The organism is Roseomonas aeriglobus (assembly GCA_016937575.1).
Taxonomy (GTDB): domain Bacteria; phylum Pseudomonadota; class Alphaproteobacteria; order Sphingomonadales; family Sphingomonadaceae; genus Sphingomonas; species Sphingomonas aerigloba.
Map to the genome: position 1 here is coordinate 1,814,938 of JAFHKN010000002.1, position 57,671 is coordinate 1,872,608.

A 57,671-nucleotide genomic window follows, 5' to 3' on the forward strand; every position below is an offset into this window, starting at 1 on the left:
CGGCATCGGCAACCCGATCGGCATGAAGTGCGGGCCAAGCCTGGAGCCCGACGCACTGCTCCGCCTGCTCGACACGCTCAACCCGGGTCGCGTGCCCGGCCGGATGACACTCATCACCCGTTACGGCCATGACAAGATCGAGGCCGGCCTGCCCAAGCTGGTCCGCGCGGTGCAGCGCGAGGGCCATCCGGTGGTGTGGAGTTGCGACCCGATGCACGGCAACGTCGTGAAGGCGGCCAACGGCTACAAGACGCGGCCGTTCGAGCGCATCCTGGCCGAAGTCCGCGGCTTCTTCGCCGTCCACCGCGCGGAGGGGTCGTTTGCCGGCGGCATCCACTGCGAAATGACCGGGCAGAACGTGACCGAATGCACCGGCGGCGCGGTCGACGTGACCGAACAGTCGCTCGCGGATCGCTACCACACCCATTGCGACCCGCGGTTGAACGCGGGGCAGAGCCTGGAGCTGGCGTTCCTGCTCGCGGAAATGCTCAACAACGAAATGAAGCACCGCCGCCCGGCGGAGGCTGTACAGGCGGCGTAACCGGCTTGCTGCTCCCGCCGGCGCGGGAGCAGCGCCGGACCTTACGGCTTGACCGGCGCCGCCGCCGGCGGTGTGACCGAAATCACCGGCACCGCGCCCGGCGCGGCGGGCCGCACCTCGATGACCAGCGGCTTGCCGTTCGCCAGATATTTTCGGATCACGTCGCGTACGTCTGTGGCGGTGATCGCCTTGCGCCCGCTGATGTAGGTCCGCATCGATTCGATCCGCCGCGGATCGTCGAGGTCGCCGGCAAGGATCGCGCCCCAATAGGCATTGCTCGCCAGGTTGCGCTGCGCCGCGCCGACCGCGGTTTCCTTGGCGCGCAACAGGTCATCGGCACTCGGGCCGTTCGCGGCAAGATCGGTGACGATCCTGTCCAGCGTCTCGCGGAACGCGGCGATCCGGTCCGGCGTCAGCTGGGCGCCTGCCATCAGCATCCCGAAATCGTCGAATCCGCGCACTTCGTCCTGGCTGACGAAGGGCGAATAGGTGCCGCCCTGTTTCTCGCGGAAGTCGTCGGTCAGCCGGTCGCGGATGATCGCGGTTGCGATGTTGAGCGCGCGACTGCCCTGCAGGTCGCTCATTCCGCCGAACGTCCGCCAGTTGACCGCGACGATCGCCTGGTTCGGGTCGCCTCGGTGGGTCAGCACCAGCGGCTTGGCATTGGGCAGCGGCGGGATCGGCTGCACGGCAAGCGGGGGTGCGGTGCGCGCGGGCAACGCACCGAAGGTCGCCGCGACCGCACGAATGACCGTATCGCGGTCGAAATCGCCGACCACCGACACCCGTACCGGCCCTTCGCCCAGCGCGCGGGTCCAATAGGATTTGATCGCGGCGGCATCGATGCCGTTGACCTCGTTCGCCGGCGGCAGGACCTGGAAACGCTTGTCGTTGCCATAGGCAACGGGCAGGCCGAATACCGCCAGCACCGATTGCGGCTGGCCGAAGATCGAGCGTACCGACGCGGCATAGGATGCGCGGAACCGCTCGACTGCGATCGGATCGACGGTGGGCTTCGTCGCACCGGCCAGCATCATCCGCAGCATGTCGCCGACGTCGCGCGGGTTGGTCCCGCCCGACAGCACCGTCGCATCGCTGCGCGTGGCGAGCGAAAATCCGATCTGCCGTCCCGCCGCCAGCCGCGCAAGCTCGGGCGGGGTCGCGTCGCCGATTCCGCTCGCCAGCAAGACGCCACTGCTCCAGTCGGGCGCGCGCGTGTTGACCGGCCGCCCTGCCTGACCGTTGCCGATGCGGACCTCGACGCCGATCGATTCCCGCGCGAAGTCGGTTTTCTTCATGACCAGTTCGACGCCATTGGCGAAGGTGACGCGGTCGATGCCGAATTCCGCGATCGGCCGTTTGCGGGACACTGTGCCGGGCGTCAGCGGCGGGCTGACCATGTCGATCGTCACCGTCCGCACCGCTGCGATCGCCCCACCTTCTGCCTTGCGCGCCGTCTCCAGCGCCGCCGCGACGGCCGCCTCGCCGCCCTCGATCGGCTGCGGCGAAATGATCAGGAAGCGCGGACGCGGCGCGAACATCGCCTTCAGCGCGGCATTGACCGCGGCCGGGGTCAGCGCCGGCTTTTGCGCGGCGAACAGATCGGCATAATATTGACGCGTTGCCGACACGTCGTTGGTATCCACGTCATTGACGATGGCGTTGGCGAGCGTCGCCGACGGCCAGGTCTTGCTTGCCTCGATACTGCGGCGCAGGCCGTCGGTGATGCTGGCGACCTGCTGGTCGATCTCCGCCCGCTCGATCGGACCGGCAAGTGCTCGATTGAGCACACCATAGGCTTCCGCCAGCGCCTCCTGCCATTGTTTGCCGCGGACATTGACGCCCAGCGAGACGGTATCGGACAGGCTGCGCTGTCGCGAGACGCTGGCCCCCGCCGACAGCATCGCCCCGCCCTTGCGCGCCTGGTCGGCGAACCGCTGGTTCAGGATCGCGAGGGCCAGGCCATCGAGATATTCGGCGCGCTGTCGCTCGGCGGTCGTCTTGCCGGCGACATGCGGCGTGATCCACGCCAGCTGCATTCCTGCCGAAGCATTGGGATCGCTGACCATCGCGATCCGCGATGTCGGCTCGATCGGACTGCCATAGGCCGGCTCGCTGGGCGGCGTGCCGACGCCCTTCCATCCGCCGAACTGCGCCTGGATACGATCGACCATCGCCGCCGGATCCATGTCCCCGGCGACAACGACGACCGCGCGTTCGGGGCGATACCAGCGACGGTGGAAGGCGCGCAGCCGGTCCGCGCTTGCCCCGGCCAGGGTCGCCTCGGTACCGGCTAGCTCGCGCTTCGACGCCAAGAGCCCGGCTTGCATGACGTCACGGGTCGCGTCGCGGACCTTGACGACGATCGGCGTCAGTCGTGCCGCACGCTCGGCCATCACGACCTTGCGCTCGATATCGAGCAGCTTCGGGTTGATCGCGGCATTCTGCATCATGTCGGCGAGCGTACCCACGGCTTCGTCGAGCGACTTGGCGTCGTTACGCGGCAGGTCGAGCATGTATGTCGTCGCACGATAGGTGGTAGACGCGTTGCTGTCCGACCCGAACGACGCGCCCAGCCGCTGCCACAGCTTGACCGCTTCCCCATCCGGCCGCGTCGGCGTGCCGCGGAACGCCATGTGCTCGAGCAGGTGCGCCCATCCCTGTTCATCCTCGGCCTCCATCAGGGCGCCCGCGTCGATGCGGATGCGGATCGAAACCGTGCCCGGCGGTGTCCCGTTCTTGCGCACCGCATAGCGCAGGCCGTTAGGCAGCGTGCCCATCGTCCATGCCGGATCGGCCGGAATGTCGCTGCCCTGATGCAACCAGCTTTCGAGCGGAACGGGTGCGGAGCGTGCCGGTGGCGGCGGGACCGTCTGTGCCGTCAGCGACGGGGCGGTTAGGGCGAGGAGCGGCAGCCAGGCCACCGAACGAAAGCGCTTGGTCGCGGTCACGATCGATCCGAATGAGGGGCGCCGCCGGGACGGAGCCACAAGACAGGAAACGCCCACCCGACTCGTCGCCGGACCGGCCCCCCTACCTTAGGAGGCGAAACTCGCGCCGCCCAGCCCTTGGCACAATCGTCCGCGCAGAGAGACCGTAGCCGCCGGTACACGCCAGCTTGACGGAGCCGCCGCCACCCCGTAGACGCCCGCCTCTCGCTACACGGCCCCTTCGTCTAGCGGTTAGGACGCGGCCCTCTCACGGCTGAAACGCGGGTTCGATTCCCGCAGGGGTCACCAGGCGCTCTCCAACATAGTAGCTGATCCGGCTCCTTGCGACCCGGCTACCGGCTTTGCCGTGTCCGGCCGTCACGCGCCATCCGCACGACGTCTGTGATCGCGTCAGCGACGGCGGACGGTTGATCGAGCTGTACCAGATGCCGCGCGTTCGCGACGACCCGCCGCTCACCGCGCCGCGACAAGGCTGCGAGCGCATGATGGCTGTCGGCCCAGTCGGCGATCAGGGCGGGCCATTCCGCCTTCGCCTCCTCGGCCCACAATCCGGGGTCCGCCGCGCTCAGCACGATCAGCGGCAGGTCACCGTAGATACGGTCGGCTTTCGCGATCCGCTCGCCATTGGCCTCATATTCCTCATAGGCCGATGCCTGGGTCCGCAGGCGCGCCGGATCCGCATCGAGGCGGGCGAGCACCTCTATCGCCCGACGTGGTATCTCGGGGTAGTAACGAAAGCAGGGCTCCGCCGGGGCACCCGTCGTGATTTTCCCGGCGGCGACGCCCGCAGCGCAGTCGCGCAGTCGCCGCGATTCGGCCGCGAAGAAGGCGCGGTCTGCCGCAGCCGCCTTGGGCCCCGCCGCCGCTTCGCGCGCCAGGTCGTGAGGGCGAGCGGGATCGACCAGCACTATCCCGACGACATCGCCGCGGCGGCGATCGGTGAATGACAAGACCTCCTGCACGCCGGCGGAATGACCGACCAGTATGTAGGGCCCCGGAATCCCGCCCGCCTTCAGCGTTCGCTCCAGGTCGGTCGTCGTGCGATCGACCGTCTGTGGCACCTCCGCGTCGGGATCACTCAGGCCGAACCCCGCCCGATCCCACGCACAGGTGCGCGTAACGGGCGCGACGAGAGGTTGAACCCTGGCCCAGGTGCCGGACCATGACCCCAGCCCGGCGGTCAGGACGACGGTCGGTGTTCCTCGGCCGGCACAATGCAGATGGATCCGACGCTGCCTGTCGATCGCAACGGTATCGCCGGGTGCGACGTAGGACGTCATCGCCTCCACCACCGGCACGTCCGCGACCACTTGTGCCCCGGCCCCCCTACCCGCGCCCGCGCCCCCGATAACCAAACAACCCAAAAGGATCGCCGCGCGTCGTCTATGCATTCGAAGCCCTTTCCGGTCCGCTTGTTTCGTAGTCGTAATGACAGGGTCCTGTCATGCTTGTCACGGCCGGATCGCGCATGCGCCGATGTGCGGGCCGAAGAGCAGCAAGCGCCAGGTGCTCGCCTTGAGCGCGCGTGCCGCGCGGCGGACGGACGTAGGCTGCTGGGCACCTCGTCCCCGGGATGGGGCGCGATTCGCGCTACCTTTAGCAACGACGCAACATTTTTTCGTCGTCTGCGCCTTGTGAGTATCCGCCATTATCGCACGAGAAGGTCTAAACTTTTCTCCCGCCTTCATCGCCTCACCCTGGCACATTCAGATCAAGATGGCGGTAAGCTTAACGCATGTTTTACTGATCGTAATCAAGAACCCAAAGCGAGGAACGGCGACGTGAGGCCGTCGGTACGGCCGACGAACATACGCCGGGCCGGCCTAGCCGGTCACCCTTGCAGACCTGTGCAGCCGACCGGCTGACCGGGCGGACGTAGGCGTGTTCGACGTCGCGGCGATCCGTCGCGACGCAGAGATTATCGGAGGAAAATCAGGGATGTCGATCACTACGGTGACCGCAGCAGGAGACACGTGCCTGCCGAACATCGGCCTGCTGGCTTCGGATGTGTCGGAGGCGCTGGGCCACGGCGGCCCGGTGCAGCTCGACTTGTCGTTGGTCGCGGCGCCGGACCTGAGCGTGCTGCAAGTCGTCCAGTCGGCGCGCGCGACGGCGGCGCTGGCGGGACAGGATATCTCGCTTGCGGCGCCTGCCGACGGGGCCCTTGCCGCGCTGCTGGAGCGTGCCGGCTTCACCACCCGCCTTTCGAGCGAAGACCGCAATTTCTGGTTCCACGGAGACACCGCGCAATGACCGCTTCCATTCTGACCGTTGATGACAGCGCAAGCCTGCGCATGGCGATCCGCATCGCCCTGACCGGTGCGGGCTATGCCGTCACCGAAGCCGCCGACGGGGCGGAGGGCTTGGCCAAGGCGACCGAGAGCCGGTACGACCTGATCGTCACCGACCTGAACATGCCCAACATGGACGGGCTGGAGATGATCAAGGCGTTGCGTCAGCAGCCTGCGCAAGCCGGCGTGCCGATCATCTTCCTGACCACCGAATCGGACGATTCGATGAAGGCGCAGGCCAAGGCCGCGGGCGCCACCGGCTGGCTGGTCAAGCCGTTCCAGGCCGACCAGCTGATCCGCGTCGCGCAGAAGGTGCTGGCGCGGTGAGCGAGGATCCGACAGCAGCCTTCCGCATCGAGGCCGGCGAGCTGCTCGAACAGGTCGAACAGGGCCTGCTCGACCTGCGCGCGAACCTCGGTGACATGGGCCTCGTCAACGCGGTCTTCCGCGGTCTGCACACGCTGAAGGGCTCGGGCGCGATGTTCGGCTTCGACGCGCTGGCAGGCTTCACCCACCACTGCGAAAGCGCGTTCGACCGCGTCCGCAAGGGCGACGTGACGGCGACTCCGGAGCTTGTCGACGTCATCCTGTCGGCCGGCGACCATATGCGCGCGCTGGTCGAGGGCGATGCGCCGGAAGCCACCGGCAACGCGATCCTTGCGCGCCTGGCCGCCGCGGTCGACGCCGCTGCCGGTGGCGATGCCCCCGCGGCGTCCATGCCGGCAAAGCAGGGCTGGACGCTGTCGTTCCGCCTGCCGGCCGACGCCATGGCCAATGGCACCAACCCGCTCGCCCTGCTCGACGAGCTGCGCGCCCTGGGTGAGGCCACCATCGTCGCCCGTACCGACACCGTGCCGCCGCTCGACGCGCTCATCCCCAACCATTGCTACATCGGCTGGGACTGCACGCTGATCGGCGACATCGCGCGCGATGCGATCGAAGACGTGTTCCTGTTCGTCATGGACGACATGGAGATCACGATCGAGCCGTTGACGACCGACGCCGACGCGCCGGCCGCCGAGGCCGCCGCCGATCCGGTCATCACGACCGCAAGCCCGCCGGTCGCGGCCAACGACCAGCCCGAGCGGCGCACCGCGGCGCGCACCGCTCAGGGCGAGCACGTTCGCGTGCCGGCCGAGCGGCTGGACGAACTGATGGACCGCGTCGGCGAGCTCGTGATCGCACAGAGCCGGCTGTCGCAGCTCGCCCACCACGGCAACGACCTGTCGCTGCGCTCGGTGTCGGAGGAGATCGAGCGCCTGGCCGGTGAAATGCGCGACACCATGATGGTCCTGCGCATGGTGCCCGTCTCGACGCTGTTCGGCCGCTTCCGCCGCCTGATCCTCGACCTGGCGAACGAGACCGGCAAGGCGATCGAGCTGGTGACCGAGGGCGAGCATACCGAAGTCGACAAGACGGTGATCGAACGCCTGTTCGACCCATTGGTCCACATCATCCGCAATTCGTGCGACCATGGCCTGGAAAAGGCCGAGGACCGCATTGCGGCCGGTAAACCCGCCAGCGGCCTCATCCGCCTGAGCGCGCACCAGGCCGGTGGCGAAGTGCTGATCACCATCACCGACGACGGTCGCGGCATCGACCGCGAGCGGGTCCGGGCCAAGGCGGAAGCCAACGGCCTGATCCAGCCGGGCCAGGTGGTAAGCGAGGACGAGCTGCTCGGCCTCATCTTCCACCCCGGCTTCTCGACCGCCGCTCAGGTCACCAACCTGTCCGGCCGCGGTGTCGGCATGGACGTGGTCAAGCGGACGATCGAAAGCCTGCGCGGATCGATCGACGTGAAGAGCGTTGCCGGTGAAGGCTCGACCATCACCCTGCGCATCCCGCTGACGCTGGCGATCATCGAGGGCCTGCTCGTGCGGGTCGGCGAAGGCCGTTACGTCATCCCGCTCGCCGCGGTCGAGGAATGCCTGGAGCTGTCGCTCGAGGAGGATCTGCGGTCGCGCGGTCGCAGCATCATCACCCTTCGAGAACGCCTGATCCCGTTCCTGCGTCTGCGCGACCTGTTCGCCACCGGGACGAAGCCCGACACCTATCAGAAGATCGTGGTGGTCGGCACCGGTAGCGAGCGGGTCGGCCTGGTCGTCGATCAGATCATCGGCAATCACCAGACCGTCATCAAGGCGATGTCGCCCCTGCACCGCGGCGTCGCATCCTTCGCCGGCGCAACCATCCTGGGTGACGGGTCGGTCGCGCTGATCCTCGACATCGCCCAGCTCGTCGCGCTCGGCCAGCCCAGGGAGGAGCGGCGTATCGCCGCTGCGTGAGCCCATGCTAAATCACACTATCCCGCACTGGACGCCCGACCACGGCCTGGAGGTTCTGACCTTCGGCCTGGGTGGTGAGACCTTCGCACTGGAAGCGGGCATCGTCCGCGAAATCCTGGACGTGATGCCGCTCACCAGAGTGCCCGGCGCCGACCCGATGGCCGCTGCCGTCATCAACTTCCGCGGCCGGATCGTACCGCTCGCCGACCTGCGGATTTCGTTCGGTATGGAAGCCGCCGCCAATACGGCCGACAGCCGGATTATCGTCATCGAGCTCGAACTCGACGGCAACGCGACGCTGATCGGCCTGGCCGCCGACCGCGTCAACGAAGTGACCGTGCTGGATGTGCTCGACGCGGAGGAACCGCCGATCATCGGCATCCGCTGGCCGCGCGAGCAAATCCACTGCCTGGTCCGGCGCGAGGGTGACGTGGTCGTCCTGCCCGATCTGCCCAACCTCTTCGCACGCCTCATCGCGCAGGGTGCCGAGACTGCCACGCTTCACTGATCCATTCCGTCGTCGCGTCGGTCCGCCGTCCGCGTCGACCATCCTCTTCCACTCATCATTCCAACGTCGTTTTGGGGAACCTAGCCATGCGAGCTACCATCAAGATGAAACTGGGGGCGACCTTCACCGTCCTCGTCGTCCTTCTCGCCGTCGTCATCGGCATCGGGATCAGCAAGATGAGCGTGCTGAACAGCGCGATCACCGACGTCATCGCCAGTCCGGCGCGCACGCTGTCGATCGCCCAGTCGATCGATACCGTGCAGAGCCAGGCGCTTGCCGACCAGCAGTCGCTGGCTCTCAATACCGACCAGACAACAATGAAGCTGTACTATGACAAGGTCGTGGAGGGCGAGAACACCCTCGGCAAGCGCGTGGCCGAAGGGCTGGCCGCGTCGTCGGCCGAGAGCAAGCCTCTGTGGGAAGCGGTACGCTCCGACTGGAACGAGCTGAAGCCGACGTTCGATCGCGTTCGGGATCTCGCCTATGCCAACCGCAACGACGAAGCGGCGAAGATGACCAACGAAGTCCAGACGCCGCTGATGAACAAATTGTCGGCCAGCATCAGCAAGCTCGGCGAAAGTCAGCGCGCGGCAATGAAGCAGGCCGACTCCGACACCAACGCCCTCTACGCCGAAAGCCGCAACATTCTGCTGACCTGTGGCGTGATCGCGCTGATCGTCGCGATCGGCGGAGCGATCTGGATCTCCTTCATCGTGTCGCGTGGCCTGAAGACTGCGGGGGTCGCGATCGCGGCCGTCGCCATCGGCGATCTCGATCAGGACGTGAAGGTCACGACCAATGACGAGATCAAGGATCTGGTCGACACCGTCAATCGCATGACCGCGAACCTGCGCCAGACCGCGCAGCTCGCCGACACGATCGCCTCGGGCGACCTGACCGTCGACCATCAGCCGCTGTCCGACAAGGACACGCTGGGCCTGGCCCTGGTCGCGATGGTCGAGCGTCTGCGGGGCGTCGTCGGCGACACCACGATCGCGGCGCAGAATGTCGCGGCGGGCAGCCAGCAGCTGTCGTCGTCGTCGGAGCAGGTCTCGCAGGGCGCGACCGAGCAGGCCGCGGCGGCCGAAGAGGCGTCGGCGTCGATGGAGCAGATGGCGGCCAACATCAAACAGAATGCCGACAATGCGACGCAGACCGAAAAGATTGCGCGCCAGTCGTCGCAGGACGCCGAAGTCAGCGGCCAGGCCGTGCAGAAGGCGGTCGTCGCGATGCGCACCATCGCCGAAAAGATCGGCATCGTGCAGGAAATCGCCCGTCAGACCGACCTGCTGGCGCTGAACGCCGCGGTCGAGGCTGCGCGCGCCGGCGAACATGGCAAGGGCTTCGCGGTCGTCGCCGCCGAAGTGCGCAAGCTCGCCGAGCGCAGCCAGACTGCCGCGGCCGAGATCAGCGGCATGTCGTCGGACACCGTGTCGGCCGCGACCGAAGCGGGCGAGATGCTGACCAAGCTGGTCCCCGACATCCGCCGTACCGCCGAACTGGTCGCCGAGATCAGCGCAGCGTGCCGCGAACAGGACATCGGCGCGGTGCAGATCAACGAAGCGATCCAGCAGCTCGACAAGGTGACACAGCAGAACGCCAGCGCGTCCGAGCAGATCTCGGCGACGTCGGAAGAGCTGTCGAGCCAGGCCGAGGAACTGCAGGCAAGCATCGCCTACTTCCGCGTCGACGACGCTGGTCACAAGGCACCGGCCAAGTCGGCCACGCGCAAGCCGGCGGCACGCCCGGCAGCGGCCAAGCCGCAGGCCAGGAAGGCGGCTGTGAAGCCCAATTCGGTGGCCGACCAGCAGGCGCGCGCGCGCGGCTTCGCGCTCGACCTGGCCACCGGCGGTCCGGACGGCGAGGATGCCGAGTTCGGACGCGCGGCATGATCGCGACCGGCCAGGACGTCCAGGTCGTGGTCTTCGGTCTCGGGGAGGAGGAGTTCGGCCTCCCCGTCACCTCGGTCCGCGAAATCCTGGACCACCGCACCGCCTATCGGGTGCCGAACGCACCCGCCTGGTTCCTGGGGCTGACCGACGTCCGCGGCCAGTCGGTGCCGATGGTGGACCTGCGCGTCCGCCTGGGGCTTGCCGCGGTCGAACCGACGCTGGCGACCCGCATCCTGGTCGTCGAGGTCGCTGTCGCAGGGCGTGAGCCGCTGCTGCTCGGGCTGGTCGTCGACCGGGTGCTGGACGTCAGCACCTTCGCTGCCGATGCGGTGGAAGCGTCGCCCGATATCGGCGGTCGCTGGCGGTCGGAACAGATCGAGGCGATCCTGCGCCGCGGCGGGGGCTTCGTCGCCCTGCTGGACGCCGCCCGACTGTTCGGAGCCGACGGGTCCGAGGCGCTGGCCTCGCTCGTCCTCGCCGCCTGAACCCACACGAGATTCCGGCCGTCACGATCCCTGGCGGCGGCCGGAAACCCGCCCCTGCCCACAAGCCGACGTCAACACGACGGCACGATTAGGAGAGCTTCGTTGAGCAACGCGGCCCCCCTGGCCCTTACCGGCGATACGCTGCAGAAGCGCGATTTCGATCGGCTCGCGGCCTATATCTACGAAAAGGCCGGCATCCGCCTCGTCCCGGCCAAGATCACGATGATCGAGGGCCGCTTGCGCCGCCGCGTTCGCGCCAAGGGCCTGTCGAGCCTGAGCGACTATTGCAGCTGGCTGTTCCAGGACGACAATCTCGATCTCGAGAACGAGCATCTGTTGAACGCGGTCACGACGAACAAGACCGATTTCTTCCGCGAGCCCAAGCACTTCGAATATCTGATGCAGCATGCCTTGCCCGCGATGCGCGACGCCGGCATTCGGCGATTGCGGGTCTGGAGTGCGGCCGCCTCGACCGGGGCCGAGGCCTATACGCTGGCGATGCTGCTCGATTCCTACGCCGCCGATCACGGCGGGCCGGACTATGGGATCTTGGCGACCGATCTCGACACCGAAGTGCTGCGTATCGCGCGGCGCGGCGTCTTTCCGGCCGACATGCTCTCCCCCGTGCCGCCGGCGCTGCGGGCCCGCTATGCGCTGCGGGCAAGCGACCCGAAACGCAACGAGATGCGCATCGTGCCCGAACTGCGTGCGGCCGTCGGCTTCGCTCAGCTGAACCTCATGGATGCACGCTATCCGGTCGGCGACCCGATGGACATCATCTTCTGCCGCAACGTGCTGATCTATTTCGACAAGCCCACGCAGGAACGCGTCGTTCGCCGGCTGACGGACTGCCTGCGTCCGGGCGGGCTGCTGTTCCTCGGCCATTCGGAATCGATCACCGGCTTCGACCTTCCCCTCACCGCGGTGTCGAACACCGTCTTCAAACGGGTCTGATCCCATGCCGAACCCGATCCGCGTCCTGGTCATCGACGACAGCGCCAGCGTCCGCCAGGCGATGACCGCCATCCTGTCCGCCGACCCGGAAATCGAAGTGATCGCCGCCGCCGCCGATCCCTTCGCCGCCGCGCGCTACATCGGCAACGAAATCCCCGACGTCATCACATTGGACGTCGAAATGCCGCGGATGGACGGCATCACGTTCCTGCGCAAGCTGATGGCGCAGCGCCCGATCCCGGTCGTGATGTGCTCGTCGCTGGTCGAGGAAGGCTCCGAAACGCTGCTCCAGGCGCTGGAGGCCGGCGCGGTCGACGTCATCCTGAAGCCACGGGTCGGCGTCGCCGACCATCTGGCCGAAGCGCATCTGATGATCCGCGAAACGGTGAAGGGCGCAGCGAAGGCACGGCTCGGCGCGCGGCGCACCGCCCGCCCCACCGAGCCGGCGAAGAAGCTCACGGCCGATGCCGTCCTGCCGCCACCCACCGGCAAGGCGATGAGCCGCACCACCGAGATGGTCGTCTGCATCGGTGCTTCGACCGGCGGGACCGAAGCGCTGCGCGAGGTACTCGAAGCCCTGCCGGCCAATTCGCCGGGCATCGTCATCGTTCAGCACATGCCCGAAAGCTTCACACGCGCCTTTGCCAAGCGCCTAGACGGCCTGTGTCAGATCGACGTGAAGGAAGCGGAAGACGGTGATACCGTCATGCGCGGCCGCGCGTTGATCGCGCCGGGCGGCCTGCGCCACACGATGCTCGAACGCCAGGGCGCGCGCTATGTCGTCGCTGTCCGCGAAGGTCCGCTCGTCTCGCGGCACCGCCCGTCGGTCGATGTGCTGTTCCGCTCGGCCGCCCGCAACGCCGGCGCCAATGCGGTCGGCATCATCCTGACCGGCATGGGCGACGACGGTGCGCGCGGGCTGCTCGAGATGAAGCAGGCCGGCGCACGCACCTTTGCCCAGGACGAAGCGACCTCCGTCGTCTTCGGCATGCCCAAGGAGGCAATCGCGCGCGGCGCCGCCGACAAGGTCATCCCGCTCGGCCACGTCGCCCGCGAACTCCTCCACGCTACCGCCCGCTGAAAGGACCATCATCATGGACATGACCAAACTCACCGGGCTGGACAGCGCCACGCCGCTGGCGCCGCACAGCGATGCCGCGGCCGTGCTGCAAGCCAGCATGGGCGGGCTGGAGGCGTGTTTTCGCGACGTCGGCGAGGCACTGGCCGCAGCGATCGGCACGATCGACCGGATGGCAACGGGGCTGGAGGATATCCGCCGCTCGCTGTCGCCTGAAACCGCGGGTGCGGCGGTCGACCGCTTGCGCGCCGTCGCGCGGCGCCTGAGTACGCTGCCCACGCAACAGCGCCGCCGTGCGGTGGAAGTCGAGACGCTGACCGGCCGCACGCGCGAGCTGCGCAACATGCTGGCGGAGATCGGCACGATCCTCGACCTGCTCGGCATCTACGGCATCAACATCAAGATCGCGTCGTCGGGCGAGACCGCCTTCTTTGACTTCGTGACCGGCATGGACCGCAAGCTCGACAGCGGCCGGCGCGAGGTCGCGCACATCACCCGCGAGCTCGACCAGTTCGGCCGGGTCGTCGGTGTCGTCCGCCAGGCCGACCGCTCGCTGTCGGAAGCGCTTGCCCAGACCGGCAGCAGCGTGCCCGCCGAGCTGATCGACAATGCGAGCGCTCTCCAGAATCACGTCGAAGCGGTCATGCGCATGACCGATCAGGTCGCCGGCATCGTCCGCACGGTGCAGGGCGAGGTCGCCCGCATCCTGGGCGCGATCCAGATCGGCGACAGCGTGCGCCAGCGCGCCGAGCACTGTATCACGATCCTCGCCCGCATCCACGCGGGCGACGCCGCCGTCCCGCCCGGCGCACTCGCCCATCTCGAACGGCTGGTCGATGCCCAGCTGCGCGCAATGGCGGACGACTTCCAGCGCGAAGTCAATGCCATCGTCCTGTCGCTCGACCGGCTGAGCCCGCTGGCCGAGGAACTGTGCCTGCTGATCGCGAACCAGGGCGGCGGCGACGACGGCCAGATCCTGATAAGACTGGAACAGGGTATTGCGAAGCTGGACACGGTGACCCGCCAGCTGCGCGAGGCGGATACCCACCTCGCTTCGCTGACGAGCTTCGTCGGCGAGACGCTGGGCGAACTCGCGAGTGGCCTGTCGCGGATCAAGAACATTGCGGTCGACGTGCAGGACATCTCGACCAACACGCGCCTGCTGTCGCGCCGCCACGGCGAGAACGGGCGCGCGGTAGCGGTCATCGCAAAAGAGGTCGCGCCCTGCGCTACTCGACTGGACCAGCTGGGTTCGGCGATCAGCCGGCATATCGATGCGCTGATGGGCATCGACCTGGTCCAGGAAGGCAGCACCGGCGACACCGGCCCGGCGCTGAGCGACGCGCTGACCATCATCCGCTACGCCTGTGCAACCTCGAGCGAAGCGATGTCCCGCGGCGGCGGCGAAGCGGAGGATATCATCGCCTCGCTGCGGTCGAGCGCCAGCAACCTGAACGACCAGACGGCGTTCACCCAGACGCTGCTCGCGGTCGGCGATACGCTCTCGCTGCACGCCCAGACCGCGCGCCCGATCGACGACGAGATCGCGGATGCCGACCGCGACGCCCTGCTCGACTTGCTGCCGTGGATCGCCGGCCTCTACACCATGGCCTGCGAACGCGAGATCCACGCTGCCTTCCTGCTTCCCGGCATGACCCCGCCACCCGTCGCCGCGCCCGTCACGTTCGACGACGATGACGATGGTCTGTTCTGAACCCTGACGAGCCCGAGGGACCGACACCCATGTCTCGCCGCTGCTCGCCGATCCTGCTGCTCCTGCTGGTACCGGCCGGCCTGCCGGATACGGGGGCGCCGGCGGCGGCGAGGTTCGCCGGTGTTGAGTCCGGTCACGGCGTCGCGTCGGCCCGTCAACTCACCGCACATAGATCGGGTTGCCGATCAGCCATAGCCGACCGTCGGGATGGAGCACATCGACGCGGAACCAGCGTTTGACCTTGCTGCCCACCCGCATCGTCACATCGGCGCTTGCGGCGCGGATGTCCGGGCTGGCGACCGATCGCGCGACACCGTCGACCGTCAGGGCCAGCCGCCCACCGGCCACGCCTTCGACATGAGCGGTGGCGGTGATCGCCCCGCCCGCCCGGGGGAGCATCCCGCCCATTGCGGCCCCGGCCTGGCCACGCCGCGCGGTCAGGTCGAGAACGCGGCCCCGCCCCTCGCCCAGATCGACGAACACCCGTCCCGATCGCAGCCCGCGCAGGATCGCGCCCTGCGACAGGTCGTCGGCACGCACGACGGTCGCAAGACTGCCGACCGCGGCCTGCGCCCCGATCGGTGAATTGCCGCGATACTGAAGCGCGTCATGATTGTCGGAGCCTGCGACGCCGACCAGCCGATAACCTTGGTCGAGCAGCGCCTCCCAGTAGCGAACTTGCTTGCGCACCGCCGCCTCCCGATCACCCGGCGTTTCCAAGGTGCTGCCGCCGTTGACGACCTCGATCGCGTCGACCTGCGCGAAATCGGTGTCGCGCGCCGCCCAGCCGCACCCCAGGCAATCCTCGCCGGTCGGACGCGACGGATGGTTGATCGTCAGGAAGCCGCCGGTGTCGCGCGCCGAGGCGAGCAACGCGGCGACCGTCTCGGCACCGGGCCGGCCGATCTCGGTCTCCAGCGCCCCCATATAGCCGAGCAGATTGGCGTGACCGTCCCGCGTCGTCAGCTCTCGCCCCGGCATCAGCAGCAAGGTGTCGAAATGCGGTTGGAGATAGCCCATTTCGATGAAGTGCGACGTCACGTTGTGATCGGTCAGCGCGACGAAATCGAGGCCGTGCGCAACGGCCTCCTGGAATGTGTAAAACGGCGGGCACCCCGCCTCACGTCCGGCGAGGCTGCGGCAGCGGGCGTCGCTTTGCCCGCTGTGGGTATGCAGGTCGCCGCGATACCAGCCGGGACCGGGGCGGAGCGGCGCCGATGCGAACGCGACCGCATCGAGATCACGCGTGCGCGAGAACCAGATGCGCGCTGTCCATGTCGCGGTGTCGCCATCGCGGATCGACGGCACGGTCATCACCAGCCGCCACCGCCCGGCCGGGATCGGTCCCGGCAGGAACGACGGCGTCGCAAACGCCTCGCCGATGGTGAAGGCATATTTGGTGCCCCCGCCCCAGCCCCGCACCCGCTCGGGATCGGCGACGCCCAGCGTGATCGTCACGCCCCGCTCGCGTCCGTCATAGGTGAAGGCGACCCGCACTTGCGCCGTACCCGGCGGCACGTCGAAGACGAGGTCGCGGGTCGTGGCGCGGTCGGTGCCGCGGACGGCCCCTTCAAGGACCACGTCCGCGGCGCGCGTCTGGGCATGTGCCGGCGCCATCGTCAGCGCGAGCATCAGGCCCAGCAGCCACCGCACCACGACCCGGCCCATCACATCTTCATCGTCAGGCTGAACTGGAACACGCGGCCGGTCTTCATGTAGCCGCCGTTCCGGTCGTTGGAGATATATGTCTGTTCCTTGCCGACCGTCGCCCAATAGGTGTGCTGGTTCAGCAGATTACGCACCGATGTGCCGATTTCGAGATTGTCGGTGACTTCCCACGCCGCACCAAAGTTCAGCTCGCCGACCGGCTGGACGTAGATGTCGGGTTGGCTGTCCTGTACCGATGCCAGGAAGCGGCCGGTATGGTTGTACCACAGGTTCGCCCGCAGCCCGCCGCCGGCATAGAACAGCTCGGCATTGTAGATCACGTCCGGCGCCTGCGGCAGCGTCGATTGACGGACGGTCAGCACGCCGTTCACCGGGATGCGATATTCCGCCGTCGTGCGCTGATAGGTCACGTTTCCGCCGACACCGAAATTGCCGAGGAAGCGGCTGCCGACCATGTCGCCGACGGTAAAGCGGCCCGACAGCTCGATGCCCTTCGCGGTGCCATCGCCGCCGTTGACCGGGCGGACCAGGTTGGTCGTCCCCGTCCGCTCGCCGAAGCTGCGCGATGCGGTCGACACGATGAAGTCGCTCAAGTCCTTGTAATAGACCGCAACCTGCAGATAGCGGCCGACGCCTGCGTAGAAATCGACCCCCGCGTCATAGCTCCAGGCCGACACCGGCTTCAGGTCGGGATTTGGCTGGCTGATGGTGACGGTGCCGTCGCTGGCCGGCTCGCCGATACGGGTCGGACCGGCGATCAGATCGAAGGACGGACGCGCATAGCTCGACCGGGCGGCAGCGCGGACGACGATCCGGTCGGTCGGCTTCCAGGCAGCGAGCAGGCTCGGATCGAGGTGATCATAGTCTCGCCCCGCCTCGACGAAGCGCGCGCCGCCGACGTCGTTCAGGAAATAGCGACCTCTAAAGCCGTTGTCCTCGTATCGGATGCCCGGCACTACTTCCAGCGTGCCCGCCTTCAGCGTTGCCGTCGCATAGACCGCCTTGCGCGTCTCCCGCCCATCGAGCAGCCCCTGGTTGATCGTGTTGGCCGGCACCGCCGCGATGTTGACATACTGACTGACCTGCGCGTCGAGCTGGCTGCGCGACAGCACCTTGATCGGCCGCGCCGGATAATAGCTCAGGAAATCGGTCAGGACATCGCCCAGATATTCGGCGATCGTTGGCCCCTGCACCGTCCCGGCCTGCAGCGGCGTCAGGAAACGGTAACGGGTATTGTCCGGTGCCAGGCTGCGACCCGTGCGGTGTGACGTCTCGTACAGACCGCCGACCGAGATGCTGTCGAGCAGCCCGCCGCCGTTCCAGCCGAGAGCACCGCGCACGGTCTTCTTGTCCTCCGATAGATAGTCAAAGCCCTGCTGCACATAGAGCTGGGTCGGCCTGTCGAGCGACGAGACATAGGCGACCGCGCGCGGCGTCAGCACCGGCCGCGGCGATCGCGGGTCGGACAGGTCGACGACGACGCCTTCGCTCGCCGCGCCCAGATTATCGGCCGCACCGTTATAGGCGATGCCACGGAATGCCGCTTCGATGCGGGTCGGCTGGTCGAACCGCCCATCGGCATAGGCGCCCTGCAGTTCGGCGAAAAAGCCGTTGCCGAACTTGAGCGTGCCGCCGACCTGCGCCGAAAACAGCTCCTGCTCGACATCTTCGGTCCGGAAATAGCTCGCCGGATTGATGCCGAGCGGCGTGTAGACGCCAGCCGCGTTATACGCCTGCGTCGTGCCGCCGGCCGACAGCGTGCGCACCGGGTTGCTATTGGTCTGGCCGCGGGTCAGCTCGTTGCGCAGACCCGTCTGGTTCATCGTGTTGGTGTTCAGATAGGTCGCGTAATTGACGTGCGCGAACAGCGTGACGGCATCACTGCGGAAATCGAGCGACGCGGTCGCGCCGTAGCGCTTGATCTTGTTGTTGTAGAAATTCCACTGCACGCCGTCCGCCGACAGCGCATTGCCATTGTCGCGAGCGGTGCCGACGTCGAAACGCGTCGTCTTGTAGTCGTTCTGGACGGCAGTCGATTCCGCGGTATTGCCGCGCTCCTCGTAATAGCCCGCCAGATAGATACCGAACTGGCGATCGGCACCGAAGCGCATGCCGGTGTCGAGGCCCATCGCGCCCCCGAAGCCTTCCTGACGGCGATCGACCGCCAGTTGGGCCATCTGGCCCAGCGTGCGCGCGCGGATGAAGTCGGTCGAGAAGTCGAACGCGGTCGGCGTGCGCAGGTCGATGATGCCGGCGATCGCATCGGCATCCTTGGCGGCGCCCGGCGTCTTGTCGGCCGCAATCCCGCCGATTGCGAACGGCGAGAACAGGTTCAGCGAGATCGCGCGCGACGATCCCGACGTCTGCGGCAGGCGCAGGCCGTCGAGCGTGTAGGCGTTGTATCCCGTATCGAAACCGCGGATCGTTGCGAACTGCGCTTCGCCGGTGGCGCTCTGGTTGCGCCCCTGGTCGCGGCTTGCCGATACGCCGGGCAGCGCCTTTGCCAGGTCGGCGATACTGGTCTGCGAATTGATCGCGACGTCGCCGGTCGTGACGATGTCGATCGTCGCCACCGCGTTCCGCTCCTCGTCCAGCGCGGTGCGCTGGCGCTTGCCGTTGACGACGATATCGCTGGTCAGCGCTTCGCTGACGGTCTGTGCGTCCCCGGTCGCCCGTGCCTCCGCCTCCTGCGCCGCGGCCGGCGTCGAAAATCCCGCAAAGGCAAACAGCACGGCGCCCGAAAGAAGGCGCGCCGCTACGGCACGGTTTCGCATGTAAATCCCCATTTGGCTTGTCGAGACGCCTTTTGCCGGTCGTCTTCGGGCCGGGCGGCTACTGTCCTAATGCGGCAGTTTTATTTCAAGGTTTGGAAATTATATTGGATCGACGCAACTCGCGATCCCGATGTTCTGGTCAAACGCTCGCCCAGACTGAATCATGACCGATCACGCCGGACATAATAACGAGGAATTTCATTGGCTTTCCCGGGATGCTTGCCAGGGCCGATCGGCTTCGGGCATGCGTCGGCGATGAGGACCGACGCTGCCACCCCTCGACCGCCCCGCGCGCCGCGCCAAGATGCTCGGCGCCGCCGCGACGCATTGCTGGCGGCCGCGGCCGATGCGTTTCGCGCCGAAGGCTATGGCGTACCGCTCGAGTCGATCGCCGAGCGGGCGGGAGTCGGTCGCGCGACGCTCTATCGGAACTTCAAGGATCGCAGCGCTCTCGCCATCGCGATCTTCGCAGCAGAGGTGGAGGCGCTGACCGGCACGATCGATGCCGCCGCCCCCATTCGCGAGACCATCGCGGCGATGATCCGCAGGGGTGCGTCCGCCCTCACGCTCTTTGCCCGCATCGCCGCGGAGCTTGGCGAAGACGAAGCGAACATCATCGCGTTCCGCGCGCTCGGCGATCGGCTCGAGGCGTTGCTGGCGCCCGCGGTCGAGGCGGCGCGAGCCCGCGGCGAACTGGCCGCGGACACGACCGCGCATCACATCGTGCTGATCGTCCGCATGGTCGGCGGGCTGATCCTGCCGCACATGACGCCCGACGAGCTGAGCGACTGCCTCAGCGAGGCGCTGGACCTGCTGTTTTCCGGTCTGCGCCCCCGCTGATCGCCGCCGCATCCGACGCGCGCCAGCCAAGCCCCAACGCCTTGTTCACGCCGATATAGCTGGTGCTCAGCCCCGCCTTGGCCTGGGCGACCGCAATCCGCGCCGCGATCTGCTGGCGTTCGATATCGAGCTGGTCGATCAGCCGGCTGGTACCCGCCGCGACGCGCTGACGGTTGAGCGCGGCGGCACGAGTTGCGGTCGCCTCCGCCTGGGCCAGTTGCCCGAGTTGCAGGCGCGTATTGGCAAAGCGGGACAGCTGCGTTTCGGCATCCTGCAACGCTTCCAATACCGTGCGGCGATAGGTCGCGTCGGCCTGGTCGCGCTGCGCCTCGGATGCCCGCGTCGCCGCCTTCGCTCGGCCGAAGTCGAGGAACGACCAACTTAGGGACGGCGCGGCCAGCGTCGTGAGGTTGCCGAGATCGAACACCGCCCCGGGGTTTGTCCCGCCCAGGCCCAGCAGCCCGAGGAAGCGGACCGTGGGCAGTTCCTTCGCCTTGTTGACGCCGACACCCGCCGTCGCTGCCGCCAGCTGCCGCTCTGCCGCGCGCACGTCGGGCCGTCGCGCGATCAGCTGCGCCGGATCGCCGACCGCGACCTGCGCCGGTGGCAACGGCACCGGCGTCACCGTACTGAGCGTCGCATCGAGCGCACCGGGCGCGCGGCCGGTCAGGACCGCGAGCTGGTTGAGATACTCGTCGCGCTGGGCGGCCAGCGGGATCGCCTGCGCCTGCGTCTGCTCCAGCTGCCCCTGCAAGCGTTCGAGATCGAGCTTCGACGCGGTGCCCTGCGCATAGCGCTGGCGCGTCAACGCGATCTGACGTTGCTGGAGGTCGGTCGATTGCGCGTTCAGTCGAATGCGTTCCTGCACGTCGCGCAGCGCCACATAGGCCTGTGCGACCCCGGCGGTAAGCGACACCTGCGCATCCGCCAGATCGGCGATCCGCGCGCCGACGGACGCGTTAGCCTGCTCGTTCGCGCGTCGCCCGCCGCCGAACAGGTCGAGTTCCCACGCGGCATTCAGCCCCAGGTTGTAGAAGGTCAGGTCGGTGCCCGCCCCCTGCCCGCCGGTCGGCGGCAGGTCGGCGCGGATGACCGTGCCGTTGGCGCTGACGCTGGGCAGCTGGCTCGTCTTCTGCTGCCGCGCCTGCGCCTGCGCCTCGCGCACCCGCGCGGTGACCTGATCGATCGTCGGGCTGTGCGCCAGCGCGTCGGCGACGAGTCTGTTGAGCAGCGGGTCGTCGAACCCTTCCCACCAGTTCGACAACGCGGGCGCGTCGGCGGTCGTCTGCGGCGTCGCCCGAGCGAAGCTGCCACGCGCGACGGCGTCGGACGCGGTCGCCGGCGGACCGGCATAGTTCGGACCGACCGTGCAGCCCGGCAGCAGCACCGGGAAGACGAGAAACAGGGACTTTCGCATCAATGCACCATCGCCGGGCCGGCGCCCTTGGGCAGCGGCCGAAGGAAGAGGACGAGCGGCAGCACGGCCAGGGTGCCCACGCCCATGATCCAGAAGATGTCGTTGTAGGTCATCGTCAGTGCCTGCAGCTGGATCTGCTGGCTGAGCAGCCGCAGGCCGGCGGCCTGGTCGCCGACCGCCGCACCGAGCCCGCCGACATAGGCCTGAACATCGGCGCTGTTGGCGTTCAGCGTCTCCTCCAGCCGGCGCGAGTGAAACCACATCCGTTGGTCCTGCAGGACCGAAATGCCGGCCAGTGCGAAGCTGCCGCCCAGATTGCGCGCCGCGTTGAACAGGCCGGACGCGTCGCCCGCTTCCTCCGGCGGTACCGACCGCACGACCGCCTGGCTGAGGAACAACATGCCCAGGATCTGCCCGACGCCTCGCAGCAGCTGCGATTCGGTGAAGTCGCCGCCTGCGGATCCGGCGGTCAGGGTCGCATCGAGCAGCGCGCTGAACCCCATGATGAACAGACCCGCCGCGACCGCGATCCGGATGTCGACCCGCTTCAGCAAGATGGGCACGATCGCCATCATGAACAGGCTGGGGATGCCTGACAGCAAAACGACCTTGCCTGCCTGCAACGCATTATAGCCTGCGATCGCCGCCAGGAACTGGGGGATGGCATAGCTGGTGCCATAAAGGACGACGCCCAGCACGATTCCCATCAAGATGACTGCGCCGAACTGACGATCGCGTAGCAGCTTCAACTTCACGATCGGGCTCTTGGCGAAGACCTGTCCCCAGGCGATCATGCCGAAGCCGATGATCGTGATCGCGAACATCCAGCGGATCAGCTCGGACGAGAACCACTGCTCGCGCTGACCGTCTTCCAGGAACACGGTGAGACCGCCCAGGCCGAGCGCGAGCCCGGCGATGCCGATCCAGTCCGCCTCACCCAACAGCTCCGGCTTCGCCTTTTCATGCGGCAGGCCGACCAGCAGCAGCGTGATCAGGATCGCGCAGATCGGCACGTTGATGAAAAAGGCATAGTGCCAGCTGATATTCTCGGTCAGCCACCCACCGACCAGAGGCCCCAGCACCGGGCCCATGATCGCGGTCACGCCGAATGCGGCGATGCCGACCGGTTGCTGCGCCGGGGGCAGGCGCTGGGCGATGATTGTCTGCGCGGTCGGGATCATCGCGCCACCGGTGAACCCCTGCCCGATCCGACCGATGATCATCATCGTCAGGTTGGTCGAAATGCCGCAGAGAACGGAGAACGCCGTGAACAGCCCGGCGGCGATCAACAGGAAGGTGCGCAGGCCGAGCAGCCGCTGCAGCCAGGCGGCCATCGGGATGATGACGATCTCGGCCACCAGATAGGCGGTGGCGATCCACGTCCCCTCCGTCCCGCTCGCGCCGATTTCGCCCTGGATGGTCGGCAGGGCGGAATTGACGATCGAGATGTCGAGCGTCGCCATCAGCGCGCCGAGCGTGCCGGCAGCGACCGCGAGCCAGGCGGTCAGGTCCGCGCGTTCGCCCGGTGCCGGGCGGCCGGTGGCCAGGGCGGCGCTGGCCATGTCAGCGCGCCTTTTCCTGCTGCTCGCGAACGCGCTTGATGTCGTCCTTGGCCGAAATCGTATCGACCGTGACCGTCACCGACAGGCCCGGAACCAGCAGGCGCCGTGCGGCAGGCGTCGCCTCGATCGAGACGCGCACGGGCACGCGCTGCGTGATCTTGGTGAAATTGCCCGTCGCATTCTGCGGCGGCAGCAGCGAGAATTGCGCGCCCGTGCCCGGCGCCAGGCTCTCGACCCGACCCTTCAGCACCATACCGTCCAGCGCATCGACCTTGATATCGACCGGCTGCCCCGGCCGCATCAGCGCCAGCTGCGTTTCCTTGAAATTGGCGGTGACGTAGATCTTGTCGAGCGGGACGATCGACATCAGCCGGGTGCCGGCCTGGACGAACTGACCGAGCGTTACCGTCTTGTCGCCCACGCGCCCGCCGATCGCGGCGGTCAGCGTCGTCGCGCCGACATCGACATTCGCCGCGGCCAGCTGCGCGCGCGCAGCCTGTCCCTGCGCTTCCCCCTGGCGGATCTGGGTCTGGATCGTGCCGACGCGGCGGTCCTGCGCGGCCAGCGTTGCGGCGGACGAGCGCACATTCTCGGCCGATTGGCGCGCCGTCGCCTCGAGGCGGGCGAGCTGTTCGCGCGTTTCCGCACCCGATGCCGCGAGCGGGCGATACCGCGCGACTTCCTGGGCGTCGAACGCGGCCTTTACCCGCGCGGCGGCCAGCTGGGCGCGGGCCTGCTCGATCGCGGCATATTGCTCGCGCACCTGCGCGCGGGCGGCGTCGGCCTGAGCGCCGGCGAGTGCGATCTGGGCTTCCGCCTGCGCGGCCTGGGCACGCGCATTACGCGGATCGATCCGGACGAGCGGCTGCCCGGCGCGGACGTCCTGGTTCTCGTTCACCAGCACCGCCGAGACATAGCCGGCAACCCGCGGCGCGACCGTGACCATGTCGGCCTGGATCGTCGCGTCGTTGGTTTCCTCCAGATATTTGCCGTGCGTCTGGTAGTTCATGAACCAGATGCCGCCTGCGACAAGCACGGCGACGGCGAGAACCAGCAAAATCAGCTTGGCGCGCCCGCTCAGACGCTTCTTGTTCGCCGCGCCTTCGTCGTCGGTCGTCGCATCGGGCCGGTCCCCACCTGTCGGCATGTCGCTCATGAAACGGACTTTCGTTTGAACGGTCGTCTATCGAACGCGCAGTTAAGCGGACACAGTGTCCACTTCAAGGCCGATCACGTGCAATTCGCGGCTTGTCGATTGCCGAACATGCAAGCGTCCAGACCACATCGGCACCAAGTCGCGCGTCATGCGTCTGTGACGGACACTTTCGAGTTCTACGGTGCCCGACCATGACCATCCCCACGTCCACCCGCCCGACCCTGATCGCTTTCGCTGCAACGCTTGCCGTCGCGGCGATCGGTGCAGCGGGGATGATGGTGTGGCGCCGCCGCGACGCGACACGTGACGACAGCATCGAGCCACGACACATGCCAGGGTCTGCGGCAAATATTCACGTGGCCGGTGGTGTACCACTGGAGAGGCGCTGAGTCCGTCCACCGTCCGCGCCGGGCAGTCACCGACAACGAACTCCGACAAACCCAGGGCGCGCGGGGGTGGCTTGCGCGTCCGCCCAACCCGCTCCTCCCGAACACCCAGCAAATCAGGCGCTACTGCTGCGCGGAAACCAACGCCGCGATCAGCGCCGGCTCGTCGCCCTTGGCGATCTGTGCGCCGTACACCGTCCGCATCTTGTCGATCGTCGCCGCCCACTTCTCGGCCGGCAGCTTGGGCTGGGTGGTGATCATCTCCACCGAATGACACGCGAGACACGACCGCTCGATCAATGCCGGGTCCGTGCCACCCAAGGTGGTCGCCGGATCATCGGGCAGCGAGATGCGAACCATCTCATCCACCTTGGGCGCAGCCGGCGCGTCGGCTTGACCGCCACAGGCGGCAAGCGCGACGGGCAAAAGGAGAGCGATCCGCCTCATGCCGCCCGCACTCCGATCGTCTCGATCCGATTATGCATATAGCCGGCCGGGTTCCAGATCGGATCGCTGGTCTGCACGACCCCGTCGCTATTGGTGCACCGGACCGCCAGCCGGTAGTTCCCCGGCGCCACCCCGCCCCCGGTTAGGTCCCACCGCCGGAAGCCGTAGGTGCCCATGTCCGGCCCCAATCGCGCGGCATGCCAGCTGCGCCCGCCGTCCATCGACAGCTCGACCGACCGCACGCCGGTCGCCCCGCCAAAGGCGATCCCGCGCACCGCAAACGGCGACCGCGCGACGATCGTATCGCCATCGGCCATGTTGGTGATGAACGCGCGCGGGTTCATGACGCTGATGGGCTCGGTCGGAAAATCCTTTGCCCCGGGCGCCACGCTCGCACGCGCCGCGGTCGGGATGCGATAGGCCTTGTCCATCCAGTAATTCGTATCGGGCGCGTCGAGCACCTCGATGCTGCTCAGCGCCTTGATCCAATAGGTCGAATACCAGCCCGGCACGATCAGACGCAGCGGATATCCGTTCAGCATCGGCAACCGCTCGCCGTTCATCAGGAAGGCGAGCATGACCTCCCCGTCGCGGGCATGATCGATGCCGAGCGACTTCAGGAACGGGGGCGCCCCGGACGGCGGCCGATCGAGCCCGCCGAAGCGCACCGCGACGGCCCCCGGTGCGACGCCGGCGCGGTCGAGCACGTCGCGCAGGCGTACCCCGCCCCAACGCGCATTGCCCATCGCGCCGTGGCCCCATTGCGCGCCCGGCACGCGTGGCACGAAGTGGCCGCGCGAATTGCCCGAACATTGGTTGACCGCCGCGATCTCGAACCGTGGCATCGCCATCAGGTCGGCCAGCGACAGGCTCAACCGCTGCCGTACCGCGCCGCTCACCGCCACGCGGTGCTTCGCCCCGTCGATCGCCGTCGGAATATCGGCATAATGCCAACGGACGAAGAACCGGTCGTTGGGCGTGAACACCCCGTCGTCGAACACCGTCATCGGCGTTTCGAGCAGCGGCGCGCGGGTCCGCTGCAGGATCATCGACCCCTTTTCGGGAAAGGCACTCGTCATCGGTCGGCCCGCATTGCCGCCGGGCAGCTTCAGGTCGAACAGCGCCTGCGCAAATGCAGGCGTCCCAGCGGCCGCGCCACCGGCGGCGAGCACCCTCAAGGCATGGCGTCGATCGATCGCGGTCATAAGCGCCATTGGACCAGAGGCGGTGCGGCTAGGCAAGCGTTCGTGGTGTGCAGCTATCGCACCATCCCCCCTTCAGGGATGGGCCCATCCAGGCGCGCCTCGCGGGGAGCACGCCCCCCGCCCCCGCCCCGCCCTCCGCCAGGGTTGGGCTTGGAACATGCGGACCTCAGCGGGCGAGATAGTCGGCCAAATCCTCGGGCCGGTTGATATTCGCCAGCCCCAGCGCCGGCGCGGGCCGAGCGCCGCAGTCCCGCGCCCAGGCCCGTAGCGAGCGGTCATCGCTCCCGGCCAGAAAGGTGTCGATCCGATCCGCCAGCACCGCGGGCCAAAGCCCGATCACCGGGCAATCTTCGGCGAAGCCGGGCGCCTCACCCAATCGTGCCACCAGATTTGCCGGTACGTCGGGAACATCGCACGGCACGGTCAGCACCCGCGCGTAGCCACCGTCCGCCGCCGCCCGCAGCGCAGCGGCAAGCCCACCGAGCGGCCCCAGTCCCGCCGCCGGGCGATCCGGCACCGACCGAAATCCCTCCAGCGTCCGCCCGCACAGGATCACCGCATCGCACTGCTCCACCAGACGCGCGGCAATCCGATCGATCATCCGCTGGCCCGCAACGTCGGCGAGCGCCTTGTCGCTACCGAACCGCCGCGCCTGCCCGCCAGCCAGGATCGCACCGAGGATCATGGCACCAGCATCGCGTCGGCACGCACGAGCACGCGCAGCGGCAGGCCGGCATCGTCCGCGCGCGTCACGGCCAGGCGCGTCGGGGCGGAGACGGTCGCAAGCATCGGACAGCCGCCGAGCACCGCCTTCTCGACCAGTTCGTAAGAGCAGCGCGACGTCAGCAGCGCGAAGCCGCCGTCCCAGCCAAGGCCGCCGCGGCGCATCGCCCCGATCAGCTTGTCGAACGCGTTGTGCCGTCCGACATCCTCGCGCACCAGGCGGATGGTGCCGTCGGCAGCACAGAGCGCCGCCGCATGTACCGCGCCGGTCTGCGCATTCAGCGGTTGATGCGCGCGCAAATGCGCCTGCGCGCGAAACACCGCCGCATCGTCGGCGCGGCACCGGGCGGCTACCCGCGGCAGGGGGCGCATAGCCTGTTCGAGGTTCTCGACCCCGCACAGACCGCACGACGATTCCGAGGTGCGATGACGCACCCGCGCCGCCAATGTCGCCGCCGCCTCGGCATCCAGCGTCAGCCGGACGATCCACCCCCCGAGCGTCGCTGCATCATGGACATCGACATCGACCGGCGCGCCGGGGGTCAGCAATCGTTCCGACACGGCAAACCCGACCGCGAGATCCGCAAGATCGGCCGGCGTCGCCATCAGCACGGCATAACCGACGCCGTTCACTTCGATCGCGATCGGCACTTCGTCGGCGAGTGCGCGATCGACTTTGGTCCGCGTGCCGTCCGCCGCGACGCGGGTCAGCGTCATGCGATCAGCAGGGTCGCGACGCGGGACGTCAGCGTGTCGAGCGCAAAGGGCTTGGTGACCAGCGCCATATTCTCGGGCAGCTGTTCCGACCCTAGCACCGCCTGTTCGGCATAACCGGTGACGAAGACGACCTTCAGCCCCGGCCGCCGCTTCAATGCCGCCTCCGCCACCTGTCTGCCGTTCATTCCGCCGGTCAGCCCAACGTCGGTCAACACCAGGTCGACCGTATCGCCATGGGCGTCGAGCAGGCCCAGAGCCTCGGCGCCGTCACGTGCCGTCAGCACGCGATGCCCCTGGTCCGTCATCGCCTCCGCCATCAGCGTCCGCACCGCCACCTCGTCATCGACGACCAAGATCGTGTGCGCCGACGTCGCCACCGGCGCTTCGCGTTCGACCGACGCGTCGGCCACCGGCGCGGCATCGGTGCGCGGCAGGTACAAGGTGACGCATGTGCCCTGCCCCTCCGCGCTGTCGATCCACACCTGTCCGCCCGACTGGCGAACGAAGCCATAGACCATCGACAGGCCCAGCCCCGTGCCGACGCCCAGCGGCTTGGTCGTGTAGAAGGGGTCGAACGCCCGCCGGCGCACTTCGTCCGACATGCCGACGCCGGTGTCGGTCACGCTGATCGCCAGATATTCGCCCGGCACCATCTGACGGCTACCGGCAACGGCGTCGTCGATCGCATGATTGGCCGATTCGATGCGGATCGCACCACCGGCCGGCATCGCGTCACGCGCGTTGATGCACAGATTCAGCAAAGCGTTTTCGAGCTGATTGGAATCGACCAGGATCGGCCAGCATCCGTCCCGCAGGACGAAATCGATCGGATGCGCCGGCCCGATCGTGCGGCACAAAAGGTCCGAAATCCCATCGATCAGCCGGTTGCCGTCGGTCGGCTTGGGATCCAGCGTCTGGCGTCGGGAAAAGGCGAGCAGGCGGTGGGTCAGCGCGGCCGCCCGCGTCACGCTTTCGCTGGCGATGCTCAGGTACCGACCCAGGGCGTCCGTCCGTCCCTGCGCGATCCGCAGGCCCATCATCTCGACCGCGCCGGATACGCCGGTCAGCAGATTGTTGAGATCGTGGGCGAGGCCCCCGGTCAGCTGGCCGACCGCCTCCATCTTGGCCGACTGGCGAAGATTTTCCTCGGCGACCAGCAATTCGCGCGTCCGCGCCTCGACCTCGGCCTCAAGCGAGGCGTTCAGCTGGGCGAGCTCGGTCTCGGTCCGCCGCCGCTCGACCGCGTTACGCGTCCGATCGGCGACTTCCTTGACGAACGCGACGTCGGCATCGCTCCATGACCGCGGGGCATTGTCATTGACGACCAGCAACGCGACGAACTGGCCGTCCTCGACGATCGGCATGTTGATCAATGCGTAGACGCCCAGCGCGTTGATCGCTTCGGCATGATCGGCAGTGCGCGGATCGCGCGACACGTCGGCGAGCGTCACCGTCTCGCCCCGCTTCAGATCGTCGATGAAACTGCCGTAATCGCGGAAATGCAGCAGCGGCGGCAGCGGCGCGACGCCCTTCGAACACCAATGCGGCCCCATGTCGATCGTCTCGGCGACGGCGTCGATCCGGCCATAGCCGGCACGCGCGACCTCCAGCGTGCGACCGAGAATTTCGGAAGCCGCCTGGGCTAGGTCGCCGGCGTCGCCCGGCTCGCGCAGCCGATCGTTCAGCTCGACCAGCGCCGCCAGCCGCATCTCCTGCCGCCGACGCGCGTCGATGTCGAAGATCGCGCCGGGAAAATAGTGGGGACGCCCGTCGGGCGTGCGCACCACCCGCCCCTGAGCCAGTACCCAGATATAACGCCCGTCGGCCAGCCGCAACCGATATTCACACGAATAGGGCGCGCGCCCGGCCACCGTATCCTCGATCGCCCGGCGCATCCGGGCCCGGTCATCGGGATGGATATGCTCGATCGCGCGGTCATTCGGCAGGCCGAGGGCGCCTTCCGCGGGGTCGACGCCCGTCATTCGGGCAAGCCGCGCATCGAGGGTCAGGCGACCGCTTTCCAGATCCCATCCCCAGCTACCGGCGCTGAACGGCATCGCCGCTTCGCTCTCCAGCACACCGGTGGCATTGCGTTCGATCTCGATCGCGGCCTGCCGCGCCATCGCCTCCAGCGCGATCACCTGGGCCGGAGTCAGGTCCTCGAGCCGCGGTTTGGTGTCGATCGCGCAAACGCTGCCCACCGCCACCCCGTCGTTGGTGATGATCGGGAAGCCCGCATAATAGCGCAGGTGCGCCTCGCCGGTGACCAACGACATCTCGCGCGTCCGCGGATCGTTCGACAGGTCGTGGATGACGAATAGCCGCGGCTGGCGAATGGCAAGCGCGCAGACCGAGGTGTCGATCGGCGTTTCCTTCAGATCGACGCCGTCGCGTGCCTTGAACCACTGGCGCTCGCGATCGATCAGGCTGACGAGTGCGATCGGCACGTCGAGCAGCGCCTTCACCGCCGCGACGATGGCGTCGAAGCGCGGTTCGGGCGCGGTGTCGAGAATGCCGGTGCGCTGCAGCGCGTTCAGGCGCGACATTTCGTCCGACGCCGCAGGAACGGCGAGCGTCATCGCTGCGCTCGGGCGCGGGTCGGTGCGGCGATCGGATGCCATTCTTGACGAAAATCAATCACAACGTGGGCTTGCCGCGCGAACGATCCTACCGCAAGCGGGTTGCAACAAAATGAGTTTTTGAGGAGAGTTTCATGGACGCGACGCTCGATTTCGGGCTCGGCGAGAACGCGGATATGATCCGCGACACGACCCGGCGATACGCCAGCGACCGCATCGCCCCGATCGCTGCAGAGGTCGACGAGACCAACCGCTTCCCCCAGGAGCTTTGGCCTGAAATGGGCGAACTCGGCCTGCACGGGATCACCGTGGAAGAGGAATATGGCGGTCTCGGCCTCGGCTATCTCGAACATTGCGTGGCGATGGAGGAGGTCAGCCGCGCGTCGGCGTCGGTGGGTCTCAGCTACGGCGCCCACTCCAATCTGTGCATCAATCAGATCCGCCGCTGGGGCACGCCCGAGCAGAAGCAGCGCTACCTCCCCAAGCTGATCTCGGGCGAGCATGTCGGCAGCCTCGCCATGTCCGAAGCCGGTTCGGGCAGCGACGTCGTGTCGATGAAGCTGAAAGCGGAGGCCAAGGGCAACGATCGCTACGTGCTGAACGGCACGAAGTTCTGGATCACCAATTCGCCGACCGCCTCGACCCTGGTCGTCTATGCCAAGACCGATCCGGCGGCGGGGCCCAAAGGCATCACCGCCTTCCTGATCGAGCGCGGCATGCCGGGTTTTTCGGTCAGCAAGAAGCTCGACAAGATGGGCATGCGCGGATCGGACACCGCCGAGCTGGTGTTCGAGGATTGCGAAGTCCCGGTCGAAAACGTCCTGGGCACGGTCGGCGAAGGCGCCAAGGTGCTGATGTCGGGCCTGGATTACGAACGCGCGGTGCTCGCCGCGGGCCCGATCGGCATCATGCAGGCGTGCCTCGACGTCGTGCTGCCCTATGTGCGCGACCGCAAGCAGTTCGGCCAGCCGATCGGCCATTTCCAGCTGATCCAGGCCAAGATCGCCGATATGTACGTCGCGCTCAACTCGGCCCGCGCCTATGTCTATGCCGTTGCCCGCGCTTGCGATGCCGGCAAGACGACGCGCTTCGACGCGGCCGGCGCGATCCTGCTGGCGAGCGAAAATGCGGTGAAGACATCGCTCGAGGCGATCCAGGCGCTGGGCGGTGCGGGCTATACCAGGGAATGGCCGGTCGAACGCTTCCTGCGGGATGCCAAGCTCTATGACATCGGTGCCGGCACGAACGAAATCCGCCGCTATCTGATTGGCCGGGAGCTTGTCGGGGAGTAAGGCGGCCCGCGCTATGACGATCCGCCTCATCTGCCTCGATGCCGACGACACGCTTTGGCACAATATGCGCCACTTCAATGCGACCGAAGCGGCGCTCTACGATCTGATCGCGCCGTTCGCGGACCGGCAGATCACGCATCAGGCGCTGACGGCGTGCGAGACGCGGAACCTGAAGCTCTATGGCTATGGCGCCAAGGGCTTCACGCTGTCGATGATCGAGACTGCGGTCGAACTGGTCGGCGATCCCCTGCCCGCAGGGCTGATCGCCGACATTCTCGCCGCCGGCCGGGCCCTGCTGTCGCACCCGGTCGAGCTGTTCGACGGCATCGCCGATACGCTGGATGCGCTGGCCGAGCGTGGCCGCGTCGTGCTGGTGACGAAGGGCGACCTGCTGCACCAGGAAGCGAAGCTCGCCGCGTCGGGCCTCGGCGACCGCTTCCACGGCATCGAGATCGTCAGCGACAAGACCGCCGACACCTTCCGCCGCCTGTTCGCACGCGAAGGCGTGGCACCGGACGAAGCGGTGATGGCGGGCGATTCGCTCCGCTCCGACATCCACCCCGCGCTGGAGGTCGGCGCATGGGCGGCCTATGTCCCGCAACCCGGCGCGTGGAGTCACGAGGTCGCCGCGGTGCCCGGCGACCATCCGCGTTTTCGCCAGCTCGACCGGCTCGGTGACCTGCCGGCGTGGATCGATACGCTCTGATTACAGCCCGCTTTGTGGCGATGGAGCGGTGCCGGGGCGCACGCACTCCCCGTCCCGCACTCCGCTGACACTCCCTACGCCCAGCACGATCTTCGCACGGCGGGAGAAGGTCAGCGCCTGCCACCGGCCGCTGTTGCCGGTCGCGGTGCGGCTGCGCAGGAAGGTCAGGTGGAGCAGGTCGACTTGCTCCGGATCGATGCGCCCCGTGTCGATCAGGCAGCCCCAGCGATCGACGTTCCACGCCCAGTCCTTCGCGACGCCATCTTGGTCCGCGGACAGAGCCAGGCCGCGATACCAGTCGAGCATCGCGTGCAGCCGCGCACGGCGTTCGTCCTCGCCCATCACGTTGAGCTTGGCGCGGACACGGGCGACATCCTCGTCCTTCGGGAAGCTTTTCTGCTGCACCCGCGTGTCGATCGCCCAGCGGACCTTGCGCGGCGTGATCGGCATCGCGGGGAACAACCGCAGCACTTCCGTCCGCACCTCGCCCAGCAGGGCGACATAGGCGTCGGTCTGGACCTGAAGCATCGCGTCGCTTTCGAACAGCGCGGTCAGTTCGGCCTGGAGCGTCGCGTTGATCCGGCCATTCTCATGCGCGGCCAATATGCCGTCGCGGCAGCGGTCGCCGACCGGCACCTTCAGGCAATCCTTCGAGAAGAACAGCCTGCCATAGGTCGGCGCGAGCGCCCTGAGCGTCCGCTTGAACCGCCGCCGCGAATGGAAGCTCTCGCGCCACGCGACCAGCAACGGCTGCAAGCTGCCGGTGCCGTAATTCCACTGCGACATGCCGACCGAGATCAGCTGGCTGTCGAAATTCCCGACCGGCATCGCCCAGCAGCCCATCGTCTCGGGGATCGACGTACCGCGCATCCGTTCGAAGATTTCGGCGCGGTCGAGGCCGATCTCGGCGAGTTCGGCGGCCTTCGCCGGGTCGATGCGGATGAAGCCGGGTTGGCCGGTGGTGCTCGGCACATCGCCGACCTCGCGACACGGCGGGCGGGCGGGGGCTTGGGCGAAGGCGGGCGTGGCTAAAACCAGCGCAAGCACCACGCCCACCGTGCTCCCGCGCAGGCGGGAGCCCAGGGTTACCGCGGACGTCGCTTGCAGCCTTGGGCTCCCGCCTGCGCGGGAGCACGGCGTGCCCTGAACACTCAGCGGAAAATCCCCAACGGCACGGCCTCGCCCATCGCCGTCTCCCCCGCGCCGTTCGGGTGCAGGTTATCCCCACCCTGCATCGCATCGGCCAGCCGCAGCGGGTCCTTGGGATCGGCAACCGGCCGCTCCAGGTCGACCACCCCGTCGAACGCGCCTGACGTGCGGATCCAGCGATTGACCTCGCTGCGCACCGCCTCCCCTTCCGCGGTGTAATATTTCGCGCCTTTGTACGGCAGGATCGGCGAGGCGTAGATCTTGATGCCCCGCTCATGCGCCCGCGCGATCAGTTGGCGGAAGGCGCCGATCAGGTCGGCCGCAGTCACCGGCACCTGCGCGGTCGCATTGCCGATGTCGTTCACGCCTTCCAGCAGCAGGACATGGCTGACCCCCGGCACCGCCAGCACATCGCGGTCGAACCGGGCGAGTGCACTCGGCCCGGCGCCCGGCGTCAGCACGCGATTACCCGAGATCGCCTGCGTCACCACGACATGCGGCTTCCCCGCGGCTGCCAGCCGCCGCCCGAGCACGTCGCCCCAGCGGCAGATAACGGGCGCATCGTTGCGGCACCCGGTGTTGTCGGTGATCGAATCGCCATAGGCCACCACGACCGGCCGCGCCCGCGGCGTGAGTACGTCGAGTCCCGCAATGAACGGCCGCAGCACCAGGCTGCTCGCCGGCGCAAAGCTCGCCGCGCCGGTCATATCGCCCGGCGCCGACACCGATGTCCGCGCCCCGCCTGCACCATGGACGCTGGTCAGCGCGGTGCGGTCGGGCAGGAAAAGCGACACTTCGACCAGCTCGAACGGCTTCACCGCCAGCTTGACCGCGTCGCTGACCAGGGGCGCCCCGGCGCGCATCGTCGCGGTCGCAGCGCCATTGTCGAAGGTCACGCGGACGATCCGCCCGTCGGCCGCCTTGATGCTCGCCGAGCCGATGCGGACGGGCACGTCGCCATGCTCGTTCGACAACCGCAGCCGCAGCGCCTCACCGCCTGCGCCGACGCGGATCTGTGCGCGCAGCGTGACGTTCTCGACCGTCTGCAGATTGCCGCCGGTCGCTTGCCAGGGGCTAGCGGTCCACGCCCGCGTCCAGCTGCCGCGCTGCTGTGCCGCGGCCGGGGTAGCGGCGAGGGCCAGCGCGAGCGGAAGGAACAGCGCGCGCATCACCACACCTTCACCCGCTGTTCGGGCGCGAGGTAGAGCTTGTCGCCCGGCTTGATCCCGAACGCGTCGTACCAGGCGTCGATATTGCGCACCGTCAGCGCGCGATATTGGCCGGGCGCATGGCCGTCGGTCGCGATCCGTGCGCGCAGCGTCGCGTCACGCATCTTGGTCGCCCAGGTCTGGGCGAACGCCAGGAAGAAGCGCTGGTCGCCGGTCATCCCGTCGATCACCGGCGCCGGCTTGCCGCCGAGCGAGGCGTGATACGCGTCGTACGCCGCCTGCAGCCCCGCCACGTCGGCGATGTTCTCGCCCAGCGTCAGCTTGCCGTTGACCGCCAGGTCCGGGAACGGGCGATACGTGTCATACTGGTCGGCCAGCGCCCTGCCCGCCGCGTTGAACCGCTGGAGGTCGGCCGGCGTCCACCAATTCCGGAGCGTGCCCGACGCGTCGAACGCCGCGCCATTATTGTCGAAGCTGTGGCTGATCTCATGCCCGATCACCGCGCCGATCGCGCCGTAATTATAGGCCGGGTCGGCCGCGGGATCGAAGAACGGCGGCTGCAGGATCGCGGCCGGGAAGTTCAGCGCATTCTGCACCGGCAGGTTGACCGCATTGATCGTCTGCGGCGTCATCCACCATTCGTTCCGGTCGAGCGGCTTGCCGATCTTGGCGAGCTGGTGGCGATACTCCGCCCGCTCGCCATTCACCGCATTGGCATAGGCGTCGGTCGGGCTGACGGTGTATCCGGCATAGCTGCGCCACCTCTCCGGGTATCCCACCCCGACGACGATGCCGCGGACCTTCTTCAGCGCCTCCGCCTTGGTCGCCGGTGCCATCCAGTCGAGCCGCTGCACGCGGTTGGCGAATGCGGTCTTGATATTGTCGACCATCGCCTGAACCTCCGACTTGGCGCTGGCCGGGAAATATTGCGCAGCATAGAGCCGCCCGACGTCGTCGCCCAGTTCGCGGTTCAGCGCCGCTAGCGCGCGCTTGCTCCGCGACTGCTGCTGCGGGGTGCCCGACAGCGTCGTGCCGTAGAAGGCGAAATGCGCGGCATCGATCGCGCTCGGCAGGACGTCCGCATGGCTGTTGATCTGGTGGAACGCCAGCCAGTCCTTCCACGCCTCCAGCGGTTCGGACGCGACCAGCGCCGACAATCCGGTGATCGCGCTTGCATGGTACGCGCCGAACATGTTCTGCCGCGCGAGATCGGCGCCTGCCAGGAACGCCGGCCAGTCGATCCCGGGCGCCTTCGCCTGCAGGTCGGCCCGCGACCAGACAGCCGCCGACTTGGTGAAATCCTCGCTCTCCTCACGCGTCACATGGGCACGCGCGATCTTCATCTCCAGGTCGAAGATCCGCTGGGCCTTCGCATCCGCGTCCGCGATGCCCGGGGTCTTCAGCAGCTTGGCGATATAGGCGCGGTACGCCGTACGAATTTCCGCCATCTTCGGATCCGCCGACAGATAATATTCGCGCTCCGGCAGCCCCAACCCGCCTTGCAGGATGTAGGGGATCACCTTGCCCGGCGTTGCGAGCCCCTGCGTCACGAAGATGCCGAACAGATTCTCGGTCTGGAAATTGGTCGCGTTCAGCGGGTCGACATCGGCGCGGATCGTCGTGCCGATCGCGCGTGACAGAGCGGCCTTGTCACGGATTGCCGCAAAGCGCGCCAGGTCGGCGGCGATCGGCTTCATTCCCGCCGCATCGATCGCGCGGGTGTCGGTGTAGGCCTTGTAATAATTCGCGATTCGCGCCTCGGGCGACCCCGGCTTCGGCGTACCGCGGACGATCTGGTCGACCATGCCGGTCGTGCGCTGCTCGGTCGTCGCGAAGGCTTCGTAGAACGATCCCGTGCTCGACCGGTCGGCCGGGATCTGCGTCGCCTTCTGCCAGCCGCCATTGGCGTAGAGGTAGAAATCGTCACCCGGCTTCACGCTCGCATCCATCGACGATCGCTCGACTCCCGCCTGGGGGGCAGTCTGCGGTCCGGCAGCGGCGGTGGTGGCGAGCAGGGCGAGGACGATCAGCGAACGACGCAACATTCTGGGACGACTCCGTAGGATGTGGATGCACGCTACGCCCGTCGCCTTTCGTCCGCCAGACCCGCTTCCCATCGTTGCAACGGAACGCTACCCACGCGGCATGAGTGCACCGGTTCTCGATACAAAAGCCTCGCCCGACAGCGAAATCTTCCGCACAAATGCCGCGCACAACCGCGCACTGGTCGACCGCCTGCGCGCCGATGTGGCTGCCGCCGCTCGCGGTGGCAACGACGCCAGCCGTGACCGCCACACCGCGCGCGGCAAGCTGCTGCCCCGCGACCGTGTCGAACGCCTGCTCGACCCCGGATCGCCGTTCCTCGAGATCGGCCAGCTCGCCGCGAACGGCCTGTACGGCGACGAGGTCCCCGGTGCTGGCATCATCGCCGGCATCGGCCGCGTGTCGGGTCGGCAGGTGATGATCGCCTGCAACGACGCGACCGTGAAGGGCGGCACTTACTACCCGCTGACGGTCAAGAAGCATCTGCGCGCGCAGGAAATCGCACTCGAGAACCATTTGCCCTGCGTCTATCTGGTCGACTCGGGCGGCGCCAACCTGCCCCACCAGGCCGATGTCTTCCCCGACCGCGAGCATTTCGGCCGCATCTTCTTCAACCAGGCGCAGATGAGCGCGAAGGGCATTCCCCAGATCGCCTGCGTCATGGGCAGCTGCACCGCCGGCGGCGCCTATGTCCCCGCCATGTCCGACGAAACGGTGATCGTCCGCAACCAGGGCACCATCTTCCTCGCCGGCCCGCCGCTGGTGAAGGCGGCAACCGGCGAAGTCATCTCCGCCGAGGAACTGGGCGGCGCGGAAACGCATGGCCGCAAGTCGGGCGTCGTCGACCACGTCGCCGAAAACGACGACCATGCGCTGACGATCGTCCGCGACATCGTCTCGACCCTCGCCCCGCAGACCGGCGCCGGCGTCAACCTGCGCGACCCGCGCGCGCCGAAATATGATCCGGCGGAACTCTACGGCCTGATCCCGCAGGACGTCCGCGCGCCCTATGACGTCCACGACGTCATCGCGCGGATCGTCGACGCATCCGAGTTCCACGAATTCAAGGCGCTCTACGGCAGCAGCCTCGTCTGCGGCTTCGCCCACATCTGGGGCATGCCGGTCGCGATCCTCGCCAACAACGGCGTGCTGTTTTCGGAAAGCGCGCAGAAGGGCGCGCACTTCATCGAACTCGCCTGCCAGCGCAAAATCCCGCTGCTGTTCCTCCAGAATATCTCGGGCTTCATGGTCGGCGGCAAATATGAGGCGGAAGGTATCGCCAAGCACGGCGCCAAGCTGGTCACCGCCGTCGCGACTGCCAACGTGCCCAAGGTGACCGTCCTGATCGGCGGCAGCTTCGGCGCGGGCAACTACGGCATGTGTGGCCGCGCCTATAGCCCACGGTTCCTGTTCACCTGGCCGAACAGCCGGATCTCCGTGATGGGCGGCGAACAGGCAGCGTCCGTGCTGGCCACGGTCCACCGCGACGCGGACAGCTGGGATGCGGACCAGGCGGAAGCCTTCAAGGCCCCGATCCGCCAGAAATACGAAGATGAGGGCAACCCCTGGTACGCGTCGGCGCGCCTGTGGGACGACGGCATCATCGACCCGGCACAAACCCGCGACGTCCTGGGCCTGGCATTTGCGGCAACGCTGAACGCCCCCATCCCCGACCGCCCCAGCTTCGGTATCTTCCGGATGTGACCGAAGGGGAGGACCCACAAGATCCTCCCCAGAATGGGGAGGGGGACCGCGCGAAGCGCGGTGGAGGGGCTGGTCGCAGGCTAACCGGGCCAAGACAAACCGTCCTCCGCAGCCGTCAACTCCGCCGCGAGATGAGCCTCCCCGAAGTCCTCCTCTGGCGCACTCTAAAGACCCGCCCGAACGGCCTTAAATTCCGCAAACAGCACCCGGCCGGCGTCTACATCCTCGACTTCTACTGCCCGGCCGCCAAGCTCGCGATTGAAGTCGATGGGGCGCACCACGGGCTCAAGCACCAAGCCACAAAGGACGCCGCCCGCGACCACTGGCTCGCCAGCTGGAACGTTCGCACCCTCCGCATTCCCGCCACAGCGATCCTTGACGACGTAGCCGCGGTGGTCGCACACATCGTGGCACACGCCTCGCCCGACCAGCCCCTCCACCGCCCGGCTGCGCCGGGCGGTCCCCCTCCCCGAGACGAGCTCGGGGAGGATTGAGAAAGGCCCGCCTATGCCCCTCCTCCTCCTTGCCCTCGCCCTTCAGGTCACGCCGGTCCAGCCCCTTCCCAAGGCCGTCCCGCTGCCGCCCCCCGACGCGGAAACCGCCGCGGTCCTCGCCCCCATCGACCGCCTCTTCGCCGCGGTCACGGCCAAGGACCCCGCGGCCATCCTCGCCCAGGTCCGCACCGACGGCCGCAACAGCGCGATCGTCGCGATGCCCGACGGGTCGAGCGAAGTCCGCACCCGCAGCTGGGCCGACTTCGCCGGCGGGCTGAGCGATGGCCCCAGCCTGCTGCAGGAACGCCTCGTCAACCCGGTCGTCGACATCGACGGCAACCTGGCGATGGTGTGGTCCAGCTACATCTTCCGCGCCGACGGCCGCGTCACCCACTGCGGCACCGACCAGTTCACGATGGTGCGCGATGCTGCGGGCTGGAAGGTGCAGCATCTGACCTACACCCAACGCCAGACCGACTGCCCGGCCGGCTGATTCCATTTTCCTACTTGGCGGCGACGCGCTAGTCCCGGCCCATGCAAAGCTCACACGCAGTTTCCAGAAGTTTTCGCGCCATTTGGGCAATGATCGTGAAGTTTGGTGGAGGCGCGCGATGATCGGTTCGCTCCTGATCGCCAACCGCGGCGAGATCGCCTGCCGCATCATCCGCACCGCTCGCGCACTCGGCGTGCGGACGGTCGCGGTCTATTCGGATGCCGACGCAAATGCGCTCCACGTCCGCGAAGCCGATGAGGCCGTCCATATCGGCCCGTCCCCGGCACGCGAAAGCTACCTCGTCGGCGACACGATCATCGCCGCCGCCCAACAGACCGGCGCGGAGGCGATCCACCCCGGTTACGGTTTCCTGAGCGAAAACGCCGACTTCGCCCAAGCCGTGATCGACGCCGGCCTGGTTTGGGTCGGCCCCAAGCCCGACAGCATCCGCGCGATGGGGCTGAAGGACGCGGCCAAGGCGCGCATGATCGCAGCCGGCGTGCCGGTGACGCCCGGCTATCTCGGCGAAGACCAGGCGCCCGAACGCCTGCAGGCCGAGGCCGATGCGATCGGCTATCCCGTGCTGATCAAGGCGGTCGCCGGCGGTGGCGGCAAGGGCATGCGCCGGGTCGAGAGCGCCGCCGACTTCGCCGACATGCTCGCCAGCTGCCAGCGCGAAGCCGCTTCGTCGTTCGGCGATGACAGGGTGCTTTTGGAGAAATACATCCTCTCCCCGCGCCATATCGAGGTGCAAGTCTTCGGCGACTCGCACGGAAACGTCGTCCATCTGTTCGAACGCGACTGCTCGCTCCAGCGCCGTCACCAGAAGGTGATCGAGGAAGCCCCCGCGCCGGGCATGTCGGCGGACACTCGCGACGCGATCTGCGCCGCCGCCGTGCGTGCGGCACAGGCGGTCGATTACGTCGGCGCCGGCACGATCGAGTTTATCGCCGACGCTTCCGAAGGCCTCCGCGCCGACCGCATCTGGTTCATGGAAATGAACACCCGCCTGCAGGTCGAACATCCGGTGACCGAGGAGATTACCGGCGTCGACCTGGTCGAGTGGCAGCTGCGCGTGGCGAGCGGCGAACCGCTGCCCAAGCGTCAGGAGCAGTTGGCCATCGACGGGTGGGCGATCGAAGCGCGGCTCTATGCCGAGGACCCCGCCAAGGGCTTCCTGCCGAGCGTCGGACGGCTCGAGGCGTTCGATCTGGGCGACGCCGCGCGGATCGAGACGGGCGTCGAGGAAGGCGCGGACGTGTCGCCCTTCTACGACCCGATGATCGCCAAGGTGATCACCTGGGGCGAAACCCGCGACGACGCGCGTGAGGGGCTGATCGACGCGCTCGATACTGCGGTCGTGTGGCCGATCCGTTCGAACGCAGGGTTCCTGGTCAAGGCGCTGGAGCATCCCGCCTTCGTCACCGCCGAACTCGACACCGGCTTGATCGCCCGCGAAGGCGACGCGCTCCTGCCCGATGCGCTGCCGAGCGAGGACGCGTTGGCCGAAGCCGCCGGGCGCATCGTCGGTGACGCTGCGCTGTCGGGCTTCCGCCTGAATGGCCCGGCCAACCGCACCGTCCGCCTGCTGGTCGATGGCGAAGCGGTCGAAGTCGAGGCAGGCAGCGGCGGCGGCGACGAGATCGAAGACGACGGCCTACTCCTGACCGAAGCCGGCCAGACCTGGTCCGTCACGCCGTTCCGTACCGGCGGTGTGGCCGCCGGCGGTGCGGCAGACGGCGCGATCCTGTCGCCGATGCCCGGCCGCATCACCGCGGTAGAGGTGGCGGCAGGCCAGTCGGTCGCGAAGGGGCAAAAGCTCGTCACCTTGGAAGCGATGAAGATGGAACACGGCCTGGTCGCGCCGTTCGACGGTACGGTCGCGGAACTGGATGCCGAGGCCGGGGCGCAGGTTGCCGAGGGACGCATGCTCGTGCGGATCGAGCGGACCGAGGCGGCGTGAGCCCCGCCCCCACCTCCGCCCACCCGCGCTCCCGCGCAGGCGGGAGCCTAAGGCCACAAGCGATACGCCCCGACAAGTCTGGGCTCCCGCCTGCGCGGGAGCACGAAGGGTGGTTGAACGCATGACCCTCGCCATCCGTCCCGCCACCCTTGCCGATGTCCCCGCGATCGTCGCCCTCATGGCCGATGACCACAACGGCGCGACCCGCGAGGACCCGCGCCTGCCTCTCGACCCGGCCTACGAGACCGCCTTTCACCAAGTGGACACCGACCCGCACCAGACGCTTGCCGTCGCCGAACGGGACGGTCGGATCGTTGGCACGCTTCAGGTCACGCTCATCCCCGGCCTGGCGTTCAAGGGCGCGCTACGCGGCCAGATTGAATCCGTCCGCATAGCTTCGGATCTGCGCGGCCAGGGGCTCGGCAGGCAGCTCATCGACTGGGCGGTCGAGCATTGCCGCACCGCCGGCTGCCGCTTCGTCCAGCTGACGTCGCAAGCGAACCGGCCCGACGCGCATCGCTTCTACGAACGGCTCGGCTGGGAGCAGAGCCACCTTGGCTTCAAACTGCATTTCGAGGACAATCACTGATGGCCGGACGCCACTTCGACGAATGGCAGGTCGGCGACCGCATCGTCCACGACCTGCGCCGCACGGTGACCGAGACGGACAACCTGCTGTTCTCGACGATGACGCACAATCCGCAGCCGCTGCACCTGGATGCCGAAGCCGCCAAGGCTTCCGAGTTCGGCCGCATCCTCGTGAACGGCACCTTCACTTTCGCCCTGATGGTCGGGGTTTCGGTCGGCGACACGACGCTTGGCACGCTCGTCGCGAACCTCGGCTACGACAAGGTCGTGATGCCGAACCCGGTGTTTATCGGCGACACGCTGCGCGGCGAAACCGAAGTCGTCGAGCTGCGCCCGTCGAAGTCGCGCCCCGGCCAGGGCATCGTCACCTTCCGCCACCGCATGCTCAACCAGCGCGACGACGTCGTGTGCGAATGCCTGCGCAGCGCGCTGCTCAAATCGCGTGGCTGAGTATGACGTCGTCATAATCGGGGCCGGTGCGGCCGGCGTCGGTGCCGCGCGACGACTGGCAGGCAGCGGGCGGTCGGTCGCGATCGTCGAGGCGAGCGCCCGTGTCGGCGGCCGGGCCTGGACGCTGGGCGTGGCTGATATGCCGCTCGATCTCGGCTGCGGCTGGCTGCATTCGGCCGAGCGCAATCCGTGGGTTGGCATAGCCGAAGATGCGGGCTTCGCGATCGATCGCAGCCCGACCAGCTGGGGTGAACAATACCGCAACCTCGGCTTCTCCGAAGCGGACCAGAATGCCGCGGGCGAAGCCTATGACGCGTTCGACCGCACGTTGCGTGAAAGCCCACCGCCCAGCGACCGCGCCGCCGACGCCCTGCCGGCCGGAGGCCAATGGAACGGCTTCATCGAAGCGTTGTCCGGCTACATCAACGGCGCTGGCCTCGGCACGCTCTCGGTCGAGGACTACCTCGCCTATGACGACGCCGCGAGCGAAGTGAACTGGCGCGTGCCTGCCGGCTACGGCACGCTCGTCTCTGCCAGCCTGCCGCCCGTTCCGCTCCACCTGTCAACGCCGGTCGAGCGAATCGATGACGGCGGTACGACGCTGAAGCTCGTGACGCCCCGCGGCGACGTCCGCGCCCGATCCGTCATCGTCACCGTCGCGACCAACGTCTTCGCGAAAGGCGGCCTCCGCCTGCCCGCCACGCTCGATGACCATGCCCATGCCGCCGCCTGCCTGCCGCTGGGCGTCGCCGACAAGCTGTTCCTCGCCTTCGACGACGCCGACGTGCCGCCCGACAGCCATCTGCTGGGCAATCCGAAGAGCGCGTGCACGGGCAGCTACTATCTGCGTCCCTTCGGCCGCCCGGTGGTCGAGGTCTTTCTCGGCGGCGCAGGCGCGATGGCGCTGGAGGATGTCGGCCTGAACGGCGCCGCCGACTTCGCGATCGACGAACTCGCAGGCCTGCTGGGCAATGACGTGCGCGGCAAGCTTCGCCTCATCGCCGGCTCGGCCTGGGCGCGCACCGACGGCTTCGGCGGCTCGTACAGCCATGCGCTCCCCGGTCATCACGCCGCCCGCGCGACGCTGGCGACAGCGTGGCAGGATCGGCTGTTCTTCGCCGGCGAGGCCTGCTCGCCGACCGACTTCTCCACCGCCCACGGGGCGCTGGCCACGGGTATCGCCGCGGCCGACGCTGTGCTCGCTCAGTGGAACTCCATCTCGTCGTCGACCGGCCCGTAGCGCAGCGTCCGCACGTCCTTCAGATAGTTCTGGTCGAGCCGCCACGGCGCCCGTGTCCCCTGCTGCGGCAATATGTCCTTCGCGCGCTGGACATAGCCCGAGGTGAAGTCGAGGAACGCCTCGCGCTCGACCGGCCGCGGCCCCACCCGCGGCGTCGCCTGCCGCGTGCCCGTCGTGCGCATGTGGTTGAGCAGGCGGCAGACATAGGCGCTCGTCAGGTCCGCCTTCAGCGTCCACGACGCATTGGTATAACCGAACGCGATGGCGAGATTGGGCACATCGGAGAACATCATGCCCTTGTAGGTCAGCGCCTGCGCCGGATCGACGATCCGCCCATCGACCGTCAGCATGATGCCGCCGAGCATCTTCAGCTTCAGCCCCGTCGCGGTGACGATGATGTCGGCGGGCACCGTGTCGCCTGACGTCAGACGGATACCGTCTTCGGTAAACGTCTCGATCGTGTCGGTGACGACGCTCGCCCGTCCCGTCTTGATCGCCTCGAACAGGTCGCCGTCGGGCACCAGGCACAGCCGTTGGTCCCACGGCGCGTAGCGCGGGGTAAAGTGCCGATCGACGTCCGCGGCGTCGCCCAGCCGGCCGCGGACCCAACCGACCAATCGCATCTTCGCCGCATCCGGGTGTTTGCGCATCTGGCGGTAGAAGAATTGACCGAGCAGCACATTCTTCCACCGCGTCAGCCGATACGCCGTGCGCTCGGGCAGCACCCGCCGCAACGCATTGGCAACCGCATCCTTGCCCGGCCGCGCAACGATATAGGTCGGCGAGCGCTGGAGCATCGTCACGTGCGCGGCGGTCTTGGCCAGTTCCGGCACCAGAGTCACCGCGGTCGCCCCGCTGCCGATCACGACGACGCGCTTGCCCGCGGTGTCGAGGTCTTGGGGCCAGAATTGCGGATGGACGGTCCGCCCGCCGAACCGGTCGGCACCCGGGAAGACGGGGGCGTGGCCTGCTTCATAATCATAATAGCCCGCGCAGACGTAAAGGAAGTTGCACCGGAAGATCGCGCGCTCGCCATCGCGATCGACCGTCAATTTCCACGCCGCGTTCACGCTCGACCACTCCGCCGCGACGACGCGGTGGCGATAGCGGATGCGCTCGGCAATCCCCTTCTCCGCCGCCGTCTCGCGCAGATAGTTCAGGATCGAACCGCCATCCGCGATCGCCTTCGCCTGCCGCCACGGTTTGAAGCGAAAGCCGAGGGTATGCATGTCCGAATCCGAGCGGATGCCGGGATAGCGGAACAGGTCCCACGTGCCGCCGAGATCGCCGCGCGCCTCAAGAATGACGTGGCTCAGGTCCGGGCATTCGGCAGCCAGATGCCAACTCGCGCCGATGCCGGACAGGCCGGCACCGATCACGATCACGTCATACTGCTCCACCGCGCCCTCCATCGATACTGACAAAGGTGTAAGCGCGGGGCTCGAGCGTCAATAGTCCTTCGAATAGCGCAGGTTCACATTCGATCCGCCGAACGATCCCGTTGCGGACAGCAGGCTGAGCGCGCGGTTGAGCGCAATCTCAAGCTGGGTCGCGGTGAAGCCGCGCGCATCGGTGATGATCTCGATATAAATGTCGTCGGTCAGATACTGCCCGGCCGCCAGCGCGGTCCCCCGCCCGGTCGCCTGATCGGCACCGAGGATGCGGAGCCGGTCGATACCGGTGACGCTCCGCAGCTTGCCGAGCGGATTAAGTCCGCCGCCGCCCGATCCGCGCAGCGAGTTGAGCGCCGCGGCCAGCTGGATCGCCTCCGTCGCCGAGAGGTTCGTCACCGAACTACCGAAGAGCAGGCGCGACAGCACTTCGTCCTGTGGCAGGTTCGGCGTCGAGGCGAACGTCAGCTGTGGCTGCTGCGCCGATCCGCCGATCGCGATCGTCGCGGTAATGCCCTGCGTCGTCGTGGTAGCAGCGATGTCGAGTTCCGGATCGCCTATCGGCCCGCCGCGGAAGCGGACGATACCGCGAGTCAGGTCGAAGCGCTTGCCCGCAAAGCTATACGTGCCCCGCACGACTCGCGCCTCGCCCGTCACATTCGGTGCCGCGGACGTGCCGCCGACGCGGATATCGGCTTCCCATTCGGACTCGAGGCCCATGCCCGACACATACAGCCGGTTGTCTGCCCGCACGCGCAGCGCGAGTTTGAACAGCCCCGGCGGCGCGGCGGCCGGCTGATCGCGCCGGGCGGCGCCGGCGCGCGCGAGGTCGCTCTTGCGCCGTACCCCGGTCAATTCCGGCACTTCGGCTGCGCCCTGACGGACGATCTGATAGCGCGCCTCCGGAATGCTCAGTTCGCCCTGGATCAACCCGCCATTCTGCGCCGAGTTGGTCACCCGGATCGTTCCGGTCGCCGTCGCGCCCAGCGCATTGCTGCGGGCAAGACGCGCGTCGTTCAGCGTCGCGCGCACGTCGATCGGGAAGCCGGCATCCGATGCCAGTCCAATGGTGCCTTGCGCGCTGACCGTTCCCTCGCCCGCCTGCGCCGCCATATCGGTCAGCTCGAACCGGTCGTTGGTGAAGCGGCCGTTGATCCGCATGTTGGTCAGGCGCGTGCCATAGACCTCGTTATCGTAGGTGAGGTTGCTCGCCCGCACGACGCCGGTCAGTTGCGGCGACGACACACGCCCGCCAAAGTCCGCTGCGACGCCGATCGGCCCGCTGAGCTGCTGCCCCGACAAGCCAGCGAAGGAGAACAGCACGCCCGCGGGGCCATTGTAGCGGATTCCGCCCGACAGGGGTGCTGCCATCAGCCGGGTCGTCCAGCTGCCGCTGCCGGGCGGCAGGGGACGCAGCGTCGCGACGAGCCGGCCCACGGTCGTCGTCCCTCGTTGGATGATCGCCCGCGCATTGCCACCGTCCGGCACCAATTGCCCGGCAAACACGATGTTGACCGGCGTGGACACCGACGCAAGGCTCGAACGGGTGAAGTTGGTGATCCGCAGCTTGGCGTCGGCCTGAGGGAAGCTGGCGCCGGTCGGTTGACGGAAGTCCAGGCTGCCGCTCGCCTGTCCACCGAGCCCGATGTCGGGGACGAAGGCGTTGGCGATCGACAGGTCCATCCGGTCGAGCCGCGACTGTAGCTCGATCCCGTTGCCATAGCGCCCGGCGAGACGCAGCGAGCCCTGGTCGAAATCGATCCGCGTCGGCTGCAGCTGATAGCTCCCCTTGCCGGGGATGATCCGCGCCGGTTGCGCCGTCCGGAAGTTGATCCCGTTCGCCTGACCCTGCACCGCCGCCAGCCAAAGCTGCGGCGAGAAGCGCGCGTTGAGGCCGATACGGAACGGCACGCCCGATGACCCTTCGGCGAATGCCTGCGCAGTTCCGCTGCCGCCGCGATAGTCGAGTTTCACTCGCGACGTGCGCAGCAGGAAGTCGCCCATCTTCAGATTTGCGATCTGCGCGTCGCCGGTGATCGCCGGCTGGTTCGGATAGAGGATCGCGGTGCCGACGATGATCGCCCGGCCGATCGTCAGCCCGGCGCTGCCCGGAATGACCGCGTTCAGCGCGCGTGCATTCACGTCGGCACGTTGGACATTGCCTTGCGCGGCCAGTCGCAGGGATCCGTTGACGCCCGATCCGTTGAACGCCAGCTGCCCGGCGAACGGCCCGGCCGGAGTCTGCTCGACCCGTCCGCGGAAGTCGATTCCGGCAAAGCGCGCATTGCGGATGTCGGCGGTCAGCCGGGGCCCGGTCGACAGCAGCAGATCAACGGTGAAGGGACCGTAGTCGGATCCGCCGCGCGCGACGATAGCATAGCGGCTGCCCTGCCCACGGATCGTCGCGGTAACGCCGTTCAGCCCGACGCCCAGTCCTGGCCGCGCGGCTCGGATCGTTGCGACCGGCGCGTACAACGTTCCGGTCACGCGCGCACTCACCGGGCCATAGACGGTCGAATAGGCATCCGCATCGATCAGCAGCGGCCCGGCGGGGTCATACCGGCCGGAGCCACGCGTGATGCGGAACTGCGGCGCATTCACGCGCAAATTGTTGAAGACGATGATGCCCTGTGGCGTGTAATCCAAATCAACCCGCGCGATCGCATTCCCGCCCAGGAAGTCGCGCGCGCCGTCGTTGAAGATCCGCGACGTGCGTGCAACCACGCGACCGCGGATACCGAAGCCACCGGCAGCGGGCGTATAGAGCTGTGCGTCGGTCGTCAGATTGACGATGCCGAAGCCCTCGACGCGATAGTCATTCACCCGCCCCTTCAGTGCACCGGCATAGCGGCCCGTCGCCAGGTTCGCCGCGACGATCGCGGTCGCGTCGATCCGATCGGACCGAATGCGCAGATTGTCCGACAGGATTTCGGTGCCGTTATTGATCGCCAGATCGCCGTTGATCGCGACATTGGTCAGCAACCCGCCGGCGGCCGCGTTCAGACCGGTCACGCGCGCAGCCTTGGCCGCGACGGGGATCATGATGCGATCGGTGTTCACCCGCGCACGCCCCTCGGCGTACAGGCCCTGAACGACCGTCTCCCCAAAGCCGAGCGCAGCGGCGCGCAGCTTGTAGTCGACGACGGGCGTCGCGAACGGGCCGTCGAGCGCGACCGCCAACTGCACCTCGCGCCCATTCAGGTTCGGCGCGATCGCGCCCGGCGTCAGCAGCATCGCCGTCGCCTTGAAGTTCGAGAAACGGCTGTCGGCCAGGTTCAACTTGCCGTCGCCCGTCACCTGCAACGCACTGGAACGCAGCAACAGCTTCGTATCTGCAACGCGATCGGCAAATGCAGCGTCGATCGCGACGTCCAGCCGCGGCGCCGTCAGCCGCTCGACCGGCCCCTTCAGATACAGCCCCGGCTGCGTCGTTCCGCGAACGACGAACTTGCCGTCGCGCCCGTCGATCCGCAGATCGGCGAGACTGCCGCCGCCAAGCGTCGACACCGCGCGGCCGGTCCACCGTTTCCAATCGCCACGGCCATCGACCGCCAGCGTCATCGGAGCCTGAAGCGACGCCATGCTCGCGACCAAGCCATCGGCCGGCGCCTGCACGTTCAGCTTCAGGTCGAAGCGGTTCGCATCGGGCACCGCATCCAGCCGGAGCGCCACGCGGTCGCCACCCGCGATGCCCGGCCCGGTCAGCGTCCGCCCGTCAAGCTGCACCTGCGCGCGGCGGTCGGCGATGTGGACGCTACCAGCGATCTGCGCCAGTCGACGCGCCCCGCTTACGGCCGGCGCCAGGTCGATCCGGTCGATCGCCAGTCGGTTCACGTCGATGTCGATATCGGGCAACAACGGCGCGTTGGGGTCGCTCGGCACGGGTTTCAGTACCGGCATCCGGCTCATGCTGATCAGCGGGCTGGTCAGCTGGCGGACGTCGACATGGTTGCGCGCGAACGCGAAGGGCCGCCAGTCGACCCGCAGCTCCGGCGAGGTCAGGAACACACCCTTCTGATCGCGCACCCGCACGTCGCGCAGGCGCATATCGCCATAGATCGACCCGTCGATCCGCCCGACCCGGATGTTGATGCCGTTCGCCATCGTATATCCGGCGATCCGATCGGCGATAAAGCGGCGACCCGGCTGGGTGTTCAGGCCGAACATGACCAGCACCAGCAACAGCGCCAGTCCGGCGATGACGATCCCGACCCATTTCGCGATCGTCTGCCACAGGGGGCGGCGGGTGACGACGACCGTCGTTTCGTCCGACACGGCCATCAGAACGCCTGCCCGATCGAAAGGTAAAGCGCGATCTTCGATTCCCCCGGCTTGCGCGCGATTGGTGTCGCGACGTCGATCCGCATCGGCCCGAAATTGGTATAGAAACGCCCGCCGATGCCCGCGCCGAACCGCAGGTCGGACCCCTTGGGCAGCGTGCTGTCATAGACTTGGCCAGCGTCCAGGAAGGGCACGATCCCGAAATTGCCGAAGCGATAGCGCGCCTCGATCGCAAATTCGTTGAAGCTGCGCCCGCCGACCGGGCGGAAGATAGTCGGCGGATCCTTCTCGTCCGGATCGGTCGGGTCGAACTTCGGGTTCGGCTCCTCGGTCTTCGGGCCCAGTTCCTGGAAACCGAAACCGCGCACCGATCCGCCGCCGCCGGCATAGTATCGCCGCGAGGGCGCGAGATCGTCGCGCGCGATACCCGCGATCGCGCCGACGCGCGCGCGACCGGCGATGACGATGCTGCTCGTTACCGGATAATAGGCCGTCCCCTCCAGCATGCCGCGGACATAGGGCCGCGTACCGCGGTTCATCGACGCTTCTGGGCTCAGGTTGAGCTTCACGCGGAAGCCTTTGGTCGGGTTCAGCAGATCGTCGGACGAATCATAGCCGAGATACCCCGGCAGCGCGCCGATGAAATAGGTGCGCCGCACGCGATTGGAGAGCGAGAAATCGTACACATCCTCGTTCGTGCCGACGAGTTCGACTCCGTAGAAATAGGTCCATTTCTTCTGCCAGATCGGCGTGGAGTCATAGCTGATGCGCCCCGACAGCGTGCCGGTGAACGCTTCGAACGCATCGTAATCCTGCCGGTTGGCGGACGCCACCAGCGTCACCGTCCGGTCGCGGCGCCCAGCGTTCGAACGACGGAAGGTCACGCCCAACCCCTGCTGCTGCGTGCCGGCGATGCCGCTGACGATCAGCGCTCCTTCGGGTGGGAACAGGTTGCGGTGCGTCCAGCTGCCCTGAAGGGTGAAGCCTTCGCCGGTGCCATAGCCGACTTGGCCCGCGAGCGTACGGGCCGGGCCCTTGTTCTGCGTGACGAGCAGGTCGACCTCCTCGGTCCCGTCCGGCCCGGCGCGACCGGTTCGCTGCGGCTCGACCGCGACGGAGGAGAACAGGCTGGTGGCGACTAGTGCCTGGCGCAGATCGTCCACCTTGCGCACATCGTACAACTCGCCCGGTTTGTACCGGCGGAGTATCTCGATATGATCGGTCTCGAACACCGGATCGCCCTTCGTCACGATCCGGCCGAAGGCGCCGCGCGGGCCGATGGTGACGGGCAACGTATAGTCGCCCAGATGTGTCGCATCGTCGAGCAGGATATCGCGCTGTCCGACCTCGGCGAAGGCATAGCCCTGCTGCGGCAGCTTGAGCGACACGTTCGCCTCGGCGCCCTGGATACGTTCAGCATCGATCGCTTCGCCTACCTTCAACGGCAGTTCGCGTTCGATCAGCCCGGGCGGTACGGTGGGCTCGGCGCGCACGGTGATCGAGCCGAGCTTGTACTGCGCACCAGGAATGGCGGTCACGACCGCGCGGACGCGACCTTGCTCTCCCTGGATCGGCTCGATCGCCGACGTCGCGGTACCATCGTAATAGCCGATCGCGCGCATCAGCCGTTTGGCCAGTTCCTCGTCCTCGCGGGCTCGCGCGGCGACGATGACGGCGTTCGGGGCGTCCTTGTCTTCCTTCAACGCCGACAGGGCATTGAAGCGGTCGGTAAGACCGATCTCCTCCAAGCCTTCGACCCGCGTTTCATAGCGGATCTCGCTCGCCGGCGGGTCCTCGACACCGGCGATCTGGACCGGCTCGACGTTGAAGCTGGAGAGCGGCGGCAGAGGTTGGGCCAACTCGCTATCCTGCGCCACTTGGGTTGCAGCGGCATCGGCCGCGGGCGTGCCGGCGGCCGGCTGCTGCCCGGGGACGGCGGTCGTCGCCGGGGCAGCGAAATCCTCGATCGGTTCGAGCGGCGCGTTGGGATCGCTGCTCAGTTGCGGCACTTCCTTTTCGAAGGTCGCATCCGAAACGATGGGCGTGTCGCTTGCCGGGTCGGCCGGCGCTGCGGGCGCAGTCTGCGCCGGCGTCGCGGGTTGCTTTTGCGGGTCGGGCAACGAGGACGATGGCGCCCCCTGCCCCGGCTTGGGCTGGTTGATCTGGCCATGCGCCATTGCGGGCAGCGACACGGCACCCGCCAGCATCCATAAAGTCAAAACGCCCCGACGCACGTCCCGCGAACTCCCGCCCTGATCACCGGGATCGCGTGCCCCGTTGAAGAAGCGAAACGATCAATCGCGGTTTTGGGTCCGACGTTCGGAACTTTTGTGCCGGGCCAATGACATAAGTGAAATCAGAGTCGATCGACGGCGTCTTCTATACGCGCCAGCATCGACCGCAACTGCACGAGCTCGGCCGCGTCGAAGGCACCGAACAGCCGACGCTCGATTTCCAGGGCCTTTGGCGCGACCTCCGCGTAAAGTGCGCGCCCGGCCGGCGTTAGCGCCAGAATGTGCGACCTTTGATCCCCCGGGTTCGGCGCCCGCGTCACAAGCCCGCGGTCGACCAGTGCGATCGCGGCGCGGCTGACCGTCACCTTGTCCATCTGCGTCCGCGCGCCCAACGCCTGCTGGCTCAACCCCTCGCTTTCGGCCAGCACCGCGACCAGCCGCCATTCGGAAATCCGCAGACCGAACAGCGCGCGGTACGTGCCAGCGACCGCGTCGGACACCCGGTTCGACGCGATCGAAAGGCGATAGGGGAGGAAATCGTCGAGCTTCAGCGTTTTCGTCACATCTGTAACTGTGCGCCGGTCCGCCGCTGTCGGCAAGGGCGGCCTTTACGCCGCGCTCGCGTTGGTATAGTAACATTTGAAACCAGTTCATGAGGATGGCATGACCGAGAAGCACGACAATCCGATGGGCCTCGACGGCTTTGCGTTCGTTGAATTCACCTCGCCCGAACCCGATGCCATGGCCGATTGGTTCGAAAAGCTTGGCTTCACCCATGTCGGCACGCACAAATCGAAGAACGTCCGCCATTATGCGCAGGGCGACATCAACTTCATCCTGAACATGGACGGTGAAGGCCAGGTCGCAGGCTTTCGCGAAGCCCATGGCCCGAGCGCCAATGCGATGGCGTTCACGGTCGAGGACGACGACGCCGCGCTGAAGCTGGCGGTCGAGCGCGGGGCGGTGCCGGTCAAGGGTCAGAACGGGCCCGGCGAGCTCGACATCCCGGCGATCGAGGGCATCGGCGGCGCCAACCTGTACCTGGTCGACAAGAAGGACGACATCTGGGCGACCGACTTCGTCCCCACCGGCAAGGGGCGTAACGACAATTCGGTCGGCCTGAACGTGCTCGACCACCTCACGCACAATCTGAAGCGCGGGCGGATGGATTATTGGGCGGATTACTACGAGCGCATCTTCAACTTCCGCCAGATCCGCTATTTCGACATCGAGGGTCAGGCGACCGGCCTGTTCTCCAAGGCGATGACCGCGCCGGACGACAAGATCCGCATCCCGCTGAACGAAAGCCAGGACGAGCATTCGCAGATCGAGGAGTTCATCAAGGACTATAAGGGCGAAGGCATCCAGCATATCGCGCTGACGACCGACGATATCTTCGCAACCGTCGACCGGCTGCGCGCGAACGGCATCATCTTCCAGGATTCGCCCGATACCTATTTCGCCATGATCGACCAGCGCCTGCCCGGCCACGGACACGACGTGGCGGAAATGCGCAAGCGCAGGATCCTGATCGACGGCGCGCCGGAGACGGGCGGCGGCCTGCTGCTGCAGATCTTCACCGCAAACATGATCGGCCCGATCTTCTTCGAAATCATTCAGCGCAAGGGCAACGACGGTTTCGGCGAAGGCAACTTCAAGGCGCTGTTCGAGTCGATCGAATTGGATCAAATCCGTCGCGGCGTCGTGCCGGCTAAGCAGGAGGCTTAGTCGAGACGCGGGCGCAAAAGCGCCCGAGCGCGATCGGCCGGAACGGCAAGCCGGTCCATAGGACGCGGCTTTGCCGGGTCCGACGGGCCAGCGGGTAACAAGCGAACAGCGAGCCGTTCGTCCCGAGCGAAGTCGAGGGCGCAGTCTGGGCGGCACGTGTCTCACTTCGCTCGACACGAACGGAGGTACAGTGGCAAACTCTGGATACATGACCGGCTTCGGCAACCACTTCGCCACCGAAGCGGTCGCCGGCGCCCTGCCCCAAGGTCGCAATTCCCCGCAGAAGCCCGCCTACGGCCTTTATGCCGAGCAACTGTCGGGCACGGCCTTCACTGCGCCGCGACACGAGAACCGCCGCTCCTGGCTGTACCGCCTGCGCCCCTCGGCCAGTCACCCCGCCTTCACCCGCTACACCGGTTCCCAGCAGTTCGCGCCCGGCGTCAGCGACGCTCCCCTCGCCCCGAACCGCCTGCGCTGGCGGCCGCTGGAGCAGGCGCACGGCGGCGACTGGCTCGACAGCCTGACGACGATGCTCGTCGCCGGGGACGGCCCGCAAGCGCAGGCCGGCGTCGCGATGCACCTTTATCACGCGTCGCAGGACATGGTCCGCCGAGCGTTCGTGTCGGCGGATGGTGAGCTGCTGATCCTGCCCGAGAAGGGCGCGCTCCGCCTGTTGACCGAGATGGGTCGCATCGATGTTGCCCCCGGCCAGGTCGCGATCATTCCCCGTGGCGTGCGTTTCCGCGTCGAGCTGCCTGACGGATCGGCGCGGGGCTATGTCGCCGAAAATCACGGCGAGCCCTTCCGTCTGCCCGACCTCGGCCCGATCGGCGCCAATGGCCTCGCCAATCCGCGCGATTTCGAAACGCCGGTCGCGTGGTTCGAGGACGTCGAGGGCGAGTATCAGCTCGTCCAGAAATTCCTCGGGTCGCTCTGGACGACGGAACTCGGCCGCTCGCCGCTCGACGTGGTCGCCTGGCACGGCAACCTCGCGCCGTGCCGCTACGATCTGTCGCGGTTCAACACGATCGGCACGGTCAGCTTCGATCACCCCGATCCTTCGATCTTCACCGTGCTGACCTCGCCCAGCGACGTCGCCGGGACCGCCAACATCGATTTCGTCATCTTTCCACCGCGCTGGATGGTGGCCGAGGACACGTTCCGCCCGCCGTGGTTCCACCGCAACGTCATGAGCGAGTGCATGGGCCTGATCACCGGCGCCTATGATGCAAAAGCCGACGGCTTCCGCCCCGGCGCGCTATCGCTGCACAATCAGATGAGCGGTCATGGCCCCGACGTCGCAAGCTGGAAGGGCGCGAGCGAGGCTGAGCTCAAGCCGCATAAGATCGACGGCACCATGGCCTTCATGATCGAAAGCCGCTGGGTGTTCAAACCGACGGACTATGCGCTGGAAACGAGCGCGCTCGACGAGGACTATGACGAGGTCTGGGCGGACTTCCCCAAGGCCGCCGTGCCCGGCAGCAGCGCCAGCAGTTCCTGATCGAGCGCGAGCGACCGCGCCTTCGCGTCGCTGAGCGCGGTCGGGTCGATCGCCAGCACTTCGGCCATCGCGATCGCGGTGTCGTAGGACACTGCCCTCGCCGCGGTCGCCTTGCGGATCGCACCGATCAGCGCGGTATCGAGCAGCGGACCGTGCTTCGTCGTCTCGGTATCCCGTCGCGCGTCGTCGCAGATGCCCGTCATCCAGAGATTGTCCGGCCCATCGAGATCGCGGTCATAGTCCGCCATGCCCGCAGCGCTATCCCGACACGCCGCGACATGGGCGAGCAGTAGCACCTGCAACCTCTCGTCGGCTGCACACTCGGCGATCCCGGGCAGCGCTTTCCCCAGCATCCGCTCGCCCGCGGCCAGATCCTGCAGGCACGTCGTGAACAGCGCGTCGGAATCGCCGGTCATCGTTTCACCTCCTGCGCGATCGTCCGCCGGGTCGCCTTGCCATAGGGCGGCTTCAGTCCTGCAAGCTTGGCGACATCGAGCCGCGACTGCTTGAACACCGCCTTCGCATGGCTGAACGTCCGGAACCCGTCGCGGCCGTGATACGCGCCCATGCCCGAAGGACCGATGCCACCGAACGGCAAATCCTCCATCGACACGTGCATCACGACATCGTTGACCGTGACTCCGCCAGAGATCGTCCGGTCCAGCACCCGCGTCTGTTCCGTCGCATCCTCGCCGAAGTAATAAAGTCCGAGCGGCCGGTCGCGGCGGTTCACTTCTGCGATGGCATCGTCGATCATGTCGTAGCGACGCACGGGCAGGACGGGTCCGAAGATCTCCTCCTGCATCACGATCATATCGTCGGTGGCGTCGCGGATGATGTGCAGCGGCATCTTGCGGCTGTTGCTGGCGGCAAAGTCTTCGCGGCCCGAATTTACGACCTCGACCGTCGCGCCCTTCATACGGGCATCCTCGATCCACTCGGCAAGGCGGGCGTGGTGGCGGTCGTTGATGATCGCGGTGTAATCGGGGTTGTTGAGCAACGTCGGGTACATCGCCGATGCCGCGGCCTTCAGCCCATCGACCACCGCCTGCTCGCTCTCGGCGGGCGCGAGCACATAGTCGGGCGCCAGGCAGATCTGGCCGGCGTTGAGCATCTTGCCCAGTGCGATCCGCTCGGTCGTGCGCGCGATGTGGGCCGATCGTCCGATAATCACGGGCGACTTGCCGCCGAGTTCCAACGTGACCGGCACCAGATTGTCCGCCGCGCCGCGCAGAATGTGTCGTCCGATGCCCGTCGCGCCGGTGAACAGCAGATGGTCGAACGGCAGCGCGGCGAACGCCTGCCCGACCTCCGGCCCCCCTGACACGAACGCGAGTTCGTCCGCCGCGAAATATCGCCCCGCCAACTCCTCGAACAGCGCCGCCGTCCGTGGCGTGAATTCGGACGTCTTGACCATCGCGCGGTTGCCCGCCGCGAAGACGCCAGCGAGCGGTGCCATCACCAGGTTCACGGGAAAATTCCACGGCGCGATCACGCCGACCACGCCCTTGGGCTGATAGTCGACCCACGCCCGCGCACCGAGCAACCCCAGTGGGAAACGCACGCTCCGCTTGTCGCGCGCCATCCAGCGGTCGACATGCTTCAGCGCATGCCGCAGCGGCCCGATCGACGCGCCGATGTCGGTGATCATCGACTGTTCGCGGCTGCGATGCCCGAAATCCTCGCTCAGCGCCTCACACCACGCGTCGGCATTGTCTGCGACCAGCGCGATCGCGCGTTTCAACCGATCCTTGCGTACGGCCGCGCCGACGGGAAGCTCGCGAAGGAAGGCGGCACGCTGGCGATCGAGCATCGGCATCAGGTCGGTCATGCAGCGATCCTATCGTAGATTGGCGGCGATCCACATCCCGAATCCGGCAACCGCGAGCAATGTCCCAAGCGGCAGCCGATCGTCCGCGCGCATCCGCCCCGCCAGCGCCCAGGCCAATCCCAAGAGACACGCGACCAACAGCACGGCGGGCAGCGCGCGCCAGCCCAGCCACAGCCCGATCGCGCCGAACAGCTTGGCATCCCCTCCGCCCAGCCCCATCCGGCCACGTACGCGGTGATAGGCTTGCGCGACCACCCACAGGCTCGCAAACCCCACCGCCCCGCCGATCAGCCGATCCGCCAGGAGTGGGTCGAACCCGTTAAGCCCAGCCGCCAGACCCAATAGCGCCAGCGACAGGCTCAGCGCATTCGGGATACGAAACGCAACGAAGTCGATCGCGCCGATCAGCAGAAGCAGCCAGCCGAAGGCTGCGCCGGTGACGGCCAGCGGCCCGGTCGCAACCAACCCCGCGGCGACACCGATCGCGGCGCCCAGGACTTCGAGGGCAATATGGAGGGGGCCGATACCGGCATCGCAGGTCTGGCAGCGTCCGCGCAGCACCAGCCAGCTCAGGATCGGCACCAGCTCGACCGCCCGCAAGGTCCGGGCGCATCCATCGCACCGCGACCGTCCCGCCAGGGCAGACGCGGGCCAGCGCACCGCGACGGTCGCGATGAAACTGCCGAAAATCGCTCCTAGCCCCCCGAGGCCGATCGCCCAGTAAATCGCGCTTTACTCGCCCTTTTTGCGGATCAGATAGCGATACACGCCGAACAGGTTGATGCCCAGCAGCACGCCGTTCTGCGCCGTCAGCGCCCAGTCCTGGGTCAGCACCGCGCCGGTAATCCAGGCGATGGCCGAGGCGACGAAGATCACGAACCCCCACCCCGTCACCCGCCGCCCGCTGTCAAGCGAGACCATGAATGCGGCGGTGATCCCGGTTGCGGTCGCGAACCACTTCAGGCCGGTGACGAAGGGCGTCTCTTCCATCCGCGCCCAACGTTCCGAAAGGACGTCAAGACGCGGGAGAATCGCGTTGATTCAGATTGTACGCGTTAGCCCTTCTTCAGGTGCCGACGCCCGAGCAGTTCGGCGATCTGCACCGCGTTCAGCGCCGCGCCCTTGCGCAGATTGTCGCTGACGCACCACAGGGCCAGGCCGTTCTCCACGGTCGGGTCCTCGCGCACCCGGCTGACGAAGGTCGCATAGTCGCCGACGCATTCGACCGGCGTGACGTAGCC

Annotated in this window: 46 protein-coding genes, 1 tRNA gene and 1 pseudogene (2 of these 48 only partly in view); 24 read left to right on the forward strand and 24 right to left on the reverse strand. The window is 67.4% G+C overall.

Translation table 11 applies throughout. The features are described from left to right. Nucleotides 1-541, forward strand: the end of a protein-coding gene (locus JW805_09125; protein ID MBN2972176.1) for a 3-deoxy-7-phosphoheptulonate synthase class II. Its footprint begins 845 nt before the window's first position; the window shows 541 of its 1,386 coding nt (coding positions 846-1,386); its start codon lies beyond the left edge, outside the window; its stop codon occupies nt 539-541. A 41-nt stretch (nt 542-582) separates the two neighbouring features. Here the strand turns inward: JW805_09125 and JW805_09130 are convergent, their stop codons facing one another. After that, entirely contained in the window at nt 583-3,492 is a 2,910-nt protein-coding gene (locus JW805_09130) for an insulinase family protein (GenBank protein MBN2972177.1), read from the reverse strand. A gap of 213 nt (nt 3,493-3,705) precedes the next feature. Between JW805_09130 and JW805_09135 the strand changes: the two genes are divergently transcribed. Next, nucleotides 3,706-3,780: transfer RNA gene (locus JW805_09135), tRNA-Glu, on the forward strand. Between the two features lie 44 nt (nt 3,781-3,824). On the opposite strand, the gene JW805_09140 is transcribed toward JW805_09135, so the two are convergent. Further along, nucleotides 3,825-4,802 carry an alpha/beta hydrolase gene (locus JW805_09140; GenBank protein MBN2972178.1) on the reverse strand — a complete coding sequence of 326 codons (978 nt, stop codon included), beginning with the start codon at nt 4,800-4,802 and terminating at the stop codon, nt 3,825-3,827. Nucleotides 4,803-5,430: 628 nt separating this feature from the next. Here JW805_09140 and JW805_09145 point away from each other — a divergent pair. The 9 genes and pseudogenes from JW805_09145 (at nt 5,431) to JW805_09185 (ending at nt 14,699) form a co-directional block, all read left to right on the forward strand. After that, the gene (locus JW805_09145) at nt 5,431-5,745 is read left to right on the forward strand and encodes an STAS domain-containing protein (protein MBN2972179.1); all 315 of its coding nucleotides are present in this window, start codon (nt 5,431-5,433) and stop codon (nt 5,743-5,745) included. Continuing rightward, nucleotides 5,742-6,110 (forward strand): response regulator, encoded by a 369-nt coding sequence (locus JW805_09150; protein MBN2972180.1) that lies wholly within the window; start codon nt 5,742-5,744, stop codon nt 6,108-6,110. Before JW805_09145 ends, JW805_09150 begins: the two co-directional genes overlap by 4 nt. A 5-nt stretch (nt 6,111-6,115) precedes the next feature. Beyond that, nucleotides 6,116-8,068, forward strand: a pseudogene (locus tag JW805_09155) (chemotaxis protein CheA). A 4-nt stretch (nt 8,069-8,072) separates the two neighbouring features. Then, nucleotides 8,073-8,576: a chemotaxis protein CheW gene (locus JW805_09160; GenBank protein ID MBN2972181.1), complete on the forward strand. Its 504-nt coding sequence runs from the start codon at nt 8,073-8,075 to the stop codon at nt 8,574-8,576. Between the two features lie 86 nt (nt 8,577-8,662). Further along, complete coding sequence (locus JW805_09165) at nt 8,663-10,468, forward strand: MCP four helix bundle domain-containing protein (protein MBN2972182.1); 1,806 nt, start codon at nt 8,663-8,665, stop codon at nt 10,466-10,468. Then, nucleotides 10,465-10,953, forward strand: coding sequence for a chemotaxis protein CheW (locus tag JW805_09170; GenBank protein ID MBN2972183.1), 489 nt, complete (start codon nt 10,465-10,467; stop codon nt 10,951-10,953). Before JW805_09165 ends, JW805_09170 begins: the two co-directional genes overlap by 4 nt. A gap of 54 nt (nt 10,954-11,007) precedes the next feature. Then, nucleotides 11,008-11,907: a protein-glutamate O-methyltransferase CheR gene (locus tag JW805_09175; protein ID MBN2972184.1), complete on the forward strand. Its 900-nt coding sequence runs from the start codon at nt 11,008-11,010 to the stop codon at nt 11,905-11,907. 4 nt (nt 11,908-11,911) lie between these two features. Continuing rightward, the gene (locus JW805_09180) at nt 11,912-12,988 is read left to right on the forward strand and encodes a chemotaxis response regulator protein-glutamate methylesterase (protein ID MBN2972185.1); all 1,077 of its coding nucleotides are present in this window, start codon (nt 11,912-11,914) and stop codon (nt 12,986-12,988) included. Between the two features lie 13 nt (nt 12,989-13,001). Continuing rightward, nucleotides 13,002-14,699, forward strand: coding sequence for a hypothetical protein (locus JW805_09185; protein ID MBN2972186.1), 1,698 nt, complete (start codon nt 13,002-13,004; stop codon nt 14,697-14,699). Nucleotides 14,700-14,858: 159 nt separating this feature from the next. Here the strand turns inward: JW805_09185 and JW805_09190 are convergent, their stop codons facing one another. Then, nucleotides 14,859-16,367: a CehA/McbA family metallohydrolase gene (locus tag JW805_09190; protein ID MBN2972187.1), complete on the reverse strand. Its 1,509-nt coding sequence runs from the start codon at nt 16,365-16,367 to the stop codon at nt 14,859-14,861. Then, nucleotides 16,367-19,141, reverse strand: a complete 2,775-nt coding sequence (locus JW805_09195; GenBank protein ID MBN2972188.1) for a TonB-dependent receptor — start codon at nt 19,139-19,141, stop codon at nt 16,367-16,369. The genes JW805_09190 and JW805_09195 overlap by 1 nt, the downstream gene beginning before the upstream one ends. A 255-nt stretch (nt 19,142-19,396) precedes the next feature. Between JW805_09195 and JW805_09200 the strand changes: the two genes are divergently transcribed. Then, nucleotides 19,397-19,981, forward strand: a complete 585-nt coding sequence (locus tag JW805_09200) for a TetR family transcriptional regulator (GenBank protein MBN2972189.1) — start codon at nt 19,397-19,399, stop codon at nt 19,979-19,981. Here the strand turns inward: JW805_09200 and JW805_09205 are convergent. Genes JW805_09205 through JW805_09215 form a run of 3 tightly spaced genes read right to left on the reverse strand, consistent with a single transcriptional unit; the run spans nt 19,935 to nt 24,107 of the window. Continuing rightward, nucleotides 19,935-21,398 (reverse strand): efflux transporter outer membrane subunit, encoded by a 1,464-nt coding sequence (locus JW805_09205; protein ID MBN2972190.1) that lies wholly within the window; start codon nt 21,396-21,398, stop codon nt 19,935-19,937. The genes JW805_09200 and JW805_09205 overlap by 47 nt on opposite strands. Next, the gene (locus JW805_09210) at nt 21,398-22,960 is read right to left on the reverse strand and encodes a multidrug efflux MFS transporter (GenBank protein ID MBN2972191.1); all 1,563 of its coding nucleotides are present in this window, start codon (nt 22,958-22,960) and stop codon (nt 21,398-21,400) included. Before JW805_09210 ends, JW805_09205 begins: the two co-directional genes overlap by 1 nt. Before the next feature lies 1 nt (nt 22,961). Beyond that, the gene (locus JW805_09215; protein MBN2972192.1) at nt 22,962-24,107 is read right to left on the reverse strand and encodes an HlyD family secretion protein; all 1,146 of its coding nucleotides are present in this window, start codon (nt 24,105-24,107) and stop codon (nt 22,962-22,964) included. Nucleotides 24,108-24,307: 200 nt separating this feature from the next. On the opposite strand from JW805_09215, the gene JW805_09220 reads away from it, so the two are divergent. Further along, the gene (locus JW805_09220; protein ID MBN2972193.1) at nt 24,308-24,505 is read left to right on the forward strand and encodes a hypothetical protein; all 198 of its coding nucleotides are present in this window, start codon (nt 24,308-24,310) and stop codon (nt 24,503-24,505) included. A gap of 120 nt (nt 24,506-24,625) precedes the next feature. Here the strand turns inward: JW805_09220 and JW805_09225 are convergent, their stop codons facing one another. The 5 genes from JW805_09225 to JW805_09245 all read right to left on the reverse strand — a co-directional run bounded on the left by JW805_09225 (nt 24,626) and on the right by JW805_09245 (nt 30,215). Beyond that, a complete protein-coding gene (locus JW805_09225; protein MBN2972194.1) occupies nt 24,626-24,949 on the reverse strand; it encodes a hypothetical protein in 324 nt (107 codons plus the stop codon). After that, nucleotides 24,946-26,154 carry a molybdopterin-dependent oxidoreductase gene (locus JW805_09230; protein MBN2972195.1) on the reverse strand — a complete coding sequence of 403 codons (1,209 nt, stop codon included), beginning with the start codon at nt 26,152-26,154 and terminating at the stop codon, nt 24,946-24,948. The genes JW805_09225 and JW805_09230 overlap by 4 nt, the downstream gene beginning before the upstream one ends. Before the next feature lie 166 nt (nt 26,155-26,320). Beyond that, on the reverse strand, nt 26,321-26,839 hold the full coding sequence (locus JW805_09235; protein MBN2972196.1) for a molybdenum cofactor guanylyltransferase: 519 nt from the start codon (nt 26,837-26,839) through the stop codon (nt 26,321-26,323). After that, nucleotides 26,836-27,594 (reverse strand): formate dehydrogenase accessory sulfurtransferase FdhD, encoded by a 759-nt coding sequence (gene fdhD, locus JW805_09240; protein MBN2972197.1) that lies wholly within the window; start codon nt 27,592-27,594, stop codon nt 26,836-26,838. The genes JW805_09235 and fdhD overlap by 4 nt, the downstream gene beginning before the upstream one ends. Next, nucleotides 27,591-30,215, reverse strand: a complete 2,625-nt coding sequence (locus JW805_09245; protein ID MBN2972198.1) for a GAF domain-containing protein — start codon at nt 30,213-30,215, stop codon at nt 27,591-27,593. The genes fdhD and JW805_09245 overlap by 4 nt, the downstream gene beginning before the upstream one ends. 92 nt (nt 30,216-30,307) lie before the next feature. Here JW805_09245 and JW805_09250 point away from each other — a divergent pair, with 92 nt between their 5' ends. Then, nucleotides 30,308-31,465, forward strand: coding sequence for an isovaleryl-CoA dehydrogenase (locus JW805_09250; GenBank protein MBN2972199.1), 1,158 nt, complete (start codon nt 30,308-30,310; stop codon nt 31,463-31,465). 13 nt (nt 31,466-31,478) lie between these two features. Next, the gene (locus tag JW805_09255; protein ID MBN2972200.1) at nt 31,479-32,171 is read left to right on the forward strand and encodes an HAD family hydrolase; all 693 of its coding nucleotides are present in this window, start codon (nt 31,479-31,481) and stop codon (nt 32,169-32,171) included. On the opposite strand, the gene JW805_09260 is transcribed toward JW805_09255, so the two are convergent. The 3 genes from JW805_09260 to JW805_09270 form a co-directional block, all read right to left on the reverse strand. Then, a complete protein-coding gene (locus JW805_09260) occupies nt 32,172-33,221 on the reverse strand; it encodes a hypothetical protein (protein MBN2972201.1) in 1,050 nt (349 codons plus the stop codon). It abuts the gene before it with no gap. A gap of 101 nt (nt 33,222-33,322) precedes the next feature. After that, entirely contained in the window at nt 33,323-34,489 is a 1,167-nt protein-coding gene (locus JW805_09265; GenBank protein MBN2972202.1) for an SGNH/GDSL hydrolase family protein, read from the reverse strand. After that, the gene (locus tag JW805_09270; protein ID MBN2972203.1) at nt 34,489-36,534 is read right to left on the reverse strand and encodes a M13 family metallopeptidase; all 2,046 of its coding nucleotides are present in this window, start codon (nt 36,532-36,534) and stop codon (nt 34,489-34,491) included. The genes JW805_09265 and JW805_09270 overlap by 1 nt, the downstream gene beginning before the upstream one ends. A gap of 100 nt (nt 36,535-36,634) precedes the next feature. On the opposite strand from JW805_09270, the gene JW805_09275 reads away from it, so the two are divergent. The 7 genes from JW805_09275 (at nt 36,635) to JW805_09305 (ending at nt 43,464) form a co-directional block, all read left to right on the forward strand. Then, on the forward strand, nt 36,635-38,236 hold the full coding sequence (locus JW805_09275; GenBank protein ID MBN2972204.1) for a methylcrotonoyl-CoA carboxylase: 1,602 nt from the start codon (nt 36,635-36,637) through the stop codon (nt 38,234-38,236). A 131-nt stretch (nt 38,237-38,367) separates the two neighbouring features. Beyond that, nucleotides 38,368-38,730 carry a DUF559 domain-containing protein gene (locus JW805_09280; GenBank protein MBN2972205.1) on the forward strand — a complete coding sequence of 121 codons (363 nt, stop codon included), beginning with the start codon at nt 38,368-38,370 and terminating at the stop codon, nt 38,728-38,730. 13 nt (nt 38,731-38,743) lie between these two features. Beyond that, nucleotides 38,744-39,223 (forward strand): hypothetical protein, encoded by a 480-nt coding sequence (locus JW805_09285; protein ID MBN2972206.1) that lies wholly within the window; start codon nt 38,744-38,746, stop codon nt 39,221-39,223. 118 nt (nt 39,224-39,341) lie between these two features. Further along, on the forward strand, nt 39,342-41,186 hold the full coding sequence (locus JW805_09290; protein ID MBN2972207.1) for an acetyl/propionyl/methylcrotonyl-CoA carboxylase subunit alpha: 1,845 nt from the start codon (nt 39,342-39,344) through the stop codon (nt 41,184-41,186). Nucleotides 41,187-41,307: 121 nt separating this feature from the next. Continuing rightward, nucleotides 41,308-41,775: a GNAT family N-acetyltransferase gene (locus tag JW805_09295; protein MBN2972208.1), complete on the forward strand. Its 468-nt coding sequence runs from the start codon at nt 41,308-41,310 to the stop codon at nt 41,773-41,775. Further along, nucleotides 41,775-42,224 carry a MaoC family dehydratase gene (locus JW805_09300; protein MBN2972209.1) on the forward strand — a complete coding sequence of 150 codons (450 nt, stop codon included), beginning with the start codon at nt 41,775-41,777 and terminating at the stop codon, nt 42,222-42,224. The genes JW805_09295 and JW805_09300 overlap by 1 nt, the downstream gene beginning before the upstream one ends. After that, nucleotides 42,217-43,464, forward strand: coding sequence for an FAD-dependent oxidoreductase (locus JW805_09305; GenBank protein ID MBN2972210.1), 1,248 nt, complete (start codon nt 42,217-42,219; stop codon nt 43,462-43,464). The genes JW805_09300 and JW805_09305 overlap by 8 nt, the downstream gene beginning before the upstream one ends. On the opposite strand, the gene JW805_09310 is transcribed toward JW805_09305, so the two are convergent. The 4 genes from JW805_09310 to JW805_09325 form a co-directional block, all read right to left on the reverse strand. Then, nucleotides 43,428-44,876: an NAD(P)/FAD-dependent oxidoreductase gene (locus JW805_09310; protein ID MBN2972211.1), complete on the reverse strand. Its 1,449-nt coding sequence runs from the start codon at nt 44,874-44,876 to the stop codon at nt 43,428-43,430. The genes JW805_09305 and JW805_09310 overlap by 37 nt on opposite strands. 36 nt (nt 44,877-44,912) lie before the next feature. Next, nucleotides 44,913-49,136, reverse strand: coding sequence for a translocation/assembly module TamB domain-containing protein (locus JW805_09315; protein ID MBN2972212.1), 4,224 nt, complete (start codon nt 49,134-49,136; stop codon nt 44,913-44,915). Then, entirely contained in the window at nt 49,136-51,343 is a 2,208-nt protein-coding gene (locus tag JW805_09320) for a BamA/TamA family outer membrane protein (protein MBN2972213.1), read from the reverse strand. Before JW805_09320 ends, JW805_09315 begins: the two co-directional genes overlap by 1 nt. A gap of 149 nt (nt 51,344-51,492) precedes the next feature. After that, nucleotides 51,493-51,933: a MarR family transcriptional regulator gene (locus JW805_09325; GenBank protein ID MBN2972214.1), complete on the reverse strand. Its 441-nt coding sequence runs from the start codon at nt 51,931-51,933 to the stop codon at nt 51,493-51,495. Nucleotides 51,934-52,033: 100 nt separating this feature from the next. Between JW805_09325 and hppD the strand changes: the two genes are divergently transcribed. Continuing rightward, nucleotides 52,034-53,098: a 4-hydroxyphenylpyruvate dioxygenase gene (hppD, locus tag JW805_09330; protein ID MBN2972215.1), complete on the forward strand. Its 1,065-nt coding sequence runs from the start codon at nt 52,034-52,036 to the stop codon at nt 53,096-53,098. Nucleotides 53,099-53,306: 208 nt separating this feature from the next. Continuing rightward, nucleotides 53,307-54,599, forward strand: a complete 1,293-nt coding sequence (locus tag JW805_09335) for a homogentisate 1,2-dioxygenase (GenBank protein ID MBN2972216.1) — start codon at nt 53,307-53,309, stop codon at nt 54,597-54,599. Here JW805_09335 and JW805_09340 read toward each other — a convergent pair. The 5 genes from JW805_09340 to JW805_09360 form a co-directional block, all read right to left on the reverse strand. Continuing rightward, entirely contained in the window at nt 54,533-55,015 is a 483-nt protein-coding gene (locus JW805_09340; GenBank protein MBN2972217.1) for a DUF892 family protein, read from the reverse strand. The two genes, JW805_09335 and JW805_09340, sit on opposite strands and share 67 nt — an antisense overlap. Next, nucleotides 55,012-56,430: a coniferyl aldehyde dehydrogenase gene (locus JW805_09345; protein MBN2972218.1), complete on the reverse strand. Its 1,419-nt coding sequence runs from the start codon at nt 56,428-56,430 to the stop codon at nt 55,012-55,014. Before JW805_09345 ends, JW805_09340 begins: the two co-directional genes overlap by 4 nt. A gap of 9 nt (nt 56,431-56,439) precedes the next feature. Beyond that, nucleotides 56,440-57,090, reverse strand: coding sequence for a prepilin peptidase (locus tag JW805_09350; protein MBN2972219.1), 651 nt, complete (start codon nt 57,088-57,090; stop codon nt 56,440-56,442). Nucleotides 57,091-57,162: 72 nt separating this feature from the next. Continuing rightward, on the reverse strand, nt 57,163-57,420 hold the full coding sequence (locus tag JW805_09355; protein MBN2972220.1) for a hypothetical protein: 258 nt from the start codon (nt 57,418-57,420) through the stop codon (nt 57,163-57,165). Nucleotides 57,421-57,485: 65 nt separating this feature from the next. Then, nucleotides 57,486-57,671, reverse strand: the 3' end of a protein-coding gene (locus tag JW805_09360) for an aspartate-semialdehyde dehydrogenase (GenBank protein MBN2972221.1). Its footprint extends 840 nt past the window's final position; the window shows 186 of its 1,026 coding nt (coding positions 841-1,026); its start codon lies beyond the right edge, outside the window — the gene reads right to left on this strand; its stop codon occupies nt 57,486-57,488.

Excerpts from the sequence above, each read along its gene's own strand:
- JW805_09230 (MBN2972195.1), bottom strand. The coding sequence starts at position 26,154 with ATGACCGCGATCGATCGACGCCATGCCTTGAGGGTGCTCGCCGCCGGT.
- JW805_09270 (MBN2972203.1), bottom strand. The coding sequence starts at position 36,534 with ATGTTGCGTCGTTCGCTGATCGTCCTCGCCCTGCTCGCCACCACCGCC.
- JW805_09285 (MBN2972206.1), top strand. The coding sequence starts at position 38,744 with ATGCCCCTCCTCCTCCTTGCCCTCGCCCTTCAGGTCACGCCGGTCCAG.
- JW805_09255 (MBN2972200.1), top strand. The coding sequence starts at position 31,479 with ATGACGATCCGCCTCATCTGCCTCGATGCCGACGACACGCTTTGGCAC.
- JW805_09310 (MBN2972211.1), bottom strand. The coding sequence starts at position 44,876 with ATGGAGGGCGCGGTGGAGCAGTATGACGTGATCGTGATCGGTGCCGGC.
- JW805_09280 (MBN2972205.1), top strand. The coding sequence starts at position 38,368 with ATGAGCCTCCCCGAAGTCCTCCTCTGGCGCACTCTAAAGACCCGCCCG.
- JW805_09205 (MBN2972190.1), bottom strand. The coding sequence starts at position 21,398 with ATGCGAAAGTCCCTGTTTCTCGTCTTCCCGGTGCTGCTGCCGGGCTGC.
- JW805_09180 (MBN2972185.1), top strand. The coding sequence starts at position 11,912 with ATGCCGAACCCGATCCGCGTCCTGGTCATCGACGACAGCGCCAGCGTC.
- JW805_09290 (MBN2972207.1), top strand. The coding sequence starts at position 39,342 with ATGATCGGTTCGCTCCTGATCGCCAACCGCGGCGAGATCGCCTGCCGC.
- JW805_09340 (MBN2972217.1), bottom strand. The coding sequence starts at position 55,015 with ATGACCGGCGATTCCGACGCGCTGTTCACGACGTGCCTGCAGGATCTG.
- JW805_09200 (MBN2972189.1), top strand. The coding sequence starts at position 19,397 with ATGAGGACCGACGCTGCCACCCCTCGACCGCCCCGCGCGCCGCGCCAA.
- JW805_09165 (MBN2972182.1), top strand. The coding sequence starts at position 8,663 with ATGCGAGCTACCATCAAGATGAAACTGGGGGCGACCTTCACCGTCCTC.
- JW805_09335 (MBN2972216.1), top strand. The coding sequence starts at position 53,307 with ATGACCGGCTTCGGCAACCACTTCGCCACCGAAGCGGTCGCCGGCGCC.
- JW805_09295 (MBN2972208.1), top strand. The coding sequence starts at position 41,308 with ATGACCCTCGCCATCCGTCCCGCCACCCTTGCCGATGTCCCCGCGATC.
- JW805_09345 (MBN2972218.1), bottom strand. The coding sequence starts at position 56,430 with ATGACCGACCTGATGCCGATGCTCGATCGCCAGCGTGCCGCCTTCCTT.
- JW805_09245 (MBN2972198.1), bottom strand. The coding sequence starts at position 30,215 with ATGGCATCCGATCGCCGCACCGACCCGCGCCCGAGCGCAGCGATGACG.
- JW805_09235 (MBN2972196.1), bottom strand. The coding sequence starts at position 26,839 with ATGATCCTCGGTGCGATCCTGGCTGGCGGGCAGGCGCGGCGGTTCGGT.
- JW805_09220 (MBN2972193.1), top strand. The coding sequence starts at position 24,308 with ATGACCATCCCCACGTCCACCCGCCCGACCCTGATCGCTTTCGCTGCA.
- JW805_09170 (MBN2972183.1), top strand. The coding sequence starts at position 10,465 with ATGATCGCGACCGGCCAGGACGTCCAGGTCGTGGTCTTCGGTCTCGGG.
- hppD (MBN2972215.1), top strand. The coding sequence starts at position 52,034 with ATGACCGAGAAGCACGACAATCCGATGGGCCTCGACGGCTTTGCGTTC.
- JW805_09145 (MBN2972179.1), top strand. The coding sequence starts at position 5,431 with ATGTCGATCACTACGGTGACCGCAGCAGGAGACACGTGCCTGCCGAAC.
- JW805_09195 (MBN2972188.1), bottom strand. The coding sequence starts at position 19,141 with ATGCGAAACCGTGCCGTAGCGGCGCGCCTTCTTTCGGGCGCCGTGCTG.
- JW805_09315 (MBN2972212.1), bottom strand. The coding sequence starts at position 49,136 with ATGGCCGTGTCGGACGAAACGACGGTCGTCGTCACCCGCCGCCCCCTG.
- JW805_09265 (MBN2972202.1), bottom strand. The coding sequence starts at position 34,489 with ATGCGCGCGCTGTTCCTTCCGCTCGCGCTGGCCCTCGCCGCTACCCCG.
- JW805_09190 (MBN2972187.1), bottom strand. The coding sequence starts at position 16,367 with ATGGGCCGGGTCGTGGTGCGGTGGCTGCTGGGCCTGATGCTCGCGCTG.
- JW805_09185 (MBN2972186.1), top strand. The coding sequence starts at position 13,002 with ATGGACATGACCAAACTCACCGGGCTGGACAGCGCCACGCCGCTGGCG.
- JW805_09215 (MBN2972192.1), bottom strand. The coding sequence starts at position 24,107 with ATGCCGACAGGTGGGGACCGGCCCGATGCGACGACCGACGACGAAGGC.
- JW805_09210 (MBN2972191.1), bottom strand. The coding sequence starts at position 22,960 with ATGGCCAGCGCCGCCCTGGCCACCGGCCGCCCGGCACCGGGCGAACGC.
- JW805_09225 (MBN2972194.1), bottom strand. The coding sequence starts at position 24,949 with ATGAGGCGGATCGCTCTCCTTTTGCCCGTCGCGCTTGCCGCCTGTGGC.
- JW805_09275 (MBN2972204.1), top strand. The coding sequence starts at position 36,635 with ATGAGTGCACCGGTTCTCGATACAAAAGCCTCGCCCGACAGCGAAATC.
- JW805_09300 (MBN2972209.1), top strand. The coding sequence starts at position 41,775 with ATGGCCGGACGCCACTTCGACGAATGGCAGGTCGGCGACCGCATCGTC.
- JW805_09150 (MBN2972180.1), top strand. The coding sequence starts at position 5,742 with ATGACCGCTTCCATTCTGACCGTTGATGACAGCGCAAGCCTGCGCATG.
- JW805_09160 (MBN2972181.1), top strand. The coding sequence starts at position 8,073 with ATGCTAAATCACACTATCCCGCACTGGACGCCCGACCACGGCCTGGAG.
- fdhD (MBN2972197.1), bottom strand. The coding sequence starts at position 27,594 with ATGACGCTGACCCGCGTCGCGGCGGACGGCACGCGGACCAAAGTCGAT.
- JW805_09355 (MBN2972220.1), bottom strand. The coding sequence starts at position 57,420 with ATGGAAGAGACGCCCTTCGTCACCGGCCTGAAGTGGTTCGCGACCGCA.
- JW805_09250 (MBN2972199.1), top strand. The coding sequence starts at position 30,308 with ATGGACGCGACGCTCGATTTCGGGCTCGGCGAGAACGCGGATATGATC.
- JW805_09320 (MBN2972213.1), bottom strand. The coding sequence starts at position 51,343 with ATGCTGGCGGGTGCCGTGTCGCTGCCCGCAATGGCGCATGGCCAGATC.